Below are 57,671 nucleotides of genomic sequence, written 5' to 3'. Positions count from 1 at the left end.
GAGGAGAAGTAACCTTCTTGCATAAAATTTCTGAAGGTCCTGCAGACAAGTCTTACGGAATTCACGTTGCTAAAATTGCAGGTCTTCCAGCGGGATTACTTTCAAGAGCAAGTCACATTTTAGAAGAATTAGAAGGTGATTCAAAAGGAGCAGCCTTCGCCACTGCTCCAACAAAAGTTGCTCAGGAGATCAGTGATAGTCAACAACTTGACCTCTTTTTAAATGATCCTAAAGATGCTATTATTAACAGACTTAGAGCCACTGATATCATGAATCTTACTCCTATGGAAGCAATGACTGTTCTTTATGAATTAAAGAAAGAATTATAAAAACCAATCCTCAGGATTGGTTTTTCAGCAACTTGACAACCTTGTAAAGTTAGGATTTTAATCGAAGGCTTGTATAATTTTTTGATAATGCATAAGCTAAGCTGAAAAGGTTAGACTAATAGTTATTGACGGTTATTTTTTCGACGATAAGAAAACCCTCCTGTATTGACGGGAGGGTAAAGATTATAAGGACTTAGCCCTGCTAGGTAGGACTTCAGAGAGTGAAAATACTCATATTTCCTCATGAATCTTTTATTATCTACTGTATACGATATTGACTATTCAGGATGAATTGACGGTTAGATATCTGCAATTTTCCTTGTGCTATTAACTTTTAGTCAATATGTTTGTCATGACGTTTTTTGTTGAGGAGACCTGCTGCTCCAATGATTGCTAATGCTGTCATAGTAAAGAAGGCTTCACAGCTATTTTCTTTATCTCCAGTTTGAGGAAGCTGGTTATCAGTTTGAGCGATAGGTGCTGGGGAAGTTTGATTAGTTGTTTTATCTGTGATCTGAAGAAGATGGCTAACTTCTTTATCATCTTCTAGCATAGATATTTGAGAATATTCATTATTATCTTCTTCACCGGTAGGAACCTGTGGGAGCTCTGCTTCGCTATTAGGAGCTTCATTATCGAAGTGAAGGTCAAGGTTAGGATATGTATCTTCTTCGATAACTGTCTCTTCAATAGTTCCAGACATACCCACTTGTGTGTCTTCTATACTATCTAAAAAGTCACTTTGGCTACCGACAACCAAATCATCACGTTCAGTGGCTAAATCTTCAGTAGTTGTTGTATGATTAGGCTGATCAGTTGTATCTAGTTTCGTATTATCTGTAATGACAATAGGAACACTGTGATTATCTAGACCTTCACTTGCTGGTGTTTCGACCTTAGTTCCAACTTTAATGACCTGATGACGAGGATTCTTCGTGATTTTTAGCAGAAGCTTGCTATCTATCAGTTTGTCACCAAGGTACGTATTTTGAAATTCTGATGTGATTGAACCATTTTCACCTTTTGTAACAAGGACTTGTTGTCCCTTTGGAAGTGTATTGTCAAGGAATTCTTGTGTCTTAAATTTCAAGATCTCATGTTTGGTTTCATTAACGATTTTCTTAACAAGCTTTTCTTTAGAATAGGTCAGAGTAACATCATCAAGTTTTTGCTTATTAACTTTTTTATCATTGATGTTATAAGAAATCGTATTCGAAATAACTTTCTCGCTATGTGCTTCTTTACTATTTGGTAAAGAGAGATCACGTTTTTTCCGAATATTACCTTTAAATTTTTCTTTATCAATTTTCAACTTATAAGTTAAGGTTAGTGGAGTTCCAGTTTCGAAAGCTTTTTGCAAGTCTTCTTGAGAGAGGGTCCAAGTAAGGCTTTCTTTTGTTGTACCTGATAACCAAGTATTTGATGAGGCTTTATGGCTAACTTGATGATTCTTCTTTTCTTTACTGTCAATATTATCTAAAGATGTTTTCCAAGAATTATTAATAAGAGAAGTGCTATTCTCAAACTCATCTTTTATGTCAAGAGAAGTTAATGTATCTTTGAACATTTTGTCATCAGAGACATCACTATCTTTGAGGAATTTTTTATTTTCAGACATTTGCTTTAAATAGAGGTCGAATTTATTATCATTTAATCTAGGTCCCAAGAAACTCAAAACATTATCGTTTGCTTTGCTTTGAGCTTTTGTCAAGGCAAATGAATAAAATACAATTCCTTCTTCTTGTGCTTTTCTTGCTTCTGCTTGTGCAGAAAGATTATGATTATAAAAGATGTGATTACGTCGATAAAAAATATTTTTAAGAGCTTTTTCGACACCTAATTTAGCTAGGTACTGTGTGGTGTTACCACCAAACCACATTTTATCTTTTAACTCTAGATTTACATTAGTTATAAATTTATCAATTATGTCTCCACCAGCAAGTTCTCTATGTGAATGTGTTAAATAATGATATCCCTCACCAACTTTTTTATCATAGTCAAATTCTGTTACAGATTCCTTAGGAGTTAATTCTTTAAGTAAAATATAATCCAAAGGATTGTCAATACCGACATAGTTTCCAAATATACTACCAATACCATTAGCAGTTTTTGCTAAGTTTAACTGAGATAGATACTTATCTTTTAATGAACTCAAACCAACTTTATCAAGAAATTTTAATATACTAGTAGCATCCTCAATTATATTACGTTTTTTCAAGGAAGCATCAATGTAAAACGGCCATGGTAATAAAGGGGAGGTATGAGAGATAGTTTTATCACTAATTCCTTGTTTAGCTACGGTTTCTTTGTTTTTAAAATCATAGCTAAAAGTTGCTTCTCCTTGAGAAAATAGAACAATATGTTGGCGTTTACCAGATTGTTTTTCTTTGTTAAATATTTCTCTGGCTTTATGAATAGCTCCTTGTAGATCAACCCCCCAGTCATAATCCTCTTTGGCTTTTTTCCAAACTTGGTCAAGGGTATTATCGACATTTTCTTTTGTTAGTTCTATCGGATCATTAACTTTACGGTAAAAATTAATTAGACGTATTGAGTTGCGAGCATTGTGGGGGTGGGTTTTATCGGTCAAAGTATTAACTAATTTTGTGATATTTTCTTTAGCAGTTTTAAAATCGTCCTCTTTCATTTTCTGAGAAGTATCCAAAAGAACAATGACTTCTGCACCCTTGTCAATTTCTTTTGGAGCAACTGTAAGCTTAACATCAAGAGTGCCATCTTGATTGTTAACTACTTCGCGATGAATATCAAAAATTTCACGATTTTTGCCGTCGCGGTTTTTGATAAGTTTATCAGTGCCCTGACCATCAGTAACTGTAAGAGATGATTTCTCATTATCTACGCTATAGTTATCAACCTCAATCGTTTCAGAAGTTACGTCTACTCTTTCCACATCGTTCGTAGCGCCTTGAGGTGACGCCATTTCCGATGATTCTGTATTTGAAGCTACAGTGTTGTTCGAGTTGGATTGAGTAGAGGTAAGAGCTTGAGGCTCGTCTAAATTTTCTTTTGCTTTTTCCGTAGTTTCTAAAGAAGATGAGGTCACGTTATTTTCTGTATTACTTACTTCTGTAGAATCGTTATTTGAAGAGTTGCTAGGCGTTTCACTAGTGTTGCTCGCAGTTAATTGAGCTGAGTCAGTAGTATTATTACTATTAACATTCTCTTGCGCTGCTACTGCTGTTGTCATGAACATAGTTCCTACTGAAACGAGTCCAATAGACAGTTTTCTTAGTTTATACTTACGATTTATCATTTTCATTTATTCTCCTATTTTTCATTTATTTCCAACTTAAGTAGTATACTCTAATTCTAATATTTTTTGAAAACCATTATTTTTGAAAATAAAGAATTTAGTAAATTTATTTTTAATTAACCAATTAAATAAATAGATAGAAAGATTATAATATGATGAAATCGCCAAATGCCTAAATAATAGAATTTAACCATACTTGTAATAAATATGTTTTTAATTTAAAAATAATTATTTTAATAAAAACAACATTTTAAAGCCTATAAAAAATCCAAAATATTACATAAAGTAAAATAATTGAACTTTTCATTAATTAAAAAATTATTATGTGTGTTAAAAATGATTTTTTGATAATAATATTATTAATTTTGGGAGAAATTAACTCGCCATGCATAGTATTATAGAAGAATGGGTATAACAATCTTATCTTGAAATGTATTGATTTTAACTATTTAGTCTTAACTAATAGTACTTTTTTAAATTTCTAAATAGTTCAGCTGGATTAGGGATATTACTAAGTGATAATATGCTCTCTTAAATCTTTATGGTGTCTGAAAACTGGGAATGGGTTAATTTAAAAGTAAAAATAAAGGAGACTGACTATGTACCTATTCTATGAATTTACATAACTGGTCTTGGATACCATGACTAGTATGCTGGAACCATGTTGTTGGATTCTTTTAGTTGATATGATTGTGATACATATTTTAAACAAAATGTATAGTGTGAACAAAGAGTGTTCAGTACTCTTTAAAGAGGTGTTTCTAGTTATTGTTTTGCGACAAAGTTTTTGATATGTAGACTTTTAAATCCGTCATTCTACTAGATTTACCAATTTCATGTACAAATAATCTTTTAAAAGAACGAGGAAGAGCTAGGGGTTAAATTTATCAGCGATTAAGGTAAAGCATCGTAGGATAAGGCTGTTAGGCAGCATTAATAAACTCATCAACAATGTTTTGTTCGAAGGCTATTTCCGAATCTAAGAAAGATATGCTAAGATAGAGGAAAAGAAGGATAGCTTCCCTAAAAGGAGAGGATAAATGAAAATCTTAGAAGATGTAAATGTGACTGACAATAAGAGATTGCTAATATTTTTAAATCTTTTTTCCCTCTTTTTATTTCTGAGCTTTCTATACTTCTTCCCCCTTATAGCAGATGCAATTAAACCTTTCCGAAGTGGTAGTATTGACTTTGACCTTGCGTCTTTTCTCTGGACGACTGGTTTAATGGTTTTCCTCCTAGTGCTACATGAAGGAATACATGGAATTTTCTTTAAGATTTTCCAGCCAGAAGGAAAAATAAAATTCGGTGTTAATCTTAAAAATATGGTGGTTTATTGCATTTCTCCAAATAGTTGTTATTCGCGAATGCAGATGATTTGGATTAGTATTGCTCCTTTTATTTTTATTACTTTTGGATTAACTCTTCTATATTACTTAGAAATATTATCGCCATTTTTATATGTTATACTTGCTGCGCTACATGCTGGAGGTTGTGCTGGGGATTTTTATTATTGTTACCTATTGGGAATCAAATATTTTAAACTACCTGTTATGGCAGAGGATACGAAAGCTGGACTCATCATTTATCATAAGTAAGGAAAGCACAAATGTGCTTTTTCTTTTATGTTATAATAGTCCATAAGAATGCGAGGACAAATGAATGACTAAAATTATTGAATTACCAGAAATTCTCGCCAATCAGATTGCAGCTGGGGAAGTTATTGAGCGTCCAGCAAGTGTCGTTAAAGAATTGGTAGAGAATGCCATTGATGCAAAAAGTAGTCAGATTACCATTGATATTGAAGAATCAGGCTTAAAATCGATAACAATAACTGATAATGGTGAGGGCATGTCAGAACAAGACTTACCTATGAGTATCCTTCGTCATGCAACCAGTAAGATAAGAAATCAAGGTGATCTTTTTCGTATTAGAACACTTGGTTTTAGAGGAGAGGCCTTGCCCTCAATTGCTTCTATTAGTGAAATGACCATTGCTTCAGCTACAGAAGAGTCTGAGCATGGCAGTCAACTTTTCGTGCGTGGTGGCAAGATTGAAGGGCAAGAAACCATCTCGATGCCTGTAGGAAGTCGGATAAGAGTTGAAAATCTTTTTTATAATACACCAGCGCGCCTAAAATATATGAAGAGCCTCCAGTCAGAATTGGCTCATATTGTCGATGTTATTAATCGTCTAAGTTTAGGACACCCTGAAATAGCCTTTACTCTCATATCTGATGGTCGAGAAATGACTAGAACCTCTGGAAGCGGTCAATTGAAACAAGCTATTGCAGGCATTTATGGTCTAAAAACCGCTAAAAAAATGATAGAAATAGCAAATGCAGACCTAGACTTTGACATAAGCGGTTATGTTAGTTTGCCAGAACTGACTCGAGCAAATCGAAATTATATTACCATTTTAATTAATGGTCGCTATATCAAAAACTTTTTGCTCAATCGCGCTATTTTAGATGGCTATGGTTCCAAATTAATGGTGGGGCGTTTCCCAGTTGTGGTTATTGACATTCAAATTGACCCCTATCTTGCCGATGTCAATGTCCATCCGACAAAACAAGAAGTCCGTATCTCTAAAGAAAGAGAATTAATGGCTTTGATTAGTACTGCTATTGCAGAAAGTTTAAAAGCCCAAGATTTAATTCCTGATGCCTTGGAAAACCTAGCAAAATCAAGCACTCGATCTTTGCCCAAAACAGAGCAAACACGTTTACCTTTACAGACTCGTAAACTTTACTATGATCCGCATGAAAATGATTTCTTTGTTGAAAAGAATGAAGTTAATGAAGTTCAGACTAAGTTGTATTCTGGCTCCACTGATCTTGACAATGCTGTCAAGTTAACGGAAGAGGAACCAATTGAATTATCATCACCTGCTGTTAAGTATGCTAGTCGCCCAGAGATAGAAGAGATAACCGGAGACCATTCTGATTTGACTTTTAAAAATAAGCACAAGTTGGAACAAGTTATGGAACGTTTGGAAAATGAGGAAGCGTCAATATTTCCGGAATTAGACTATTTTGGGCAAATGCACGGTACTTATCTCTTTGCTCAAGGAGTAGATGGGCTTTTCATTATTGATCAACATGCGGCTCAAGAACGGGTTAAGTATGAATATTACCGTGAGAAAATTGGGCAGGTTGATAGTAGTTTACAGCAACTGCTTGTACCCTATCTGTTTGAATTTTCTGGCTCTGATTTTTTGACTTTGCAAGAAAAGATGTCTCTTTTAAACGATGTGGGAATCTACCTAGAGCCATACGGGCAGAATACTTTTATTTTGAGGGAACACCCTATTTGGATGAAAGAAAGTGAGATCGAAGTTGGTATTTATGAGATGTGTGACATGTTACTTTTGACTCAGGAGGTCTCCATTAAGAATTATCGTGCTGAACTGGCTATTATGATGAGCTGTAAAAAATCTATCAAAGCTAATCATACTTTAGATGATTATTCTGCGAGACAGTTGTTATTACAATTGGCACAGTGTAAAAATCCTTATAACTGTCCACATGGGCGTCCAGTCTTGATCCACTTTAGTAAATCAGATATGGAAAAAATGTTCCGTCGTATTCAAGAAAATCATACTAGTTTGAGAGAGCTAGGAAAATATTAGGAAGTGATCTATGAAGGAATTTTTTAAATTATCTAAACAAATTCAAATTAGGCAGCTGGTTCGGTTTGTAACGATTACTCTTGGAAGTAGTATCTTTCCATTTATGGCTATGTACTACACTACTTATTTTGGAACACTGTGGACAGGATTTTTGATGATAGTGACTAGTTTTGCTGGTCTTTTAGGAAGTTTATATGGAGGCCATTTGTCTGATGCAATTGGACGCAAAAAGGTAGTCATTTATGGTTCTATTGGAACGACCATTGGTTGGCTATTAACGATTGTAGCAAACGTGCCCAACCATGTTATGCCAGACTTAATGTTCCTTGGTATCCTATTAGTGGAGCTTGCATCAAGTTTTTATGCTCCGGCGTATGAAGCTATGCTGATCGATTTAACCGATTTGAGTAATAGGAAATTTGTTTATACCATTAATTATTGGTTTATTAATATTGCTGTTATGCTTGGTGCAGGTTTGTCAGGATTATTCTATGATCATTATTTTCTTGATTTATTGATAGCTCTTTTTCTTGTTAATATTCTTTGTTTCCTAATTGCTTATTTCTATTTCGATGAAACCAAGCCAGAGGACCTTCCCTTTACCCATAATCGAGGTCTTGGTGGTACCTTCCAAAATTATAAAGAAGTCTTCACAGATAAGCCCTTTCTTATCTTTACTTTAGGATCGGTTCTCTTTTCAAGCATTTGGTTACAAATGGATAATTTTGTACCTGTTCATTTAAAGCTCGCCTTTCAAGAAACAAGAATTTTTGGGTTTCAGATTACAGGAGCTAAGATGCTGTCTATCATGGTTTTCACTAATACGATTTTGATTGCTACGCTGATGTCATTATCGAATAAATTGACTGAAAAGTGGCCTTTATTGCAACAGTTGATTTTAGGATCAGGCATTTTTACAGTTGGAATGTTTTTGGCGTTTTCGTTTAATCATTTCACGGGTATTCTCATTGCTGTTATTATCTTTACTATAGGCGAAATGATAAACGTTCCGGCGAATCAGGTTTTAAGGGCGGAAATGATGGATCAATCAAAAATTGGCTCCTACACGGGTTTTATCTCTATGACACAACCTTTGGGAGCAGTATTAGCAGGTCTAATAGTGTCGATCAGTCATTTTACTGGGCTCATAGGCGTTCAAGTAGCTTTTTTACTTATTGCGATAGTGGGCTTGTACCTCATTATTTTAGCTGCGAAACAGAAAGAAAAGGTTTAATATGTTTGACTATATTAAAGGAAAATTAAAAAAAATTACTGCTAAATATATTGTTGTAGAGGCAAATGGCTTGGGTTATATTATTTATGTGGCTAACCCTTATAGTTTTACAGATAGTGTCAATCAAAATGTAACTATTTATCTGCATCAAGTGATTAGAGAAGACGCTCATATTCTGTTTGGTTTTCATACGGATGATGAAAAGGATGTTTTTTTAAAGCTTATTTCTGTTTCGGGTATTGGTCCGATGACTGCTTTAGCTATTGTTGCTGTAGACGATAACCAAGGATTGGTTAGAGCCATTGATAATAGTGATATTAAGTACCTAATGAAGTTTCCTAAAATTGGTAAAAAAACAGCACAACAGATGATTCTTGATCTTGCTGGTAAGTTTGTGGATAGTTCAGAGCCTAGTCAGCAGCAGAGCCAAGCTAAACGAAATAGTAATCAACAGCTTGACGAAGCTATCGAGGCCCTCTTGGCGCTGGGCTATAAAGCAACAGAGTTGAAGAAGATTAGGGCTTTCTTTGAAGGTACAGATGAAACGGCTGAACAATATATCAAGTTAGCTTTGAAGATGTTAATGAAGGGATAGTTTATGGTTCAACGATGCCACTGGGTGCCTGTGGCTAACCCACTATATTGCGCTTACCATGACAAAGAGTGGGGGAGGCCGATTTATGATGATCAGAAATTATTTGAGTTGCTATGTTTAGAAAGTTATCAGTCTGGTCTATCTTGGTTGACGGTTTTAAGGAAACGCGCTGCTTTTAATCAGGTTTTTCACAACTATGATATTAAGAAAGTGGCTCTCTTCAGCTCCAAAGAGATAGCTGACGCTTTGCAGAATCCGTCCATTATCCGCCATAGGTTAAAGCTGGAAGCTACTGTCAACAACGCAAAAGCGGTTCAGAAAATTCAAGAAGACTATGGCTCTTTTTCTAATTTTTTGTGGGAATTTGTTAATCATCAACCCATTGACAACCTTGTCAACAAAGAAAATCCAGCTCCTGCTCAGACAAGTTTATCAACTAGTCTAGCAAAGACTTTGAAAAAATATGGTTTTAAATTTCTTGGGCCGACAACCGTCTATTCTTTTATGCAAGCTTCAGGAATGGTTAATGATCATGAGGAGAATTGTGCTTATAAGTGGAACCGTTATGATTGACGGTTTTTCTTTTAGAATAAAGAATCCTAATTTCAATAGAATGCTAGTAATTTTTTTGATAAAATGAAAGAAAAGATCGAATAGATAAGTAGGTGACTAAATGAAGGCGGAGATTGTTACAGTAGGTACAGAAATCTTAACTGGTCAAATTCTCAATACCAATGCTCAGTTTTTATCAGAAAAAATGGCAGAGATAGGAGTTGATGTTTTTTATCAAACAGCTGTTGGTGATAACAAAGCTCGATTACTAGAGGTCCTTTCCCTTGCTAGTAAACGTAGTGATCTTGTTATTTTGTGTGGTGGACTTGGGCCAACAGATGATGATTTAACGAAGCAAACTTTAGCAAGTTTCTTGGACCGTGATTTGATTTTTGACGAAGAAGCTAGAGATAAATTGGATAGTTTTTTTGCTTCTCGGCCGCAAAGTTTACGAACTGCTAATAACGAGAAACAGTCACAGTTGATTGAAGGTTCAATTCCTATTCAAAATATTACGGGGCTAGCGGTCGGAGGATTAGTAGAAAGTGACGGTGTTTCTTATGTTATCCTACCTGGACCACCTTCTGAGTTGATACCAATGGTAAATCAACAGTTGTTATCTATGCTAACTGTGACTCAGACTAAGCTTTATTCGCGCGTATTACGTTTTTTTGGTATTGGCGAAAGTCAATTAGTCACTGTTTTAGCTAAGGTCATCTCTGAGCAGACGGATCCAACAATTGCGCCATATGCAAAGGTAGGTGAAGTAACTCTCCGTCTATCAACCAAGGCTTCAGGAACGATAGAGGCTGATAAAAAGCTCGATGCGCTTGAGAAAGTTATTTTAGCCACACCATCGATGGAAGGTACGCCTTTAAGTCAGTTTTTTTATGGCTATGGAGAAGATAATAGTTTATCAAAGGAAGTCGTCCAGTTACTCAAGAAAAAAAAGAAAAAACTTACTGCAGCTGAGAGTTTAACAGCTGGACTTTTTCAGGCAACTTTGGCTAATTTTGCTGGGATATCAAAATTTTTCTCAGGTGGTTTTGTGACATACAGTATGTTAGAAAAGTCGAGGATGTTGAATATTCCCTTATCTGACTTACAAGCTAATGGAGTGGTTAGCCACTATACAGCCCAAGCAATGGCCGAGAAAGCACGGTTGTTAACTGAGTCGGATATAGGAATTAGTTTGACCGGTGTTGCAGGACCAGATTCCTTAGAGGGGCATCCGGCGGGGACTGTTTTTATTGGTATTTCGACAGAGGAGAAAACAGATTCTATCCAAATAATAATTGGTGGACGAAGTCGTTCTGATATTCGTTATATAGCAACACTACATGCTTTTAATTTGGTCCGAAAAACTTTATTAAAAAGTTGAAATTTGATACAATATATTAAGTGTGGAAATAATAGAAATAACCATTTGTGGAGTTGTTTTTAAGCTTTTCCCGTGAAGAGGAGAATGAATTGGCAAAAAAAGTGAAAAAAACAGAAGAAATTACCAAAAAATTTGGCGATGATCGTCGTAAAGCTTTAGATGATGCTTTAAAAAATATTGAGAAGGATTTCGGGAAAGGTGCAGTTATGCGTCTCGGAGAAAGAGCTGAGCAAAAGGTTCAAGTTATGAGCTCTGGAAGCCTTGCTCTGGACATTGCTTTAGGTGCGGGTGGCTATCCTAAGGGTCGTATTATCGAAATTTATGGGCCAGAATCATCAGGTAAAACAACTGTTGCTCTCCATGCAGTTGCTCAGGCTCAAAAAGAAGGTGGCATTGCCGCTTTTATTGATGCTGAACATGCCCTAGATCCTGCGTATGCTGCTTCTTTAGGTGTTAATATTGATGAGTTGTTGCTGTCGCAGCCAGACTCTGGTGAGCAAGGGCTTGAAATTGCAGGTAAATTAATCGACTCAGGTGCAGTTGATTTAGTAGTAGTGGACTCGGTTGCAGCATTAGTGCCACGTGCAGAAATTGATGGTGATATTGGGGATAGCCACGTTGGTTTGCAGGCTCGGATGATGAGTCAGGCCATGCGTAAGCTATCAGCTTCTATCAATAAAACTAAAACGATTGCTATTTTTATTAACCAGTTACGTGAAAAAGTTGGAGTTATGTTTGGTAATCCAGAAACAACGCCTGGAGGCCGTGCGCTGAAATTCTACTCCTCTGTTCGATTGGATGTTCGTGGAAATACACAAATTAAAGGTACTGGTGAACAAAAAGATAACAACATAGGGAAAGAAACTAAAATCAAAGTTGTAAAAAATAAAGTTGCTCCTCCATTTAAAGTAGCCGAAGTGGAAATTATGTATGGAGAAGGTATTTCACGCACAGGTGAGTTGATTAAAATTGCTTCAGATTTAGATGTTATTCAAAAAGCGGGTGCTTGGTTTTCTTATAATGGCGAAAAAATCGGACAAGGTTCTGAGAATGCTAAAAAATTCTTGGCAGATCACCCTGATATCTTTGAAGAAATTGATCATAAGGTACGTGTGAAAGTTGGCCTCTTAGAAGACGACATAGAGCAAGAAGACATTATCGAGACGACATCGAACCAAAGTGCTGATGAACTCGTCCTTGAGTTGGATGATGCTATTGAAATTGAAGATTAAGGAAAAGACCCTAGGGTCTTTTTTGCTTACTATTAGATAAAAATAGGTTACCAAGACCAAACAAGTGGGGGTAGTTAAAAAACGCTTACATTATGTTAGAAATGGGAAAAAGTTCACAAAAAATAGGGAAAGAAAGGCCAAAAATGACAAAAAAATAGGTCCGGAGACCTATGTTCAAGTTTTTAATCTATGTTACAATTATCATATCACGAGATAGAAAGTGAGAACAACATGATAAGAATTTATACGATTTCAAGTTGTACGAGCTGTAAAAAGGCCAAAACTTGGTTAAATGGCCACAAGCTCCCTTATAAAGAACAGAATTTAGGAAAAGAACCTTTAACAAAAGAAGAAATTTTGGAAATTCTTTCAAAAACAGAAAATGGGGTTGAGAGCATTGTCTCATCTAAAAACCGTTATGCAAAGGCTCTAAACTGTGATATTGAAGAATTAAGTGTTAGTGAAGTTATTGATTTGATTCAGGACAATCCTCGTATTCTTAAAAGCCCTATTTTGATCGATGATAAACGCCTTCAAGTTGGCTATAAAGAAGATGATATTAGAGCTTTCTTACCACGCTCTATTCGTAATATTGAAAATACGGAAGCACGTTTACGTGCGGCCTTGTAAAAAGCTCTGTTTAGGAGCTTTTTTTATGTTCTAATAACTAGATTTCTTGTTAATTATCAAAAAATAAGCTATAATATATCATAGCACTTAGTTTAGAAAGAAGGTGTAAGTATGGGATTTACAGATGAAACAGTCCGCTTTAAATTAGACGATGGGGATAAAAAGGAAATTAGTGAAACACTTACTGCTGTTTACCATTCTTTAGAGGAAAAAGGTTATAATCCAATTAATCAAATCGTTGGTTACGTATTAAGTGGAGACCCTGCTTATGTTCCGAGATATAATGATGCCAGAAATCAAATCCGTAAGTATGAACGTGATGAAATTGTAGAAGAGCTTGTGCGCTATTATTTACAAGGAAATGGGATTGACGTTAAATGAGAATAATGGGTTTGGATGTTGGTTCAAAAACCGTAGGTGTTGCCATTAGTGACCCACTTGGTTTTACTGCCCAAGGTCTTGAAATTATAAAGATTGATGAAGACAACCAAGCTTTTGGCTTTGATCGGTTAAGTGAATTGGTAGCGCAGTATGACGTCTCACAATTTGTTGTTGGCTTACCAAAGAATATGAATAATACTAGTGGTCCCCGGGTGGAAGCTAGTCAAGCCTATGGTCAAAAAATACAAGAACTATTCAAGATTCCAGTTGTTTACCAAGATGAGCGACTGACAACTGTTGAAGCTGAACGAATGCTAATTGAACAGGCAGATATTAGTCGGGGCAAGCGAAAAAAAGTTATTGACAAACTTGCTGCACAACTTATTTTGCAAAATTATTTAGATAGAACCTATTAAGGAGAAAGAAATGGCACACAATCACGATCATGACCATGAACATGAAGTTATTACACTTGTTGATGAACAAGGAAATGAATCATTGTTCGAAATTTTATTAACCATTGATGGAAAAGAAGAATTTGGAAAGAATTATGTTCTACTAGTACCTGCTGGTTCTGAAGAAGATGAGTCTGGGGAGATTGAAATTCAAGCTTACTCATTTACTGAAAACGAAGATGGAACTGAAGGTGATTTACAACCTATCCCTGAAGATTCTGACGCTGAATGGGACATGATTGAAGAAGTCTTTAACAGCTTTTTAGATGAAGAATGATACTAGACCCTTTGGGTCTTTTATTTTTCCTAAAATAAACTTGGTAGCTATGGTTTTAGAACTTCAAATTGACTAAATGTTATAATCTGATATACTTGTTGTATGACATTTCAAGGAGAAAATAAGTGAGTCAAATGACTGGTAATACTACTGCAACTACGAAGGATTTTCAGGTTGATGACGGCCCGACTATTCATACAACAAAGTACGAAACAAAGGTTCCAAGTCTACATAAAACTTATATTCTAATAATCAGTTTTTTAGTGGCTTTTTTTAGTGTGGCTAATCCTTTGTTGACCCATTTGGCTAATCCATTACAAAACCAAAACCTTTATATTGGTATGATGCTGACCAAAGGACAAATTCCCTACAGTGATATTTTTACAACTGGAGGCATGCTTTACTTTGTCTTAATAGCTTTAAGTTATTATTTAGGCTCAACTTGGTGGTTGGTTTTCATGGAAGTAGTAGCATTTTACATAGCTGGAATTTATTTTTATAAATTGGTTCAGTTTGTGACAACAAACCGTAAAGTTGCATTGGCTTTTACGATGCTCTATTTTATTTTACTTGCTAGCCTAGGTTTTGGAGGTATCTATCCTATTCAATTTGCAATGCCTTTTGTTTTGCTACCGCTTTGGTTTTTGACGAAATATTTTGCTGGATTAACCAAGGATGAGGCCTTTATTTTATTTGGAATCACAGCTGCACTATCAATGCTGTTAGAACCTAGGACACTGGTTTTTTGGTTTCTCGTTACCATAGCGATTATATGCTATAATTGTAAATTAAGACATTTTGCAAGAGGTTTCTACCAATTATTAGCTATTATATTAGGACTTCTCTTGGTCTTCTATGTTGTTGGCTATTTTATTTTAAATTTACAAATTTTAAGTCCTTATTTATCTCAAGCCGTTTTGTATCAATTTTCTTATTTTAGAGTTGGGGATTTGCCAGTTTTTCTTTCCTTTTTGGTTTATTTGGGATTTTTAGGGGCTCTTGGCTTCTTTTATAGCTTTTCCTCCCCTACAAAAAGAAGCGAGGAACAAATAGACACTTATATCAAGTATCCTCTTCTCGCTACAATTATAACTTACCTTATTATTGCCGGTTTAAGTGGTGATTATTACCCCTACCATCTTTTGCCTCTATTACCTTTTAGTTTAATTTTGATTGCTATACCATTTGGCCAGCTTTATCTTACGTCGCAGAGAACACGAGGTCATCGTCGAGTAAGAAGGCAACCAAATGGTCTACTGGCTATTATCAATCTTTATTTCAAAAAAAACTATTATCTACCTATCATTGTTATTACCTTGTCTCTTACTTTGGCGATACAACAATATCGTTATCAAAGTCATCTTAACCAAGGAAGACAAGAGGTTGTTAGCTATATCAAGGAACATATCGCGAAGTCAGATAAAATTTACGTATGGGATAGCAGTTCGCAAATCTATTTAGAAAGTCAGCGGAAAGCCGCTTCACAATTTGCATCTCCTTCTGTTAATGTTAAGAAGGTAGCGCATAAACGTATCTTGATTGATGAGCTACTTCAAAATAGAGCCCAATATATTATTGTGAACAAGAATTGTCCTTTACCAAAAACTCTAAAGAAACAGCTTAAGCGAGACTATCGATTAATCACTAAAACTGATATAACAAGCTTTCACATTTATCAGCAAAAATAAGATGAAAATCAATATGTTGTGTTATGAAAAAATTATTAACACAACATATTGATTTTTTTGAATGGAGTGATATAATAGTCCAAGTAAGGAGAAATGACAAGATGACACATGAAAAAGAAACAGTGGTTGTTCAACCGGATATAAAAGTGATAAAACGTGATGGTCGTTTAGTGCCTTTTGACACAACTAAAATCTATAGTGCTTTGTTAAAGGCTAGTATGGAAGTAACCCCAATGTCTCCCTTGGTTGAAGCAAAGTTAGAGGCTATTTCAGAACGTGTTGTAGCTGAGATTAGAGATCGTTTCCCTAAGAATGTTAAAATTTATGAAATCCAAAATATTGTGGAGCATGAATTACTATCAGCAAATGAATATGCTATCGCAAAAGAATACATTAATTATCGAACACAACGTGATTTTGCTCGTTCTCAAGCAACTGATATTAATTTTACCATCGATAAACTGTTACAAAAAGACCAATCGGTGGTTAATGAAAATGCCAACAAAGATAGTGATGTTTTTAATACGCAAAGAGATTTAACAGCTGGTATAGTAGGTAAGTCTATTGGTCTCAAAATGTTACCTCCACATGTTGCAAACGCTCATCAAAAAGGAGACATTCATTATCATGATTTGGACTACAGTCCTTACACTCCCATGACAAATTGCTGTTTAATTGATTTTCAAGGGATGTTAGCTAAAGGATTCAAAATTGGCAATGCTGAAGTGGAAAGTCCAAAATCTATTCAAACTGCAACGGCTCAGATTTCTCAAATCATTGCCAACGTTGCTTCAAGTCAGTATGGAGGATGTACAGCAGATCGTATTGATGAGTTTTTAGCTCCATATGCTGAGTTAAATTACAAAAAACACATGGCTGATGCAGAAAAATGGGTAATCGCGGAAAAGCGTGAAGAATATGCGTTTGAAAAAACTAAAAAAGATATCTATGATGCTATGCAGTCTTTGGAATATGAAATTAACACCCTCTTCACTTCTAATGGTCAGACACCATTTACATCATTAGGTTTTGGTTTAGGAGAATCTTGGTTTGAGCGAGAAATTCAGAAAGCCATTCTAGAAATACGTATTAAAGGTTTAGGGAGTGAGCATCGAACAGCGATTTTCCCAAAACTAATTTTCACCTTAAAACGTGGCTTAAATCTAGAAGAAGATTCCCCCAATTACGATATCAAGCAACTAGCTTTAGAATGTGCTACAAAACGCATGTATCCTGATATGCTATCCTATGATAAAATTATTGATTTAACAGGATCATTTAAAGCACCGATGGGATGTCGTTCCTTCCTTCAAGGATGGAAAGATGAGCAGGGACAAGATGTTACATCTGGACGTATGAATTTGGGTGTTGTGACTTTGAATTTACCACGGATTGCCCTAGAATCAAATGGTGATATGGAAAAATTCTGGGAACTTTTCAAAGAAAGGCTTACTATTGGTCGGGATGCATTGGTTTATCGTGTAGAGCGAGTTAAGGAAGCAACACCTGCAAATGCACCAATCCTTTATCAATATGGTGCTTTTGGTAAACGTCTAAATAAGACTGATAGTGTTGACGAACTTTTCAAAAACCGTCGCGCAACGGTATCCTTAGGCTATATTGGCCTTTATGAGGTAGCATCTGTTTTCTATGGTGGAGATTGGGAAGGTAATCCAGAAGCAAAAGATTTTACTGTGGCTATCATCAAAGTCATGAAATCAGCTTGCGAAGAGTGGTCAAATAGCTATGGTTACCATTTCTCTGTTTATTCTACGCCATCAGAAAGCTTGACAGATCGTTTTTGTCGCTTGGATATTGAAAAATTTGGAATACTTGAAAATATTACAGATAAAGAATATTATACGAACTCATTCCACTACGATGTGCGTAAAAATCCAACACCCTTTGAAAAGTTAGACTTTGAGAAGGTCTATCCGGAAGCCGGAGCATCTGGGGGGTTCATTCATTACTGTGAGTATCCAGTATTGCAACAAAATCCCAAGGCTTTAGAAGCTGTTTGGGATTATGCTTATGATCGTGTTGGTTATTTGGGGACCAATACCCCTATTGATAAATGTTATCAATGTCAATTTGAAGGAGACTTTACGCCTACTGAACGTGGCTTTGCTTGCCCTAATTGTGGCAATAATGACCCTAAAACTGTTGACGTTGTCAAACGTACTTGTGGTTATTTAGGGAATCCTCAAGCTCGTCCAATGGTTAATGGCCGTCATAAAGAAATATCAGCACGGGTGAAGCATATGAATGGATCAACTATTAAGTATCCTGGTGTATAAAAAATAATGTTATGCTTAAAAGGTTGCTTAGGGTAGGCAACCTTTATTTAACTAATAGTATCAGCAAAGAAAGTGAGTAGATAATGGGAAAGTATCAATTAGATTATAAAGGAATGCAGCAAGTAGAAAGATTCCACGAGAAACAGTCACAACAGAATGGGCACAAAAAAGATAAGGCAAAAGATTTAAAAGCTCAATTTTTAGAGAAAGTAAAAAAGAAGTCTCAGAAATAAGTGGCTAGAAAGTAGGAATTAATGTTAAAACTTGGCATTATTGGTTTAGGGAAAATTGCTCAGAAAGCATATCTTCCTTATATGCGTCAGCTAGGCGGTATTGAGTGGCACATATCAACACGACAGCAGGCTATTTTAAGAGACGTAGATGCACTATTTCCCCATTCAGTAGTTTACAACGACTATAAAGACTTAGCTAGTGTAGATCTAGACGGTGTTTTTATTCATGCTGCGACAAAAGTACATTTCCAAATGGCAACATTATTCTTAGAAAAAGGGATCCCTGTCTATATGGATAAGCCCTTATCTGAATCATATCAGGAAGTGGCAGAGCTTTATGCACTGGCAGAGGCTAACCGAACCTTTCTAATGGCAGGATTTAATCGGCGTTTCGCTCCCGGTGTAAAGGAACTGTCAACTCTGTCAAGTAAGCGTAAAGTTTTGGTTGAAAAAAATGATAGTAACAAACCTGGAGACTTCATTTTTAAGGTGTTTGATTTTTTTATCCACCCACTTGATACAGCGTTGTTTTTAACAGAAGAAAAGCCTACGACTGGCTATTTTTCTTATCAGCTAGTGGGAGAAAAAGTTTGTCAAGTAACTGTAAATCTAGAGACTGAAAATACAGTAATTATAGCTACGATGAATCTTCAGTCTGGTTGTCGTCGAGAAGTGATGGAAGTTCAGGGGCCTGAGAAGACAATGCATCTTGAAAACCTAGATCAGTTAACCGTTTTTAAGGGAAATCATCAGGAAAAAATTAGTTTTTCAGCTTGGGATACTACCTTATACAAGCGTGGGTTCGAGTCTATTATTACTGCTTTCATAGATGCAATTAAAAACGGTGTCAACCCTGTCAACAATGAACTGACTTTGATGAGCCATTGGATTTGCCAGCAAATTGTAAGTTCAGAGGAGACAAGTGGCATTTTAGACCTAAACCTGCCATATTAGGAGGAAGTTTGATGGAATTACGACGTCCAACTTATGAAGATAAGGAAACGATAGTAGAGATGATGCGAGAATTCGATGATTTCGACTCACCGCATGATGGGGGTTTTTGGAACCCTCAAGAGTTTAACTATGATAATTGGCTCGAAAATAATGAAAGAATTGAGCAAGGAATTGGGATTCCAAGTCACTTTGCCCCATCCATCCAATTTGTAGCCTTTGACCAAGTAACAAAGGAAGCTATTGGTTTTTTGAGTTTACGACTAAGATTGACAGATGCTTTGCGAGCCTCAGGAGGACATATTGGCTATTCTGTTCGACCTAGTCAGAGAAACAAAGGTTTTGCTAAGGAGATGTTGCGTAAAGCCATTACCATTGCACATGAGAAGAATATAGACGCTATCCTTGTTACTTGCAAGGTTAATAATAGCGCTAGTAGGTCGGTAATTTTAGCAAATGGTGGTCTTTTAGAAGATGTTCAGGGGGAGACAGAACGTTATTGGATAAAACAGAGGTAAAAGCAGATGTCAGAAAAGTGCTGGAATAATCCAAAACCAAAAGAGTGGCAATCACACGAACTCAGTAAGGGGCGCATTATCGACTATAAAGCATTCAATTTTGTTGATGGGGAGGGCGTGCGTAATTCTCTCTATGTATCAGGCTGTATGTTTCACTGTAAAGGCTGTTATAATGCTGCAACTTGGTCATTTAATGCTGGAATGCCATATACCAAGGAGCTAGAAGAGCAAATTATGACTGATTTAGCTCAACCCTATGTACAAGGTTTGACACTTTTAGGTGGGGAACCCTTTTTAAACACTGGCATACTGTTGCCACTCGTTAAACGGATTCGAAAAGAACTGCCCGAAAAAGATATTTGGTCATGGACTGGTTATACTTGGGAAGAAATGATGGAAGAAACACCCGATAAGTTAGAGCTACTGTCCTTAATTGATATTTTGGTGGATGGTCGGTTTGACATCACTAAAAAGAATCTCATGTTGCAGTTTCGAGGGTCTTCAAATCAAAGAATCATTGATGTCCAAGAGTCTTTGAAACGTAATTGTGTGGTGATTTGGTCAAAACTAAATGATGGTGCCCAAACCTTCGAGCAGGTCAGTCGAGATAAACTTATCTAAGAAGAGCAATTTTTAAGATAATTGAAAACAGCTTTAAGTCTGAATAAGTAGGATTTATCCTCACACTTATCCACAACTTGTGAATAAGTTCTAGGCATGGGGATAAACATCAAAAAAGAGGCCTAAGCCTCTTTTTTGATGTATACAAGTTTATGGCAATTTGATTGATCTTCACTATAGATAAAACCTTTAAAAGCAAGGTTTTTGAGGTCTTTAATGTCTTGACAATTGTTCTGAGCACAGGCTTTAAGAAAGTCTCCCCGACCTTTTTTAGAGATGGTTGAATGGCTTTTTAGGTTACCAGCTTTTTCTTCTAAAAACAAGAGACTTATCCACAAGTTATTTTTATCTTTACTGAAAACTTCTTCAAATTCACTAGATAAAAGGGAAATAACTATTTTCTTATCGCTCAAAAAATGGTCATAATCATTACGCCAATAATGCTTTAAGGATTTTCCATTGATTTTAAGTTTTGTTTGAAAATCTAGGCGATGTTCGGCGATGGGAAAGTCCATTGGGATAACACCATATAGAGATGATGTAATAAAAGTATGCGTAAGGAGATAGTTTTTCTCTTGTTGGGATAGATGTTCTCGGTCAAGATGACGATACATGAGGCCATTAAAGAGCTGATAAGCAGGATAAGTTGGAGCTTGTCCTTTTTTGATAGACTGAATTCTATCAAACTCTTTTTGGGTTGCTGTCTCCTTTAATTTATAAGCCGCAGCCAGTTCTTTGAATGATAAGGAAGCTAATTGATCTATGATGGCTTGGCTATTTTCAGGAATATTAGGGGGAAAACTCTGCTTGGGAATTTTCATTTCTTTGGCTGTTGGGATTAGAAAAGTTAACATATAATTATTGTAGTAAAGAAAAAGCCTTTCTGTCAAGGTAAGGTCAAAAGTTTATACTTTAAGCGTTACTTTGCTAATGTTAGCGTAGGGATCAATGGGAGTAAATGAGTTCTTGGTTTTCGAGGATACTTTCATACCTTGGAGTTGAGCTTTTTGATAGCTGTCTTCAAAGGTGAGCTGGTCTTCAAACGTAATTGTTAAGAAGTTCAACTCAGGACTGGTAGACTTTTTTGAATCTAGGCTCCCTCTCCAGTGGTTGAAAGCTAAGTGATGATGATAATCTCCTAGTGTAATCCACGATGCTGTTGGGATAGTCATTTTATCAGTCATACCAAAAACTTTTAATTGGGACTCATCTGTCACCTATTTAAAAAGAGAAAAACCAATTATATCAACATAAAAGGTGGCTTTTCTAACTAAGTGATTAATATATAGGGAGTATGAGACCAAGATCTGATTTGTCAGTTAGCTTGGTCTTATACAGTTTTTTTTATTTTGGTTTGCGTCTTGCAAAATCAACAAATTTAAATTTTTCTAGCTTATGACGGCTCTCCGTAAATTGGAATTGCTCATTAGATGAGAGGTAAACTTTTGATTTAACAGAAACAAGGTGGCGGTCTGATCCTAAATCGAGTAAAATTTTATCTTTGTCATTGACTTGATCGATGGTAACTTCTTTTAAGGCAAAATCAATAGCTAACTTTAAGTCTTTCTCTAAGTATTGGTAAAGAGACTTTTCAGCAACTTCACGGCTGATAGTTGGTACAATATCCTTGCTGAGGTAATCAATATCTAGGACAGAGGCAATACCGTCAACTACTCTTTGGCGGGTGATTCGCCAAAGAATGGCACGGGGAGGGAAACCTGTTAGTTTTGACAGATCCTCATCCACAATTAGCTTGTCAATAGCAATAACATTAGTTTTAGAGTCCATATTAAAATAGGCAACTAATTCTTGGTAGCTTGTTAATTCTGAAATAGGAAAAAGGATTTGATGGTGTTTAATAACTTGAGTCCCTCGACCTTGTTGCTTCTTAACTAAACCATCTTTAGCTAAGAGAGCGAGGGCTTTGCGAACGGTATCTCGGCTGGCCTTATACTTTCTACTTAATTCGTTTTCAGGCGGTAAAAAATCATCGATAGCATAAACGCCCTTGGATATTTTTGATTCTAAATCTTTAAATATATATTGATACTTCTTCATAATAAAGGGGGACTTTCTAACTTGTCTATTTTTCAACATACAAGATACCATAATTTTGATATTTTAGCTAACTTTTTCATCAAACAAGTTGCATACAAATATGGAATCGATTACAATTGAAACGTAGATTAAATTCTTTTGAAGAATTTATAAAAATTAATTATTGGTTTTTTTGAAATAGAGGAAATCAAGGGAAATAGACCTAGGGGAAATCAAATGGGAAAATTTGAAAATGAAGCTAAGACGCTCCTTTCTGCTATTGGTGGTAAGGAAAACATCAAAGCAGTTACACACTGCGCAACACGTATGCGTTTTGTTTTGAATGATAACAGTAAGGCTAATATTAAAGAAATCGAAAAAATTTCAGCAGTTAAAGGAACATTTACTAATGCTGGGCAATTCCAAGTTATTATTGGTAATGATGTTCCAATTTTTTACAATGATTTTACTGCTGTTTCAGGTGTAGAAGGTGTTTCAAAAGAAGTAGCAAAATCAGCTGCCAAAAGTAACCAAAATGTTTTTCAACGTGTGATGACAATGTTAGCTGAAATCTTTACACCAATCATTCCAGCTATTATCGTTGGTGGTCTTATTTTAGGTTTCCGGAACTTAATTGATAGTGTTCCGTGGGGATTTCTTGACGGAAAAACAGTTGTAGAAGTTTCTAAATTCTGGGCTGGGGTTGATGGTTTCTTATGGTTACCAGGAGAAGCAATTTTCCATTTCTTGCCAGTAGGTATTACGTGGTCTGTTAGCCGTAAAATGGGGACTACACAAATCCTTGGTATTGTTTTAGGTATCTGTTTAGTGTCACCGCAATTGCTTAATGCTTATGCAGTAGCTACCACGCCGGCTTCAGAAATTGCTAAAAATTGGGCTTGGGACTTTGGTTTCTTTACGATTAACAAAATTGGTTACCAAGCACAGGTTATCCCAGCCCTCTTAGCTGGGTTATCACTTGCCTATTTGGAAATCTTCTGGCGTAAACGTATTCCGGAAGTTGTTTCCATGATTTTCGTTCCCTTCCTTTCATTGGTGCCAGCTATTATTTTAGCTCACACTGTCTTAGGTCCTTTAGGATGGACGATTGGTAAAGGAATCTCCTTCGTTGTACTAGCTGGCTTAACTGGTCCTGTTAAATGGTTGTTTGGTGCTATTTTTGGTGCTTTGTACGCGCCACTTGTTATCACTGGTTTACACCATATGTCAAATGCCATTGACACTCAGTTGATTGCAGACACTGCAACTCGTACGACTGGATTATGGCCGATGATTGCTCTTTCAAATATTGCTCAAGGTTCAGCTGTCTTTGCCTACTACTTGATGAACCGTAAAAATGAACGTGAAGCAGAAATATCCCTTCCAGCTGCTATTTCAGCCTATCTTGGTGTTACTGAGCCAGCTTTATTTGGGGTTAACCTTAAATATATCTATCCCTTTGTAGCTGGTATGATTGGTTCAAGTGCTGCGGGTCTGCTGTGTACAACAATGAATGTTCAGGCTAACTCAATTGGAGTTGGTGGATTACCAGGATTTATGGCAATCAATGTGAAATATATGGGACAATTCTTTATCTGTATGGCTGTAGCAATTGCACTACCAATGGTATTGACGGTCTTCTTCCGTAAATCAAATATTATGACCAAAACCGAGGATGAAGTTATTGCCGAGCGTTTAGCGGATGAATCACTTGTTGGTTCAGCTGCGATAGCACAAACAGTTGCACATTCAGCAGTAGCAGAATCAGGTGTTACCGTTACACTTGCAAGCCCGCTTACTGGCGAGGTAAAACCCTTAAGTGAAGCTGTTGATCCAGTATTTGCGCAAGGAGTCATGGGTCAAGGGGTGCTTATTCAGCCCACTGAAGGTGAACTGGTATCTCCAATTGATGCTCAAGTTTCGGTATTATTCCCAACCAAACATGCTATTGGTTTGCTCTCGGTTGAAGGGGTTGAAATCTTGATGCATATTGGTATGGATACTGTAAATCTTGAAGGAAAAGGTTTTACAACTCATGTTAGTCAAGGTGATCATGTTAAAGTTGGAGATAAATTGATCTCCTTTGATATGGATGTTATTAAGGAAGCGGGATATCCAACTGAAACACCTGTTATCGTAACCAATCAAGATGCTTATGATGTGGATATTGAAGGTGTTTTACCGCGTCCTATTAGGCGCAGTGAAGCCTTAATAATTGCTCGGAAAAATTAGCTACTAATAGGCGATATCAGGAACTGGTAACAGTTCCTGACGCTATTTCTATGAAAGGAAAACTATGACTATTGATAAACGTAAAGTTGTCTATCAAATTTACCCTAAATCATATAAAGACACAACAGGAAATGGAGTTGGAGACCTCAAAGGAATTATAGAAAAACTACCTTATTTAAAAGAGTTGGGCGTTGATATGGTATGGTTAAACCCCTTCTATCCCAGCCCACAGCGTGATAATGGGTATGATGTAGCTGACTATACTGCTGTTAATCCAGATTTTGGAACCATGACTGATTTTGAAGAGATGATTGCTGTAGGGAAATCACTTGGTATAGAATTTATGCTTGATATGGTCTTAAATCATTGTTCCACGGAGCATGAATGGTTTCAAAAAGCTTTAGCTGGTGATAAGTATTATCAGGACTTCTTTATTCTTCGTGATAAACCTACAGATTGGGTTTCTAAATTTGGTGGAAATGCATGGGCACCATTTGGTGATACTGGTAAATACTACCTTCACTTGTTTGATATCACGCAGGCTGATTTAAATTGGCGTAATCCAAATGTCAGGGCAGAATTATTTAAAGTTGTTAACTTTTGGCGCGACAAAGGGGTTAAAGGTTTCCGTTTTGATGTCATTAATTTAATCGGTAAAGATGACGAAATTGTCGATTGCCCTGTTAATGATGGGAAGCCAGCTTATACAGATCGACCTATTACGCATGATTATCTAAAAATGCTGAATAATGCTAGCTTTGGTGAAGATGATTCCTTTATGACCGTTGGAGAGATGTCAGCTACAACTATTGAAAACTGTCTTCTTTACACAGCTCCAGGACGTGAGGAGCTGTCAATGGCTTTTAATTTCCATCACTTAAAAGTAGATTATGCTGATGGTCAAAAGTGGACAATCATGGACTTTGATTTTATTGCGTTACGCAATCTCTTCCATTCATGGGGTGAAGGGATGAGTGAAGGAGACGGATGGAACGCCTTGTTCTACAATAATCATGACCAACCAAGGGCTTTGAACCGTTTTGTTGATGTTAACAATTTCCGAGATGAAGGGGCTACTATGCTAGCAGCATCAATCCACCTTTCTCGTGGTACACCTTACATTTATATGGGTGAGGAGATTGGGATGGTTGATCCGGATTATCGTTCCATGTCAGATTATGTTGACATTGAAAGTAAAAATGCCTATCGGACAATGCTTGATGAGGGTAAGACCCCTGAGCAAGCTTTTGCTATTATTAAAGCTAAATCCCGCGATAATTCACGGACGCCTATGCAATGGGATGCCAGTGAGAATGCGGGTTTCACTACTGGAACACCTTGGTTAAAAGTTGGCCATTCTTATCAGGAAATCAATGTCGAAAAGGAGAAAAAGGGAAAAATTTTTCCTTTCTATCAAAAATTGATTAAGCTACGTAAAGAGCTACCAATAATCGCTGAGGGTACCTATAAAGCTGCACTGAGAGATAGTGAGCAGGTTTATGCTTTTGAACGTGAGCTGGATAACCAAAGTCTTCTAGTGTTGAATAATTTTTTTGCAAAAGAAGTATCTGTAAAGTTGCCTGAATCTTATCAAAATGGTCAGATTCTGATTAGTAATTATGATGATGAAATGTTACTCGGTGGGAGTATTCGTCTTAAAGCATATCAAACCATTGCTATTTTAGGTCGCTATTAGAAGTAAATAATCTCCTTATAAAAGCTTAGAGACAGTGCATTCTCTAAGCTTTTTTGGTACAATGAAGGAGATTATAATCCTAAGATTTTAGGAAAAATAGAAAAGGAGACAGAATGGTTGATTATAAAGAAAACTTTTATGAGGCTGTTAATGGAGAATGGGCAAAGACTGCTGTTATTCCCGATGATAAACCAAGAACAGGTGGCTTTTCTGATTTAGCTGACGAGATTGAAAAACTGATGTTGGAAACAACAGATCAATGGTTAGAAGGTAAAAACTTACCAGAGGGACCGATTTTAGCTAACTTTGTGAAATGGCATAAGATGACATCTGACTATGCTAAGCGTGAAGAAGTAGGTGTTTCTCCGGTTCTTCCTCTTATCAAAGAGTATCAGAAGCTAGCAAGTTTTAAAGATTTTGCTGAGAAGGTCGCAGAGTTTGAAATGACTGGCAAGCCAAACCTTTTTCCTTTTAGTGTTGCTCCTGATTTTATGAATGCTCAGCTTAATGTACTCTGGGCAGAAGCACCGTCAATCTTACTACCGGATACAACTTATTATGAAGAAGGACACAAAAAGGCTGACGAACTGCGAGCAGTATGGCGTGAGTCTCAGAAAAAGTTACTCAGTAACTTTGAATTTACTGAAGAAGAAATTGCTGATCTATTAAATAAGACATTAGAGTTGGATAAAAAATTAGCTCACTACGTTCTTTCAAGCGAAGAATCGTCTGAGTATGTTAAACTCTATCATCCATATACTTGGGAAGATTTCGTTAGGTTAACGCCTGAATTGCCACTTGATAAGATTTTTAATCAAATCTTAGGTCAAAGCCCTGATAAAGTGATTGTACCCGAAAAACGTTTTTGGACAGATTTTGCTGCTCAATATTATTCAGAAGAAAACTGGGAACTTTTAAAAGCAGATCTGATTGTGAATGCGGCCAATGCCTATAACGCTTATTTGACTGATGCTATCCGAGTGGAGTCTGGTAGTTATGGTCGGGCTCTTTCAGGAACACCACAGGCGATGGACAAAAAGAAAGCAGCCTACTATTTGGCACAAGGCCCATATAGTCAAGCCTTAGGTTTATGGTATGCAAATCGTTATTTCTCAGCAGAAGCTAAAGCTGATGTGGAAGGTAAGGTTGCAACCATGATTGACGTCTATAAAGCACGTTTGGAAAAGGCCGATTGGCTGGCAGAATCAACACGTGAGAAAGCTATCGTGAAATTGAACGTGATTACCCCACATATTGGTTATCCTGAACAACTGCCTGAAACCTATGCTAAAAAAATTATTGATGAAAACTTATCATTAGTTGAAAACGCTCAAAAATTAGCAGCTATTTCAATTGCACATAATTGGAGTAAGTGGAATAAACCTGTAGATCGAAAAGAATGGCATATGCCAGCCCATATGGTTAATGCTTACTATGATCCACAGCAGAATCAAATTGTTTTTCCGGCAGCTATTTTACAAGCACCTTTCTATTCATTAGAACAAAGTTCTTCTGCTAACTATGGTGGTATTGGAGCTGTTATTGCCCATGAGATTTCACATGCTTTTGATACTAATGGTGCATCCTTCGATGAGCATGGCTCTTTGAAAAACTGGTGGACTGAGGCAGACTATAGTGCTTTTAAAGAGAGAACCGATAAGATTGTTGACCAATTTGATGGCTTAGACTCTTATGGTGCTAAGGTGAATGGGAAATTGACGGTTTCTGAAAATGTTGCTGACTTAGGCGGTGTTGCTTGTGCTTTAGAGGCAGCTAAGAAAGAAATTGACTTCTCAGCGCGTGAGTTCTTCATTAACTTTGCTCGTATTTGGCGAATGAAAGCCCGTCCTGAATTTATGCAAATGATGGCCAGCGTAGATGTTCATGCACCAGGTGAGTGGCGCACGAACGTAACCTTAACTAATTTTGCTGACTTCCATGAAGTGTTTCAAATTCAAGACGGTGACTTTATGTGGCGTAAGCCAGAAGATCGTGTTATTATCTGGTAATAAACTAAGAATGACTGGGCCTTTAGCTCAGTCATTTGGTGTTAAGTGTGTACTTATTTCAAAAATGATAACAAAAAAACCTTGATTTTAATCAAGGTTTTTAATAATTAGTTGTTAAGAGCAGCAGCCATTGTAGCAGCTACTTCTGATTCGAAATCGTTAGCTTTTTTCTCGATACCTTCACCAACTTCGAAACGAGCAAAGGCAACTGCTTTTGCGTTTACTGAGTTAAGATAAGCTTCGACTGTTTTACTATCATCCATGATGTAAACTTGAGCAAGAAGAGTGTAGGCTTGGTCAACTTTAGTGTTATCGAGCATAAAGCGGTCCATTTTACCAGGAATAATTTTATCCCAGATTTTTTCTGGTTTACCTTCAGCAGCTAATTCTGCTTTGATATCATCTTCAGCTTTAGTGATAACTTGATCTGATAATTGAGCTTTTGAACCATATTGTAAGAATGGAAGCGGAGCTTTATCAACCATTGCACGAGATTCGTTATCAAGTTCGATTTCATGGTTAAGTTTAGCAAGTTCATCTTTAACAAATTGTTCGTCAAGTTCTGTATATGAAAGAACAGTAGGTTTCATTGCTGCGATATGCATTGAGATTTGTTTAGCAAGTGCTTCATCGCCACCTTCGATAACAGAGATAACTCCAATGCGACCACCGTTATGTTGGTAAGCACCGAAATGTTGTTCATCTGTTTTTTCAAGAAGGGCAAAACGACGGAATGAAATTTTTTCACCAATTGTAGCTGTAGCATTAACGTAAGCAGCTGCAAGTGTTTCACCAGAAGGCATCACTAATGCTAAAGCCTCTTCGTTGTTAGCTGGTTTGCCTTCAGCAATGACTTTAGCTGTTTCGTTTACTAACTCAACAAATTGAGCATTTTTAGCGACAAAGTCAGTTTCAGCGTTTACTTCAACCACAGCAGCTTGGTTACCACTTACATAAACTCCAGTAAGTCCTTCAGCTGCAACACGGTCAGCTTTTTTAGCTGCCTTAGCCATACCTTTTTCACGTAAAAGTTCAACGGCTTTATCCATGTCTCCATCAGTTTCAACGAGTGCTTTTTTAGCGTCCATAACGCCGGCACCAGATTTTTCACGCAATTCTTTTACAAGTTTAGCTGTAATTTCTGCCATTAGTAGAATCCTCCAAAATTTTTATATCAATTTAGTTAAAAAAAACGAGACAGAGCGGTTTGCTTTCTGCCCCGTTTAGGTATTTTGAATATCAAGTTTTCTTAAATTTGAGTTTAAGAACTGGTATTAAACTTAGTTGTTGTCACCTTCTACAACTTCAACAATTTCTTCGATTGAATCTGCTTTTGCTTCTGATTCAAAATTAACTTCAGCATCTTCACCCTGACGGCCTTCGATAACAGCGTCAGCTAATTTAGAAGTGATTAATTTAACGGCGCGGATTGCATCGTCGTTAGCTGGGATGATTACATCGATATCATCTGGATCAGCATTTGTATCAACCATAGCTACAACTGGAATACCAAGTTTTTTAGCTTCTTTAACAGCGATTTGTTCTTTATGTGGGTCAACAACGTACATAACGTCAGGAATACGAGGCATATCTTCGATACCACCTAAGAATTTTTCAAGACGAGCGCGTTGTTTGTTAAGAAGTGCAACTTCTTTTTTAGGAAGAACTTCGAAAGTTCCTTCTTCTTCCATACGTTTGATTTCTTTCAAACGAGTGATACGTTTTTGGATTGTTCCCCAGTTAGTAAGAGTTCCACCCAACCAACGGTGGTTGATAAAGTATTGACCTGCACGAGTTGCTTCGTCAGCAACTGCTTCTGCAGCTTGTTTTTTAGTACCAACGAACAAGATAACAGCGTCGTTAGCAGCAGCATCACGAACGAATTCGTAAGCTTGATCAGCTAACTTAACAGTTTGTTGTAGGTCAATAACGTGGATGCCGTTACGTTCTGTAAAGATGTATTTTGCCATCTTAGGGTTCCAGCGACGAGTTTGGTGACCAAAGTGAACACCAGCCTCAAGAAGTTGTTTCATTGAAATTACTGCCATGAGTAGTTTCTCCTTTATAATGTTTTTTCCTCTCCCTTACGTTGACTTGCAGACTAACCCGAGGGCAACAAGCCCACAATCGGTAAGAGATGAGTATTTGTCGACAAACGACAAACCTATTCTAACAAAAAAGGCAGGGAAAAGCAAGAGGATTCTACTTTATGACAAAAAACCAGCCCTCAACTTAGTTCAGGACTGATTTTTTAATATTATTGACGAATGAGATAATCAAATGCTCCAATTGCAGCTGTAGCTCCAGATCCCATCGAAATAATGATTTGTTTATATGCTGAGTTGGTACAATCACCAGCAGCAAAAATACCAGGGATATTGGTTGCACCATGACTATCAACGATAATTTCGCCTCGATCGGTTAGCTCAATGCCACTATCTTTAAGCCATTCAGTATTTGGTAAGAGACCAATCTGCACGAAGACGCCTTCCACATCAACATGGCCATCTTTACCAGTTTCACGGCCAGTGTAATCAATACCAGTAACGTGACTTTGGCCGAGGATTTCTTTGGTTGCGGCATTTTTGATGATAGTAAGGTTGTTTGTTTTTGCTGCGCGATCTTGAAGAACTTGATCAGCCTTAAGCTCAGGTAAGAATTCAAGAACTGTAACGTGCTTACATAAGCCTGCCAAATCAAGTGCTGCCTCTAGACCAGAGTTACCTCCCCCGATGACAGCGACATCTTTTCCTTCGAAGAGTGGACCATCACAATGAGGACAATTGGTAACACCTTTAGTTCGAAACTCTTCTTCACCGGGCACATTCACATTTCGCCATTTAGCACCTAGAGCCAGAATAGCCGTTTTAGCTGTTAAGACAGCTCCGTTGGCTAATGAGACTTCAACAAGCTCTTTTTTCTCAATCTTAGTTGCCAATTGTGATTTAATAATATCAACTTTGTAAGATTTTGTATGCTCTTCAATTTGAGCCATTAATTGAGGACCTTCGGTGTAAAGGGTACCAATCATATTTTCAATACCGACAGTCTCCATCACTTGGCCACCAAAAGTTTCAGCAAGAAGCCCTGTTCTTAGGCCTTTACGTGCTGCATAAATTGCTGCGCTATTACCCGCTGGGCCTCCACCAATAACTAAGACATCGTAGGTTTCTTTATTAGAGAAAGCCTCTTCTGACAGAGGGCCAGCAATCTTTTCTAAGAGTTGATCAATGGTTGCACGGCCAGAATGGAAGAGTTCATTTTCAAAGAAGACAGCAGGAACAGACATAATGCCTTTTTCCTTGACTTCATCTTGGAACATCCCCCCCTCAATCATAGTGTGTGAGATATTTGGGTTAAGAACAGCCATGATATTAAAGGCTTGAACGACATCTGGACAGTTGTGGCAGCTAAGGCTGGCGTAGGTTTCAAAATGCATCGGTTTATCAATGGATTTGATACGGTCGATGATTTCCTGATCCACTTTGGGAGGTCTACCAGATACTTGTAAAAGAGCTAAAATAAATGATGTAAATTCATGACCTAATGGGATGCCTGCAAAAGTAACACGGGCTTGCTCTCCTTTTTTAGCAATGCTAAAACTAGGAATGCGATCTAGGTCTGAGGATTCAAGCGAAATGTGGTCTGACATAGCAACAATTTCTTCTAGGAATTCTTGCATTTTTTTTGACTGCTCATCATCACCTAGGTGAGCTTGTAACTGAATATCAGATTCCAACATAGCTAAGTATTGGTTGAGTTGTGTTTTTATATCTGGGCTTAATGCCATTTGTTACCTCCTTTGAAAATTTGAATCTAGTTATTAAATTTTACCAACGAGGTCAAGGCTAGGTGTTAGGGTTTCAGCGCCTTCTTTCCATTTGGCTGGGCAAACTTCACCTGGATGTTGGCGAACATATTGAGCGGCACGGATTTTATCAATTAGTGTACTTGCATCACGGCCAATGCCATCAGCATTAATCTCTACCATTTGAATAATGCCATCAGGATCAATGATAAAGGTTCCGCGTTGAGCAAGACCATTTTCTTCATCTAGTACCTCAAAAGCACGTGAAATGTTATGAGAAGGGTCACCAATCATTGTGTATGTAATTGTGCCGACAACATCAGAATCGTCATGCCATGCTTTGTGGACAAAGTGAGTGTCTGTAGACACAGAATAAACTTCGACATCTAAAGATTTTAATGTTTCATACTGTTCTTGGAGATCACCTAACTCAGTTGGGCAGACAAAAGAGAAATCTGCAGGATAGAAGCAAAAGACTGCCCATTTTCCTTTGATATCCTCGGTGGTCACCTTAACAAATTCACCATTTACATAAGCGTCGGCTGAAAATTCAACCATTTCTTTTCCGATTAAAGACATATAAAGAACCTCCATATTATTATTTTATTTTATACATGTATTATAGGAAAAGATTTCCCAAAAGTCTAAAAGAAAGCCCTTGCATTTTTGGTGAATTATCAGAAAATTAACCAGTTAATAAGTTTATTTTAATTATAATGGTTCCAAATAGCGTAGAATTAAGCTTTTAATAGCTAATGAATTCTAAAAATTTTAAATATGATTAGAAAAAATTTTTTAAAAAATGATAGGGAAATTTTATCTTGACCTTTCCTCACAATTGAGGTAAAATAGCTATTGTCGTGGCGGTATAGCCAAGTGGTAAGGCACGGCTCTGCAAAAGCTTGATCGTCGGTTCAAATCCGTCTACCGCCTTCATAATAAAAAATAAGCTTGATTAACAGTGTGGAAACACTGTTAATCAAGCTTATTTTTTATAGGTTTTCTCATTACATCACTACGGAGTGAAGTGGGAAAAGAAAACATAAATGAATTATCAGCTAGCATCTTTGGACGCTGACTGGTAATTTGCACTGTTCAAAATACTTGTTAGATGGTTTGTCTGATTTTTAGAATGAAATTTAATTTAAATTTACCCATTTTTGACAAGCCATTTTCGAGCTGCTTTTAGGCTTTCTGAGGTGATTTCATGGTTCTTAACCCAGTAGGGAGTAACCTGTGCTTGCCTAGATTGGAATTCATAGAGCACTTTTTCACTCTGATGGAGTGGAACAAGTGGATCTAATCTTCCCATAGAGATAAAAACAGAGGTGCTTTTTTTGGTTTCAGTGAGAGTATTAGTGGTAATGGGATACATGGGGGCAAATAGAATTCCCTTTTTGAATGGACTAGCATCTCTTAAAAGCAGATTAATAGCCATATTTGAACCGTTTGAAAAGCCAATTAAAACAGAGTTATCAGTAGATAACCTATGGTTCCTTATGAACTGGCTGAGCTCTTCCATCAGCTGTTTTCCTTTTTCTTCCAAATCGAGGAGATCGAATTCTCCTTCTGCATAGCGTTTGAAGAAACGTAAAGACCCATTTTCGGAGACTTGGCCGCGAAGTGCTAAAACATGTGCATGCGGGTTGAGGTAGGAGACTATTGGTAATAGACTTTCTTCATTGCCCCCAGTACCGTGAAGGAGGATAAAAAGAGGTTCTCCTTCTTGACCGTTATAGTATTGATAGTATGTTGTCATAAGCTATTTGGGCCTTTCTACACTGAATATTTCTCCTATTTTGGCATAGTTACTACCGGCTAAGCGACTTATTGGCTCTAACGCTTCTGAGGAGATGTAACCATCATGATAGATGCTTTCATCTATATGGAAATGGATGATCTGCAAAAGCAGTAAGTCGGCGATAACTTGGTTTTGCTCATTAGAAATGGGAATATGCTGAAAGAGCTTTGCTTCAAGACGGATTAAAGTTTCTGAAACGCCAGGTGTTTGAATACTGCTAGAATTCACAAGGGTCATACCTGTCAAAGATAGCTCACTTTGACCATAAGCTAAGGGTTTGGACGCTTGGTTGATAGCAGTCAAATTATCAATTGAAACACTATGAATAACGGCTTCTCTTTGATAGATAATGTTGTGAGCAGTATCTTTCATATGGCCGTCTTGACGTTGAATACTGATTGAAATGATAGCTGGTTGGTGGCTGACAATATTATAAAAACTAAAAGGAGCTAAATTAACTTGTCCCGCTTCAGATAAAGTTGTAACAAAGGCAATAGGTCTTGGAATAACACTTCCAATTAAGAGTTTATAGATGTTCTGCTGACTTAAAGTGTCAGTTGCTAGTGAGATCATAGCTACTCCTTTAATGTAATGGTTTTAAGTGCTTGACTAGCTCTTCTCGTCTTTTTTCGTAGATTGGGGGAATTAGTAGCGTTTTTCCTAGTTCTTCTTTAGTTTCATCAATTGTTAAACCAGGTCCTTGGGTTGCCAATTCAAAAATAACTTTGCCCGGCTCACGAAAATAGATGGACTTGAAATACTTACGATTACGGATTGTGGTAACATTAAAGTTAGTTTGGTTAAGGTAGTCATACCAGGATTTTAAACTTTCTATGTCAGACACATTCCAAGCAATGTGATGCACAGTTCCAGGTCCCATATGACCACGTGTTTCGTTATGTTTAGGGAGATAAATAATATGTTTTTGAGGACCAATGGTTTCCAAAAGATAGTAGTCATCATTTTCAAATGTATCAACTAGTCCTAAAACTTTTTTCATAAAGTGATAACTGCCTTCAAAATCATGCGTGTGTAAAAAAACACCATGAAATCCGAGTATATTACTGGTTTGAGATTGATCCGTACTTTCAACTAAGGCTAATTCCAGTTGGTGACGATCTTGGAAAAAGAGTGCGCTAGCTCCAAAGAGATCTTTTGTAACAAAGGGAACTTGGAATTTTGTTAATCTTTCTTGCCAAAAAGGTAGAGTTCCAGATGGAATGCTAAAGAGAATACGACCTCCTTGTCCGCTACCAATCTGTCCTGGAGTGTGGTTTTCCCAAGGGAAAAATGTGATTAGAGTTCCAGAGTCTGCTTCTTGGTTAGCAAAGTAGAGATGATAAACACTTGGGTCATCGAAGTTAAGTGTTTTTTTAACGAGGCGTAATTGTAAGATATCTCTGTAAAAGTCTAAATTTTCTTGAGCATCTCCAACAATGGCGCTAATATGGTGAATGTGTCTAATAGTTTCCATAATAACCTCCTTAATGTTGTCGTTTAGTATCAAATGGGCGTATCATACCTTCAATGATATGACGTTTAGGTTCAAGAAATGGGGGAAGTGAGAGTGACTCTCCTAAAGTTTCATAAGGTTCATCAGTCATAAAACCAGGCCCATCAGTTGAAATTTCAATTAAAATATGACCCACACGGGAGTAGAGCGCTTGGAAATAAAAACGATCCACAATCCCTGAGCTCATGATTCCTAGGCGTTCGTATTTGTTTGCCCATTCTTGGATGGCTTTTGAATCTTTGACACGGAAGGAAACATGATGTACTTCGCCATATCCCTGAATAGCTTGAGAAGATATTTCATCTTTACGCAAAATAACTTGTCCTCCGTGACCGCCTTCTCCCACTTCTAAAATAGTGTAGTCGAGACCTTCTTTTAGGATATGCATGTCGTAGACTTGGATGAGATAATTTTTGAAATCGTCATAGTAACTAACAGTTATCTCAACTGGACCTAACCCGTAAATAGCTTTATCTGTTGGAACTGGCCCCTCTTTCCAAGGAATGCCTGCCTGAATACCACTGTTATATTCATCAGATACCAGTTGGTAACGCTGTCCATCTTCTTCCTCAAAAGGCAGTGCTTTATGACCAAATAAATCAATAATAGTGCCATGTTTAACCCCAAAAGAATCAAATCGTTCTAAATAGTAAGTTAAAGCGTCGTCGTTTGGTACACGAAAACCGATTCGTGTAATAGCGTTTGTTCCAGGGATTCCCTTTGGATTATCAGGAAAATCAAAGAAAGTCACGTCTGTTCCGGCATTTCCTTTGTCATCAGCAAAAAAAGTATGGTAGGTATGGATGTCATCTTGATTTACTGTCTTTTTAACCAGGCGCATTCCCAAAATTTCAGTGAAAAAGTGATAGTTACGCTGAGTGTTATTAGTCATTGCAGTTATATGATGGATTCCTAATAGATTTGAATTTGTCATGATTAAAAGCTCCTTTTCTTTGATAAATTCACTAGTAGCTTATTTAGTTATTATAATCCTATTTTATCACTAATTAGTGATATTTCAATTGATTTGCTCAAAAAACGAAGTGATAAAGTCACTTCGTTGTATGTCGATATTTAATAAGGTCGTAAGCAAAGTTAGGAGAGCTCTCGCGTAAGGAATAACTTTCTAGTTCATTAACTTCATCACGTAAGGCTTGAGCTTCTTTAGCTGTTAGTTCACCTCGCTGTTCATAATTAGAAATAAACTGTCTTTCTAAATAATAGCCATGTAATCTTTCCCCGCTAATATCGGGAATGAAATTGGCAATAACGCGTTCCACAAATAAACCAGATTTAATTAATTCTGCTTTCTGGAGGCGTTGATTCTGTAGGAAATCAATAAGTGATGTTGTGTAAAATCCTTCTAAATCTTCTAAAGTTTCCATGATTAGCTCGGTATTGTCTAAATATAATTCAGTTAGATGATCTCGGTTCTCTTGTGAGAGGTGTGTCCCTTGATTGAAAGTGGTTGCTATTCTATCCTTTCGTTTTCCAAAGGAAAGGAGTTCTCGTAAAAGATGGCGTAAAACGCGCAAAAGTATGGTAACTGTATAGCTGAAACTTGAAATAAAGCTACGATTAACCTGTCTTTCAAGAAGTTTTATGTAATTCTGATAGACACGGTACTCTACAATATTGATTTTCTTTTGTTTGTAAGCGTGTTCTAGGCCTTCGCTTTCAATTGTTAGGGTGAGTAACTGTAATTCCGCTAATTCTTCTTTGACGTTATTGGGCTCTTGCTCCAAAATCAGGTTTTCAATTCTATTATTATAGCTATCCATAACATAGTAAAGGGCTGCTTGATTAGCTGGTGCTGTCCTACTTTCCCTCGCTAAGCTCTGTAAAACATCTGTTAGGAGGGCAATTTTAGTTACAAGATTTTGAGATGTGGTCATTAAAGGCGCTAGTTTAGGAAGAATAAGCAAGCCACTCAAAAAACTCAGCAAGGTCACTGAACCGACAATGAATAATGCGATGCTATTTTGAACTCCAGTTAATTTTGGGAGCAACAAAACGATAGCGATAGAGACACTTCCTTTAACACCAGAAATTGTTAAAAGGTTGATATGTTTCCAGTATTTTTGAATACTTTTACGAGTCTTTAGACTCCTTATCCAAAAGTAACTGAAGATTAACATATAACGAATGAGGAATAAAATCGCAGTGAGGGCAAAAACTAGTAAAAAGAGAGAAACATTACTATAGTTTGGATTAGCGATTGCGGGACCAGTAAATTGAGCTAATTCTATTCCAAATATCATGAATACAAGACCATTTAACATAAAATTTATGGTCTCCCAGATAATTGTTGTTACACGATCAACCTGTGCATCGAACAAGGTGACTTTTTTAAGTCGGTTAGCTTGCATAACCCCAGCAATAACGACTGCAATAATACCTGAGACATTTAGCATATGGGCAATAAAGTAAACAACGAAAGGAAGAGTTAATTCAAGTAGCAGAGCACCTGTAACATCGGCAGCGTCATATTTTTCTAGGATAGATAAAAAGATTCTATTTAATAATGCAAAGATGATACCAACAGCTAAGCCTCCTATAATGGAAATCAATAATTGGAGTCCTGCTTTTGTCAGAGAAAAATAGCCTGTAGTAAGAGCGATAAGGGCAAACTGAAAAGCAACTAAACCACTAGCGTCATTTAAAAGCCCTTCAGAAGTAAGAATGTTTTTGATTTGATTAGGAAACTTAAAACGCTTAGCAAGGGATAAAAAGGCTACGGCGTCGGTTGGGGCTAACGAAGCACCCATAGCAAAACATAGAGCGAGAGGTAATTCTACAGGAATTAAGGCTTTGATACTGAGCCCCATAAGAATAGTGGTTAAAAAAACAGTAGGCAAGATAAGGAATAAAACCAGATTGCGTGACTTCAGAAAACTTTTAACATCACTTTCTTGACCTTCACGGAAGTTTAATGGAGCGATGACAAAAGCTAGGAAGAGTTCAGGGTTCAGAATGAAAGCTTGGTCTTTGCTAAAAATTCCAAATAGGATACCAAAAAAGAGTTGTATAGCGGGTAGAGGTATCTGAGGAATAATACGATTAATAACGTTGGATAAGATGAGGGAAAGTAAAAAGGTGATGACAATTATAGCTATTGGCATGATTAAGATTTTTCCTGGTTATGAGATGACTGACTTTCATTAATGTAGTTATTTTTTAAAATAGCAATTTTTTGGTCAATCTCAGAGACATCGGTATGTTCAATTAATTTGTGACAACGTTCTTTTTCAAGAGCAATAAGCTTCTTCTTTAATTTTTTAGCTTTTCTGATATCTGGACAGGTGTAATCTGCCTTTAGTTTCTCTGTGGGGTAATTGTTAATATATTTTTGACGCATGCTTTGAATGCGATCTACTAGGTTGGTGTCCGGCATATTCTCTCCTATGGTTGTCTATTTTAGCACTTCGCTTACTTTTTTAATTAATTATCTCAAGTGAATAAATGTCTTTGAGTTGCTAAAAATAGAACTTCTTTATAAAACACATTTTAGCCTAGAGAGAGGAGAAACTCAACTAAAAAGCTACCTTGAGCTTGTTAAACGCTTTCTATTTAATTTATTTTTTAAAGTTTTAAAGGAGTTTTAATGTTTTATCTTGACAATACTTCTATTCTCTGTTAGACTGAGATTGTAAATTAGTTTTTGAGTAAATATTTGTGTTTTAACATCTTCATTTCTCTCTAGTTTTACACAATAGCTTTATTAGAAAGGAAGTGGATGTATATGGCACAAGGTACAGTTAAATGGTTTAACGCTGAAAAAGGTTTCGGTTTTATCTCAACTGAGGAAGGTCAAGATGTCTTCGCACATTTTTCAGCAATTCAGTCTGATGGTTTCAAAACTTTAGATGAAGGTCAAAAAGTTGAATTTGATGTTGAAGAAGGTCAACGTGGCCCTCAAGCAGTGAATATCACTAAATTATCTTAATCAGTAATGAACAATAGATAAAAAGGCAGATTAGTTTCTGCCTTTTTTTTGTGTCTGTATGAACAAGAGAGATTGTTTTAGTGAACAAAGATTTGCTTTTCACATCTGCAATTTGTTATAATAAAAGTCAGTTTTAGTCAAAAGTTGAATAGAAATAAAGGGGTGAGTTGATGCCGACAAAAAACACATCGGATAGCATTGAGGAATATATCAAAGAGTTATTAGCTCAATCAGGGATTGCCGAAATTAAACGTTCTCTATTAGCAGATTCTTTCCAAGTGGTACCAAGTCAGATTAATTATGTTATTAAAACCCGTTTCACTGAGAGTCGTGGATATGAAGTTGAGAGTAAGCGTGGTGGAGGTGGCTATATTCGAATTGCTAAAGTTCATTTTTCAGATAAACACCATCTCATTGGCAATTTAACTGCAAATATTGGTCAGCAGGTGAGTGAAGTCGTTTTTACTGATTCTATTCAATTATTATTTGATGAACATTTAATTACTGAACGTGAGGGGAATGTTATCTTAGCCATGGCCTCTGATAAAGTTTTAGGGGCAGACGCGTCTGCTATTCGTGCGCGTATGCTATATCGCTTGCTACAGCGTATTGACAGGAAGGGAAGCAATTAATGATAGATTATTCACTTAAAATGCAGGAAATTTTCAAGCAGGCTCAATATCAAGCGGCACGCTTTGATAGCCAATATTTAGAAACATGGCATCTTCTTTTAGCAATGGTTGTGGTTAACAATTCACTCGCTGGACTTGTCTTCAATGAATTTGATGATAAAGTTGCTATAGAAGAATATGAAGCAGCAGCTATTTTGGCTATGGGACAAACGCCAAATGATGATGTGAAAGAATGGGCTTTAAAAGGTCAGTCTAGAACTTTAACAAAAATTCTCCAGTTTTCAGATGCTATCCGTCAAGTAACGGGTGCCCAGGAAGTGGGATCAGAACACGTGCTTTTTGCAATATTGTTGAACCCTGATGTGATGGCAGCACGTTTGCTTGAAATGGCTGGTTTTAAACTAAGAGATGAGGGACAAGGGGACTTGAAAATCTCTGATTTACGTAAAGCAATTGAAAGACAGGCTGCCTATAGCAAAGAGATTATTAAAGCTATTTATGAATTACGCAAACCTAAAAAATCAAAAGCGGGTGGGACATTCTCAGATATGATGAAACCGGCAAGTTCAGCAGGTGAACTTTCTGATTTCACACGTGATTTAACGCAAATGGCCAGTCAAGGACTTTTAGAACCGGTGATTGGTCGAGATAAAGAAATTACCCGAATGGTTCAGGTATTGAGCCGCAAGACTAAGAATAATCCGGTCTTAGTTGGAGATGCGGGTGTTGGGAAAACGGCTTTGGCATATGGACTAGCTCAACGAATTGTCGAGGGGGCTATTCCCTACGAATTGCAGGATATGCGAGTTTTGGAATTGGACATGATGAGTGTGGTTGCAGGAACTCGTTTTCGTGGAGATTTTGAAGAGCGAATGAATCAAATCATAGATGATATTGAAGCTGATGGGAAAATCATTCTTTTTGTTGATGAGTTACATACGATTATGGGTTCAGGAAGTGGTATTGATAGTACCTTAGATGCGGCTAACATTTTGAAACCAGCCTTGTCTCGCGGAACGCTACATATGGTAGGTGCAACAACTCAGGAAGAATATCAAAAACATATTGAAAAAGATGCAGCTCTATCTCGTCGTTTTGCTAAAATTTTAATTGAAGAACCAAGCCTTGAAGATGCTTACAAAATTCTTCTTGGTCTAAAATCTTCTTATGAGATGTATCATAATGTTAGTATTTCTGATCAGGCTGTCAAAGTGGCTGTTAAAGTTGCACATCGTTATTTAACTAGTAAAAACCTGCCAGATTCTGCTATAGACCTCTTAGATGAGGCAAGTGCAACTGTCCAGGGACTAATAAAAAAAGAGACCCCATCCTTTTTAAGCCCTATTGATCAAGCTATCCTAGATGGGAATTTTAAAAAAGTGGCTAGTTTGTTAAAAGCCGGTCAGAAAACAAAGCCCAATCCAACCCCAGTTACAGAAGATGATATTATGGCAACTTTGAGTAAACTATCAGGGATACCGCTAGAGAAAATTAGTCAAGCTGATAGCCAAAAATACCTTCGTTTAGAGGAAGAATTACACAAACGCGTTATTGGTCAAGACGAAGCTATTTCAGCTATTTCAAGGGCTATACGTCGTAATCAATCTGGTATTCGAACTGGCAAACGCCCAATCGGTTCATTTATGTTTCTAGGTCCAACAGGTGTTGGGAAAACAGAGCTGGCTAAAGCCTTGGCTGAGGTTTTATTTGATGATGAATCAGCATTAATTCGTTTTGATATGTCAGAGTACATGGAAAAATTTTCAGCCAGTCGTCTTAATGGTGCCCCTCCAGGATATGTGGGCTATGACGAGGGTGGAGAATTGACAGAAAAAGTAAGAAATAGACCTTACTCCGTTTTGCTCTTTGATGAAGTTGAAAAAGCTCATCCAGATATTTTCAACGTTCTTCTTCAAGTTTTGGATGATGGGGTGCTGACAGATTCTCGCGGTCGCAAAGTTGACTTCACGAATACTATTATTATCATGACTAGCAATTTAGGTGCAACAGCACTTCGAGATGATAAGACTGTAGGTTTTGGTGCTCGAGATATTAGCCAAGATCACCAAGCTATGGAAAAACGTATTTTAGAAGAACTAAAGAAAGCTTATCGTCCTGAATTTATTAATCGAATTGATGAAAAGGTTGTTTTCCACAGTTTAACTCAAGATGATATGCAACAAGTAGTGAGGATTATGGTGAAACCGTTAGTTGCTGCCTTAGAAGAAAAGGGAATTGCTCTAAAATTCCAGCCGTCAGCACTTAAATACCTATCTGAAAAAGGTTATGATATTGAAATGGGAGCTCGTCCTCTTCGAAGAACGATTCAAACAGAAGTTGAGGATAAATTGTCAGAGTTACTCCTTTCGGGACAGTTAGCTTCTGGAAATAAATTAAAAGTTGGTTTAACTAAAGGTAAAATAAAATGTGACATAGAATAAAATAAAGAGAGAGTTTAGTTAAAAACTAGACTCTTTTTTCTTGACTATTTTTGACCAAGTGATAAAATAGTAAACAGATCTAGCACTCTATATAAAAGAGTGCTAAAAATAATAAAATTCAATTTATTGGAGGTAATACTCATGTTAAAACCATTAGGTGATCGTGTGGTCGTTAAATTTAATGAAGAGCAAGAAAAAACAGTCGGAGGCTTTGTTCTTGCTGGAGCACAAAAAGAGTCAACAAGAAAAGCTAAGGTTGTAGCTGTTAGCGAAACTGGTATACGAACTATCACTGGTGAGCTTGTACCACCGTCTGTTAAGATTGGTCAAGAGGTTTTAGTTGAAAGCGGACATGATTTAGAAGTAACCTTTAATGAAGAAAAAGTTTCTATCATTAGAGAGTCAGATATTATTGCAATTATTACTGAATAAATAGTCTCCTCATTATAATAGTTACAGAAAGAAGGATTTATATGGCAAAAGATATTAAATTTTCAGCAGATGCGCGTGCAGCAATGGTACGTGGTGTAGATATTTTAGCAGATACAGTTAAGGTTACCTTGGGACCAAAAGGCCGTAATGTTGTACTTGAAAAAGCCTTTGGCTCACCTCTAATCACCAATGATGGGGTAACCATTGCTAAAGAAATTGAATTGGAAGATCACTTCGAAAATATGGGTGCAAAACTGGTTTCAGAAGTAGCATCAAAAACTAACGATATTGCTGGTGATGGAACCACCACTGCGACAGTTTTAACACAGGCTATTGTTCGTGAAGGCTTGAAAAACGTGACTGCAGGAGCTAACCCAATCGGTATTCGTCGTGGGATTGAAAAAGCTACTTCAGCAGCTGTTGGAGAGTTGAAAACAATTGCACAACCTGTTACTGGTAAAGAAGCTATTGCTCAAGTAGCAGCTGTATCATCACGTTCAGAAAAAGTCGGTGAATACATTTCAGAAGCTATGGAACGTGTTGGAAATGATGGAGTTATCACAATTGAAGAGTCACGCGGTATGGAGACTGAGCTTGAAGTAGTTGAAGGTATGCAGTTTGACCGTGGTTACTTGTCACAATACATGGTGACTGACAATGAGAAGATGGTTGCTGATCTTGAAAATCCATTTATTCTAATAACAGATAAGAAAATTTCAAATATTCAAGAAATCCTACCATTACTAGAAGAAGTTCTTAAAACAAGTCGCCCATTGCTTATTGTTGCTGACGATGTGGATGGAGAAGCATTACCAACTCTTGTTTTGAACAAAATCCGTGGAACATTTAACGTTGTGGCTGTGAAAGCCCCAGGATTTGGTGATCGTCGTAAAGCTATGTTAGAAGATATTGCTATTTTAACTGGTGGAACAGTAATTACAGAAGATTTAGGACTGGAGCTTAAGGATGCGACAATTGCTGCGCTTGGACAGGCTGCTAAAGTAACTGTTGACAAGGATTCTACAGTCATTGTTGAGGGCTCTGGCTCTGCTGAAGCGATTGCTAACCGTGTGGGACTAATCAAATCACAGTTAGAAACAACAACTTCAGACTTTGATCGTGAGAAATTACAAGAACGTTTAGCTAAATTGGCAGGTGGTGTCGCAGTTATTAAAGTAGGTGCTGCAACAGAAACAGAATTAAAAGAAATGAAATTGCGCATTGAAGATGCTTTAAACGCTACTCGTGCAGCAGTAGAAGAAGGTATTGTTAGTGGTGGTGGAACAGCACTTGTGACGGTTATTGAAAAAGTCGCTGCGCTTGACTTAACAGGAGATGAGGCGACCGGACGTAATATTGTTCTTCGTGCACTTGAAGAGCCGGTTCGTCAAATTGCTTATAATGCTGGCTTTGAAGGTTCGGTTATTATTGACAAGTTAAAAAATAGCCCAGTAGGAACTGGTTTTAATGCTGCAAGTGGTGAATGGGTTGACATGATTGAAACAGGCATTATCGATCCTGTGAAAGTGACACGTTCTGCACTTCAAAATGCAGCATCAGTTGCAAGTTTAATATTGACTACTGAAGCGGTTGTAGCCAATAAACCAGAACCAGCAGCTCCAGCGATGCCAGCCGGAATGGATCCAAGCATGATGGGTGGCATGATGTAAAGTTAGAAGATACGTTAAAAAGGTAGCAAAGATTAAGTTTCTTGCTGCTTTTTTAATTTGTTGAAAAATTATAGCAAAACCTTTTGTAAATTAATACTTATATGCTACAATCAGGTTAAGGAATATTAAAAAGAGGTTACAAAAGGGAGGATTAGGAGAATGTTTAGGGATAAAAAAGAAGTTTTTAGCATCCGCAAAACGGTGCTGGGGGTTGGTAGTATCTTATTAGGGGTGATGCTAACAACCCAGGTTGTCGGTGCAGAGGAGACTACTGGACTAGTGACATCGACGTCACCAACAAGTTTGGTAACGACAGCACCTGCTGTTACAAACTCAACTAGTACTACTGCAACAACACCTTTAGCTACTAGTGGAACAGTTACATCATCTGGAACAACGACTTTAGCAGTACCGATGATTCCAACTGTTACGGAAACGGTTATTTCTAGTCCGATCCGATATGTTTCAGATCCTAGCCAAGCTGTGGGTTACCGACAAATCCAGACTCAAGGTGTGGATGGTAAATTAATTACCACTCAGACAGGAGCTTTAGATGCTAATGGTAATCCAGTAATTACGGTTCAGCGGATTGAGCCAACCGAAACAGTCATTGTTTTAGGAACCAAGCCGACGACTACGGTAACCTCGACGACACCAGCTACTACTGTTTACAGTGTTGATGTTACAAAACCTGTGGGGACAGATCTTGTCATTCCTGCGGTTGATGGCAGTACCAGTACAACTACTACATATAAGATAGAGACAGAAACCACAGCTCCCACAAGTCCAGCTGTTTATTCTGAAGCTTATAAATGGATTGACCAGCCTTTTTACCATGTTGATTCTACACAGGCATTGCCTAGTGACCGAATTGCTGTAGATAGTCTTTTTGTGCCTATGCCAGCTTTACCAGCTGACTTTAATAGAAGTGAAAGCACTGTTAGGGAGTATGCTCAGTATGCTGAAAACTACATGTACGACTACATCCCTGTTACGAATGCTGATGGTTCAACTACTCGAACACGTGTGGTTCGACCTGTAACAAGTGAAATGCTAGATCCAACTAACTCCCAACTTAGAGCAACACTTGGCTTATCAGATGATAATACATTTTATGCTCGACTGTTGCAAGCGAGTAAAGATGATTTGTGGAATACTTCGGCTCAAGATTACGGACTAGAGTTGGTACCAGAAAATTTGACAAGCTCTAGTGATGATTTTTTAAGATATAACAATAGTAATATTATTAATGATGCTTTATATGCAGATATTAAAGCTGATTATCAACGAGCACAGCTGGCTTATAATCAATTAACAGCACTAGGCACCTTAACTGCTGAGCAACAAGCTGATATGGATTTGATGACCAGACAATTTGATTCCTTAACACGTCGCTATAATAACTACCGAGATAGTGTCAAGATTGATGTGGATTATAGCCATACAGCTATGCCTGATGATCAAAAGCAGGATTTTGAAGCAAGGCTACAGTCTCTCCCTTTAGAAATTCAGCGTGTTATTGCTAATTTGGTTATCTATGATGGGGAAATTCCTGGTATGGGAGCAACTACACTTGGTTTAGCTAGTTCCGCAGATCAATCTATCTCTTTGAAGTATGTGTCTAATAATACTGAATTGTTAGCGACTGTTTTGCATGAGATGACTCATATTATTGATTTCAAAAGTGGTCTTTATATGGAAACCTCTGATCGCAATACTGATAACACGATTGACACTGTCATGGCTCTTTCGGACACAACGGAATTCTTAGATGTTTACCATACTTATTTTGATCGCCCAGATGTGTGGTCATATTACAGAGATAATAGTGAGGAAGCATTTGCTGAAGGGCTAAGCCAATACATCATGCATCGTTTATACGGTACTCCTTATGATACATTTGTTGCCAACCCGCTTACAGGGGATGCATATATGCCTGGAAATGGAAGTGGGTATAGTCCATTTGCTGCGTCAGAGTATTATTTTGCTAGTCTTTATCATAAATTGTTTGACTATCCAAGAACTGCTCGAGTTGTACCTTACTTAGTCACAGACACGGTGACCGCACCGGTCAATGGTCGAGTTATTTATGGTGCAATGCCGGTTGAAACTACAGTGTCAACACCTTATAAAACGATTTATGCGGGCGATATGACTTTAGCTTATGATCCTACGGGGCAAAGTAATATCATAAAAGAAGGTGTAAATGGGTCAGAAACAACTAGAACCACCTATACACTTGACAGTAATAATCAATTAGTTGCAACTGAGTCAGTTGTTTCTTCTAGCATAGCTAAAGATCAAGTCATTATTAAGGGAATTAAACCGGTAGCTAGTGATAAACAAGTGGCTATGACTGTTGTTTACCAAGAAGTGAAGGACCGTTCGCTTGGTGATTGGCAAGTTAAGGTAGTTGATGCTGGACAAGATGGTCTTGTGAGGTTGACAACAACTTATAGTCTTGATCCAGTGACTGGTGTTATCACACCATCTACTAAGGAAATTCTTATAGCGCAAATGCGTCCAATGATTATACAATATCAAGTAGGTACGTCGCAGTCGAGTCCGATTGCTTATCAGGTTCAGTATGTTAATGATCCTCATATTCCCCTTGGAACTCAGGTAATTCTTAATCCAGGACGAGAAGGATCATCCACAGTGAGTGTGGTCTCATACCATTTTGTTCAAGATGGTCCTAATAGTCGATTTGAATCCATTGTTTATAGTAGCCCAGTAGTTGTAGCTGCTCAAGATCGAGTGATTGCGGTTGGTTCAAAACTTACTGTAGTGGCTCCTAAGTCAGAGATTTCTGAGATAGGAATCGTTAGTAAAGAAACTCAAGAGCCGATGGTCCAGGTTGGATCAACAAAAGCTCCAGTCCTTAAAGAGATGAATCAAGAGCCCTTAAAATCAACTTTACCAACTACTGGTGATGATGATAATTTCTTTATGACAGTGATTTCTAGCATTTTATTATTTGGATTAGGGTTAAAACTCAAGAAAAAAGATATTATCTAAACAAAAATAGCGCTCCTGAAGATCAGGGGCGCTATTAAACTTATGAAAAAAGGGTTAGGATGCCTATAGATTAAACATCTTAACTTAAATAAAGCTTAAAAGTACCTAAAGTCTACTTATTTTTTTACTTTATTATCTCTACTTTTAGGGCTTTCTTTTTCGAGCTTAGATTCAATTTCTTTAAGACGTTTAAAAGTCTTTTCAGCACGATTCATAGAGTCTTGGTTGGCTTTTTCTTGAGCAGCTTTAGGATTGCTTGTAATTAATTTGGAAACTTCTTTATCTGTTGTTTCTTGCTCTACCATCCAGGTTTTTTCGAGCTTTTTCATCTCGTCAATAACTTCAGTGCCAAATTTCTTAGGATTAGCAGCAACCATATCATTAATATGTGATACAGTCCAATACCAAGAGTCTTTGTTATATTTAGTACTGTTTTCATGATATGCTTTGTAAGTTTGGTTGATGTTACCTAGATAAGGTAAATATGGAGCATTTCTTGGACTTCCAATAGATAGCCACATGACACCACCCCCCATTTCAGCAGGAATGTCATGCTTAAGTTGGAAAATATGTGCTTCCATCACATTTGGATTTGAAATGGGATAGGCGTAACCTTTTACTGCTTCTTTTGATTTAGGTTTTCCTTTACCATCTAGTTCCATTTGATCCAGAGGTTTTAAGTCTAGACCTTCAAAGCGATTACGTTGTAATTTAATAGCATCTTCTAAGGTGAATTTTTTAGCAGTACTTTGTAATAATTCAAAATTATCATCTTTATAAGTGACCTTAGAATCAGGGTCTAGAGATTTAATACCTGAGTACGAGCGTGATCGGTTGGCATCATCCATTTTGGGGTTGTAGGATCGTGCGATATGGAACTGTCCGTCCACCTCTTTATAGGATCCAGCTTCCTTTGCAACCTTTTTAACATCAGCAGATGCAATAGTGTTTTCTTTATCGTCGAAATTGACATGGCCTAGGTAGAAAGTATTTGGAAAGACAGCAAATTTATCGTTTGGAAATTTAATGGCTACATATTGGTGCCCTGACAGAATTTCCATATACCAAACGCCATCTTTATCAGCGATAGTAACGATATTACCTTCAGCTGCCCCTTTTTCTTTAACGATTTTTGCGATGAGCTGGACTCCTTCTTTAGCTGTTTTTACGCTAGGGAGAATGACGGAGGCCATTGAAGACTCTGCTAAACCATTTTTAACATAGGGATCTTTTTTTAAAATCTTGTCGTTTGCAGAAGCGGAGACTGTGGCAGACATAGAGACACCGTGCTCGCTAAAGCCAGCTTCATCAAAGACTCCTTGTTCTGGGGTAACGTCAGGAACAGCTGTATACTTAAAGGAATGACTCGGTAGTGGGTATTCAAATCCATTAGCTTTGTCCTTCCACATCTCTCCTTTTTTGTGATCTTTTGCATCTCTGACAATAAACGTCTTGTTATGGTTTGGCTCTAAATCCTCTGTTCGGCCGTAAAGAGTTGAACCGTCTCTTGTTAAGTCTTTACCAATGATGAATCCTGTACAAGCGTCAACAGATGAATAACAACCAAGAGCAGCTAAAAATGTTGCCGCTGTGAGAGTGAATTTTTTTGTGTTCATAATAATCCTCCGAAATTGTGTGCGCTTCCAATAGTATTATATGCTACAAAAAAAATAAATTCAATCATTTACCGATATTGAAGGATTTCACAAACTCTCTAAAAATTTAACAAGTACAATGTTTTTAATATTTTGGATTTTTTAGGAGAATACTTATAAATTTGGTATAATAAAGAGTAGTTCGTAGTGAAAGGGATACCAATATGAAACAATTTTTTAAAAAGAAATGGATCAAAATTAGCTTTAGCTTACTAGGTTTACTGTTTTTAGGTGTTATCGCTTTTGGTAGTTTCTATTATTCAAAAGCTAATGTCATCAATCGTTACGCGAAAGCAAGGAGTCTCTCAACAGGTTCTGTATTTGAGAATATTAAAGAGTATCTAATTTGGTCAGATACCAATGAAAAGATCACTAATGATGAGGCAAATTTTGCTCATTTTACTCGTCTGAAGAAGTCAGAAATCGATCAGGTTAAAAAGCATCTAAGTGAGGCAGACACATCTGATTCTATATACCTTAAGGCAAAGGGTCGCCATTTTGGTATTTTCCCTGCCTATTATATCGCTATGAAACCAATGTCTTTGACTATAAAAACGAATCTTCCTAATGAAGATATTTTATTAAACCAGAAAATGGTAGCACATTCTGATTCTGACCACTTTTCGACAGAATTAAAACGACTGCCGATTGCTGATTATAAAGCTAGTATCAATGGCAACTATAAGGGAAGAAAAGTTGTTATTAGTAAAAAATATGATGGGAAAAATCAGATTTTAGATTTATCGGTAACGTTTAAGAATTTCACCGTTAGCAGTAATTTAGTTGATGGCGATTTATATTTTGACGATAGTCGGATTGGTAGCTTGAAAGATGGCATTTACGATGTTAAAGATTACCCAGTGACCCATTCTGCGCAAGCTTATGTAAAAAAGACTTTTCCGGATGGAGAACTAACCTCTAAAAAAGTTAGACTGGATGATATTCGAGAAGATTCAAGCATCACCTTAGATGTGGACAATTTATTAGCTAAAGATAAAGCTGGACAATATTTACTATCAGCTTTTGATCAATTGATGATCTATACAAGTACTCGTCAGGACTCAACGAAACTGAATGATGTTTTTGAAAACGGTGCTAACAATAGCTTTTATAAAGGATTGAAAGAAAGTATTAAAGCTAAGCTTGAAACAGACAAGCGTAAGGCTTCTAGTTTTGCTATTCCAAATGTAGTTTTAAGTGGTTTGACTCAAGTTGGAAAAGAGGCATATCTAATTGATTTTATTGCAAATTATGACTATACCTATAACAAGGATACAGATCCTACGAAGGGATCTTCAGGTCACATTCTTCAAGATATCACTGGTAAAATGACCTTGAAAAAATCAGGGGATAAGTATATCGTTAGTGAAGCTGGTGATAAAAACATTACAGTAACTAGTGAGAAAAATCAAATTAAAGCACCTTCGCCTTTACCAGAAGGTATGGCTGGTATTTGGAAAGGTACTAAGGATGATGTTACTTATACTATGATTATTGATGAGGATGGTACTATAACGCGTAAAACTACCTATAAAGATCCTAAGAGAAAAGAAGAAACATCAAGTGCTAAGATTAGCAAGGCTGAAGAAAAATCTCCAGGTGACTATCGCTTAAGCTTCTCCTCTGGAACTGGTGAAATTGTGATTATCGGAGGAGGGATTGGTGGTATGAACATAAAATACGAATATGGTTTCCATCTTGATGGTGATCGTTTAACATCAATTATATGGCAAACCGGTTTGGATAAAGAGTTTGACTACAGTAAAACGGCTTCTGGTTTAACGCTAACACGTCAATAAAAAGGACTCCTAAGGGAGTCCTTTTTCAAAGGTTTCTGACTTGGCATCAATCACAATTGTTTCAAGTGTTAGCGGATGTTTGAAATAGAGTTGATGAGCATGTAACATGAGGCGCTGTGAGGTAGTTTGTTGATGATATAAAGGATCACCGATAATAGGATGGCCAATATGTGATAAGTGAACTCGAATCTGGTGCGTTCGACCAGTCTTTAAGGAGCAATCAACTAAACTGAATTTAGGCCTATAAGCTTTTAACCGTTTTACATGCGTTATGGCTTTTTGACCATTCTTTAAATCAACTACTCGTTTTCTTCGGTCGTGGCGATGGCGCCCGATTGGAAACCGTAGGGTTGTATCCTTGTTCTCAATTATCCCATCAATCAAAGCCCAGTAGTTCCTGCCAATTTCACGATTCTCAAGTAAGCGATTCATAATGGGAAGAATAAATGGGTTCTTGGCAAAGATAATAGCTCCACTTGTTTCCATATCTAAACGATGAATAATGTAGCAGGTTTGACCTACAAAAGCGGAGACATGGTTGAGAAGAGCTAGTTCATTTGGTTCGTTTCCGTGAGTCTTCATTCCCTCGGATTTATTAACCACAATAAGGTGAGAATCTTGATAAAGGCACTCCACTAAGTCTGGGTTGCCAAAAGGAATTCTTTTTTGAGGATAATCATCCGAATCAAAATTTAAACTGATTTCATCACCTTTTGTAACCAAATCCTGCCAAGTTACCAATTGCTGGTTAACTAGGACATGCTTCTTCGTCCTTAAAAAATGGCGGATTTTTCGAGGGATTAATAGTTTAGTTTCTAATAATTCTTTCACAGTCATTTGTGAGTAAGGGTTGATAAAAGTGACTGTAAAGCTCTCGAGACTATTTGTTTGGATTTTCATTGAGCCAATCGTGATACTTTTCAATAAGATTTATAGCCATCTGGGTTGCTAAAGCAGCGGAGAAGGCTTCAGTACCCTCACGTTCATCATTTGCGACTTCCATCTTTGTTTCTTCGTAAATAGCTTTTAAGCTATCAGCAGATAAGGTTTCTTTAAAGGCCTCAAATCTTTTCATAAATGTTACCATGTTCTTTCTAAATATTTATTATAAGATATAGTACCATTATAGCATGTTTCTTTGTTTTGGATGACTGGAAACCGTGTACCTACCTTTTAAGTTGGGTTAACGGTAGTCTTTGTCTTTTAGGATAAAAAGAAGTATTTTTAATTTTTTTGATATAGGATTTCCTTAATAAATTGGTATAATAAGTAAAAACTGATTAGTAAAAAAGGATACCTAATGAAAACTATTAGACGTTACGATGTAAATGAAGAATCTGCTCACACAGGGCTTGTGGAAGCAGGTGATTTTTATTTTTTGAATTTTTGCACTGGAAATGTCGGACAACCAATTGAAGACCAGATTAATGGTGCTTTCGATGAAATGGAACGACGTCTCGGATTGGTTGGTTTAAGTTTAGAAGCAGTTGTTAAAATGGATTGTCTGTTTCGTGATGTCTGGAATCTTCCAATTTTAGAAAAAGTGATAAAAGAGCGATTTAATGGCAAATACCCAGCTCGTAAATCTATTCAAACAGAGTTTGCTCAAGATGGAGGGCCTGAGGGTTTGCTCTTCCAAGTTGATGGAATTGCCTATTCTAAACCTGTTCAAACTGGTTCAAACTAGAACTTGACTGCCCATAGTGGTATAATAACACTATGACACTTTTAGAATTACTTGAAAAGAAGTTTTTACCCAAAAAATATGCGGAAAAACAAAAAGAACGAGAAGCCTACAAAATTTCTGATGGTTTAACTGAAGAATCTCAGACAGCTAGCCAAGGAGAGTTAGCAAAAGCCTCCTTTCACAGGAGGCGGGGGCTCTCAGGGAACTCACAAAAACAAGAGCCTGCTTGGAAGCAGAAGTTGGAGGCTATCTTGCCCTCTCCTCGAAATCCAATTAGGCGTTTTTGGCGTCGGTATCATATTGGAAAAATTTTCCTGATTGTCATTGGGACGCTTGTTTTAGCGATAGGATCATATCTTTTTTACTTATCCAAGACGGCCAAGGTTTCAGATTTACAGAATGCATTAAAGGCAACAACTGTTATTTATGACAATAAAGCAGAGTATGCAGGAAGTTTATCAGGTCAAAAAGGAACTTATGTAGAGTTGGATGCTATTTCTGACAATCTTGAGAATGCTGTTATTGCAACTGAGGATCGCACTTTTTATGAAAATAACGGTATTAACCTTAGCCGTTTCTTACTGGCAGTTGCTACTGCGGGACATTTTGGTGGTGGCTCAACAATTACGCAACAATTAGCAAAGAATGCTTATCTTTCCCAAGATCAAACAATTAAACGTAAAGCGCGTGAATTTTTCTTAGCTTTAGAATTAACCAAAAAGTACAGTAAAAAAGAAATTTTAACCATGTACCTCAATAATTCTTACTTTGGGAATGGGATTTGGGGTGTCGAAGACGCCAGTCGAAAGTACTTTGGAACAAGCGCAGCGAATTTGACGTTAGATGAGGCGGCCACTTTGGCAGGAATGCTGAAGGGTCCAGAAATTTATAATCCTCTTTATTCTATTAAGAATGCGACTAATCGGCGAGATACCGTTTTATCTGTCATGGTTGATGCTGGTAAGATTACCAAGCAACAGGCCCAAGAAGCTAAGTCTATTGGTATTGGTAATCGTTTAGCAGACACTTATGTTGGCAAATCAGATGACTATAAATACCCATCCTATTTTGATGCAGTTATTAATGAAGCTATCTCTACTTATGGTATTTCAGAAAAGGACTTGGTTAATAATGGTTATAAAATTTACACTGAATTAGACCAGAATTACCAAACAGGTATGCAAACGACTTTCAATACGGCTAATCTTTTTCCTGTTTCCGCTTACGATGGGACAAGTGCTCAAGGCGCTAGTGTTGCGTTAGACCCTAAAACTGGCGGTGTTCGTGGACTTGTAGGAAGGGTTAATGCTGATGGTAAGCAAGAGTTTCGTAGTTTCAACTATGCTACACAAGCAAAACGTAGCCCAGCTTCTTCCATTAAACCGTTGATTGTCTACGCCCCTGCCATAGCTTCTGGTTGGTCTATAGATAAGCTCTTACCAAATACAGTTCGTGATTTTGGTGACTATAAACCTCATAACTATGGAAATTATGAGTCGGAAGATGTGCCAATGTATCAAGCCTTAGCTAATTCTTATAATATCCCAGCTGTTGCAACGGTTAAGGATTTGGGGATTGATAAGGCCATAGCTTATGGTAAAAAATTTGGCTTAGATATGCCTTCTTCTAGTAAAGAATTAGGAATTGCTTTAGGTGGTAGTATTACGACGAATCCACTTGAAATGGCTCAGGCTTATTCGGCATTTGCTAATAATGGAGTGATGCACAAAGCTCACTTTATTACTAAAATTGAAACTGCAAGCGGGAAAGTTGTCAAAGAGCACTCGGATCAATCCAAACGTGTCATTGGTCAATCTGTTGCTGATAAGATGACCAGTATGATGTTGGGAACGTTTTCAAACGGCTCTGCTGTTAATGCTAATGTCTATGGCTATACCTTAGCTGGTAAGACAGGGACCACAGAAACAGATTTTAATCCAGATTTATCAGGTGACCAATGGGTTATTGGGTATACCCCAGACGTTGTTATTAGTCAGTGGATAGGCTTTAATAAGACAGATGAGCATCATTATTTATCAGACTCGAGCGCCGGAACAGCCTCAGCAATCTTTAGTACGCAGGCCTCTTATATTTTACCTTATACTAAAGGTAGTCAGTTTAAGGTCGATAACGCCTATGCTGCCAATGGTATTTCGGCGGTCTATGGAATAAATGAAACAAGTACTGAAACTGCTCAAGATTCTCATGATATTATCGATAATCTTAGAAAATCAGCTGAAGATGCTTCAAAATCAATTTCTGATGCAGTCAATAACTATGGCTTAAAAGAGAAAGCAAAAAGTATATGGGATGGGATTGTTGACTATTTTAGATAGCTTGCGCAATTGAATAATTCGTGTTAGAATATCTCTACGGAGGGCGCTATGGCACAGAAAAAAGCAAGCCTAGCCTGTGTCGAGTGTGGGAGCCGAAACTATTCAATTGGGGTTAGTAGTACGCCTAAAGCGACACGACTAGAAGTAAATAAATTTTGTAAACATTGTAAAAAGTATACGTTACATAAAGAAACACGTTAGGAGAGTCTGATGGGATTTATCAGTGGTATTTTTACATTATTGAAAGATACAACCTGGCCAAATAGAAAACAACGTTGGAAAGATTTTATTGCAGTACTTGAATACACTGCATTCTTTACTATTATTATTTTCATTTTTGACCACCTATTATCTAAAGGTATCTTATCAATAATTACCTATTTTAACTAAAACAAGGCCGACATCCTTCGGCTTTTTTTGTTTGCATTCAGGAAATCATTGACAGGACTAGGGACTTGGATTATAATGAGGGTAACGAAATCATTCCAAAAGCCGTCTTAGGCTTTTTTCTGATGAAAGGAAAATATATGTTAGACTCATTTGATAAGGGTTGGTTTGTGCTTCAAACTTATTCTGGTTATGAAAATAAAGTGAAAGAAAACCTCTTGCAACGTGCTCAAACCTACAATATGTTAGACAATATTCTACGTGTTGAGATTCCTACACAAACAGTGAATATTGAAAAAAATGGTCAAACCAAAGAAGTTGAAGAAAATCGCTTCCCTGGATACGTTTTAGTGGAAATGGTTATGACGGATGAAGCTTGGTTTGTTGTTCGTAATACGCCAAATGTTACAGGATTTGTTGGTTCTCACGGGAACCGTTCAAAACCAACCCCGTTACTTGAAGAAGAGATTCGTTCAATCCTCCTTTCAATGGGACAAACGATTGATGTCTTCGACACTAATATCAAAGAAGGTGATGTTGTTCAAATCATTGATGGGGCCTTCATGGGACAAGAAGGTCGAGTTGTTGAGATTGAGAACAATAAGGTTAAATTAACGCTTAATATGTTTGGTTCTGAAACCATTGCCGAAGTTGAGCTATATCAGATTGCAGAGTTGCAATAATGATATGTGATAAAAATTAGAAAAATCAAGTGCTAGATATGTAGTCTAGTGCTTTTTTGTTTAAAACTGACATTTTTTTGTAATGTAATTAATAAACAAATACAATAAACCAATATTGATTTAATGAAAATAAAAAGTTATAATATCATTAGCCTTATGTTTAGAAAAAGGTTATAAAAATTATCTTTAAATAAGAAAAGGAGTTGAAATGAAAGAAAATAAGCGTATGAAATACTACCTCAGAAAATCTGCCTACGGTTTAGCAGCTGTTTCTGTGGCTGTCTTAGCAGGGGGAAGCGTTGTATCAGCGCATGAAGTAAGTAACGATCCATCACCAGTAGTGGCAAAAGAAAATTCTGAAAAAAATGAAGAAGCCAAAAAAGAAGAGACATTAGAATCTGCTAAAGAAAAGTCGAAAAAGGTTGAAAAAGTTGATAAAGAGGTTCAATTAGAAACTGCTAAAAAGGACGCTTTAGAGGAGTTAGAAGCATTAGGAGCTAGTAGTTTAATAAAAAAAATAGCAGATTCTGCAAAAACAATTGAAGGTCTAGAAGAATTCTTGAAGCAAACGCTACCAAGTTTAAGAGCAATCCACAAAGATAAGTTAGAAGAAGAACTTAAACGCGAAGTAGCCGAAGAACATCCTGAAATTCTTGAAAATGAGGAAGAAGGAAAAGTTGAAAATACGGAAGATAAGAATTCGGAAAGTGAAGCTGTTCAACCAGAAAAACCAGAAACAGAAGTAGAGACAACTGATTCCGATACAGAAAACTCAGGAGAAACAACTGAGCCACATACAGAAGAAATGGTTGAATCACTTACAAAAGATACAACCGAAACAGTTGATAACGAAAAAGAACAAGAAAAAGCAAAACAAAACGAGGTGGCTCAAGAAACAAATCGTCCACAAGAAACAAAGAGAATTGCGGAAAGTGCGGCACCACAAGCAATGCCACGATCAGATAAAGCATCTCATTACGCATCAACTTTACCTGTAACTGGTGAAGATAACAGCCCAATCTTAACAGCAATTGCAATGTCTGTTATAGCAGCTTCAGGTATGGTAGCATACGGTACAAAACGTAAAAAACAGTAATGATTTAGAGTATTGAAAAGATGGGGATTCCCGTCTTTTTTTGGTCATTGCTAGTTATAACACTTATAAGCGAAAAAAGAGCTATTGCTTGTGATTCCCCATTTATTAACCATTGATTTCATGCTATAATAGAAAGAACTAGACTTTTGACATGGGAGATTCCATATGACATTTTATAATCACAAAGAAATAGAGCCTAAATGGCAGGCTTACTGGGCTAAAAATCATACCTTTAAAACGGGAACGGATGCTTCAAAACCTAAATTTTATGCTTTAGATATGTTTCCTTATCCTTCTGGTGCTGGCTTACACGTTGGTCACCCTGAGGGCTATACAGCTACTGATATTTTGAGCCGTTTTAAACGGGCTCAAGGCTATAATGTCCTTCATCCAATGGGATGGGATGCTTTTGGGTTGCCGGCTGAACAATATGCTATGGACACTGGAAATGATCCCGCTGAATTTACAGCAGAAAACATTGCCAATTTCAAGCGTCAAATTAATGCTCTAGGTTT

At 37.1% G+C, this 57,671-nt stretch carries 52 protein-coding genes and 1 tRNA gene (2 of these 53 running past the window's edge); 36 read left to right on the top strand and 17 right to left on the bottom strand.

All coding sequences use genetic code 11. The features are described from left to right. Positions 1 to 329: the 3' end of a DNA mismatch repair protein MutS gene (gene mutS / locus DQM45_RS09815; protein WP_003085127.1), read on the top strand. It extends 2,221 nt beyond the left edge of the window; only the last 329 of its 2,550 coding nucleotides appear in the window; the start codon falls outside the window, past its left edge; the stop codon is at positions 327 to 329. A 334-nt stretch (positions 330 to 663) separates the two neighbouring features. Here mutS and DQM45_RS09810 read toward each other — a convergent pair whose 3' ends face one another. Further along, positions 664 to 3,609 (bottom strand): serum opacification factor, encoded by a 2,946-nt coding sequence (locus tag DQM45_RS09810; protein ID WP_003085507.1) that lies wholly within the window; start codon positions 3,607 to 3,609, stop codon positions 664 to 666. A 1,034-nt stretch (positions 3,610 to 4,643) separates the two neighbouring features. On the opposite strand from DQM45_RS09810, the gene DQM45_RS09805 reads away from it, so the two are divergent. The 17 genes from DQM45_RS09805 to nrdG all read left to right on the top strand — a co-directional run bounded on the left by DQM45_RS09805 (position 4,644) and on the right by nrdG (position 20,278). Continuing rightward, a complete protein-coding gene (locus DQM45_RS09805; RefSeq protein WP_003085303.1) occupies positions 4,644 to 5,201 on the top strand; it encodes a DUF3267 domain-containing protein in 558 nt (185 codons plus the stop codon). Positions 5,202 to 5,265: 64 nt separating this feature from the next. After that, complete coding sequence (gene mutL, locus DQM45_RS09800) at positions 5,266 to 7,233, top strand: DNA mismatch repair endonuclease MutL (protein WP_003083965.1); 1,968 nt, start codon at positions 5,266 to 5,268, stop codon at positions 7,231 to 7,233. A 10-nt stretch (positions 7,234 to 7,243) separates the two neighbouring features. Next, positions 7,244 to 8,467: an MDR family MFS transporter gene (locus DQM45_RS09795; RefSeq protein WP_003082865.1), complete on the top strand. Its 1,224-nt coding sequence runs from the start codon at positions 7,244 to 7,246 to the stop codon at positions 8,465 to 8,467. Position 8,468: 1 nt separating this feature from the next. Next, on the top strand, positions 8,469 to 9,062 hold the full coding sequence (gene ruvA, locus DQM45_RS09790; protein WP_003084468.1) for a Holliday junction branch migration protein RuvA: 594 nt from the start codon (positions 8,469 to 8,471) through the stop codon (positions 9,060 to 9,062). A gap of 3 nt (positions 9,063 to 9,065) precedes the next feature. Further along, positions 9,066 to 9,635, top strand: a complete 570-nt coding sequence (locus DQM45_RS09785) for a DNA-3-methyladenine glycosylase I (RefSeq protein WP_003083576.1) — start codon at positions 9,066 to 9,068, stop codon at positions 9,633 to 9,635. A gap of 100 nt (positions 9,636 to 9,735) precedes the next feature. After that, on the top strand, positions 9,736 to 10,995 hold the full coding sequence (locus DQM45_RS09780) for a competence/damage-inducible protein A (protein WP_003083068.1): 1,260 nt from the start codon (positions 9,736 to 9,738) through the stop codon (positions 10,993 to 10,995). An 89-nt stretch (positions 10,996 to 11,084) separates the two neighbouring features. Beyond that, positions 11,085 to 12,227: a recombinase RecA gene (gene recA, locus DQM45_RS09775; RefSeq protein ID WP_003085104.1), complete on the top strand. Its 1,143-nt coding sequence runs from the start codon at positions 11,085 to 11,087 to the stop codon at positions 12,225 to 12,227. 231 nt (positions 12,228 to 12,458) lie between these two features. After that, entirely contained in the window at positions 12,459 to 12,857 is a 399-nt protein-coding gene (gene spx / locus DQM45_RS09770; RefSeq protein ID WP_093959030.1) for a transcriptional regulator Spx, read from the top strand. 111 nt (positions 12,858 to 12,968) lie between these two features. Further along, positions 12,969 to 13,238 carry an IreB family regulatory phosphoprotein gene (locus tag DQM45_RS09765; RefSeq protein WP_003083367.1) on the top strand — a complete coding sequence of 90 codons (270 nt, stop codon included), beginning with the start codon at positions 12,969 to 12,971 and terminating at the stop codon, positions 13,236 to 13,238. Further along, positions 13,235 to 13,654: a Holliday junction resolvase RuvX gene (gene ruvX / locus DQM45_RS09760; RefSeq protein WP_003084867.1), complete on the top strand. Its 420-nt coding sequence runs from the start codon at positions 13,235 to 13,237 to the stop codon at positions 13,652 to 13,654. Before DQM45_RS09765 ends, ruvX begins: the two co-directional genes overlap by 4 nt. 10 nt (positions 13,655 to 13,664) lie before the next feature. Next, positions 13,665 to 13,970, top strand: coding sequence for a DUF1292 domain-containing protein (locus tag DQM45_RS09755; protein ID WP_003084435.1), 306 nt, complete (start codon positions 13,665 to 13,667; stop codon positions 13,968 to 13,970). Positions 13,971 to 14,095: 125 nt separating this feature from the next. Further along, positions 14,096 to 15,658, top strand: coding sequence for a glycosyltransferase family protein (locus DQM45_RS09750; RefSeq protein WP_003082812.1), 1,563 nt, complete (start codon positions 14,096 to 14,098; stop codon positions 15,656 to 15,658). 101 nt (positions 15,659 to 15,759) lie between these two features. Further along, positions 15,760 to 17,955: an anaerobic ribonucleoside-triphosphate reductase gene (gene nrdD, locus DQM45_RS09745; protein WP_003084673.1), complete on the top strand. Its 2,196-nt coding sequence runs from the start codon at positions 15,760 to 15,762 to the stop codon at positions 17,953 to 17,955. A gap of 83 nt (positions 17,956 to 18,038) precedes the next feature. Then, on the top strand, positions 18,039 to 18,188 hold the full coding sequence (locus tag DQM45_RS10165; RefSeq protein ID WP_003086019.1) for a hypothetical protein: 150 nt from the start codon (positions 18,039 to 18,041) through the stop codon (positions 18,186 to 18,188). Positions 18,189 to 18,209: 21 nt separating this feature from the next. Continuing rightward, positions 18,210 to 19,142, top strand: a complete 933-nt coding sequence (locus DQM45_RS09740) for a Gfo/Idh/MocA family protein (protein ID WP_003083891.1) — start codon at positions 18,210 to 18,212, stop codon at positions 19,140 to 19,142. Positions 19,143 to 19,153: 11 nt separating this feature from the next. After that, on the top strand, positions 19,154 to 19,657 hold the full coding sequence (locus DQM45_RS09735; RefSeq protein ID WP_003085547.1) for a GNAT family N-acetyltransferase: 504 nt from the start codon (positions 19,154 to 19,156) through the stop codon (positions 19,655 to 19,657). Between the two features lie 6 nt (positions 19,658 to 19,663). Further along, on the top strand, positions 19,664 to 20,278 hold the full coding sequence (gene nrdG, locus DQM45_RS09730; protein ID WP_003083420.1) for an anaerobic ribonucleoside-triphosphate reductase activating protein: 615 nt from the start codon (positions 19,664 to 19,666) through the stop codon (positions 20,276 to 20,278). A gap of 122 nt (positions 20,279 to 20,400) precedes the next feature. On the opposite strand, the gene yaaA is transcribed toward nrdG, so the two are convergent. The 3 genes from yaaA to treR form a co-directional block, all read right to left on the bottom strand. After that, positions 20,401 to 21,132, bottom strand: coding sequence for a peroxide stress protein YaaA (gene yaaA / locus DQM45_RS09725; RefSeq protein ID WP_003085110.1), 732 nt, complete (start codon positions 21,130 to 21,132; stop codon positions 20,401 to 20,403). A 51-nt stretch (positions 21,133 to 21,183) separates the two neighbouring features. Continuing rightward, positions 21,184 to 21,462 carry a VOC family protein gene (locus DQM45_RS09720; protein WP_050791087.1) on the bottom strand — a complete coding sequence of 93 codons (279 nt, stop codon included), beginning with the start codon at positions 21,460 to 21,462 and terminating at the stop codon, positions 21,184 to 21,186. Between the two features lie 160 nt (positions 21,463 to 21,622). Next, the gene (gene treR / locus DQM45_RS09715) at positions 21,623 to 22,336 is read right to left on the bottom strand and encodes a trehalose operon repressor (RefSeq protein WP_003084916.1); all 714 of its coding nucleotides are present in this window, start codon (positions 22,334 to 22,336) and stop codon (positions 21,623 to 21,625) included. A gap of 216 nt (positions 22,337 to 22,552) precedes the next feature. Between treR and treP the strand changes: the two genes are divergently transcribed. The 3 genes from treP (at position 22,553) to DQM45_RS09700 (ending at position 28,252) form a co-directional block, all read left to right on the top strand. Beyond that, the gene (gene treP / locus DQM45_RS09710) at positions 22,553 to 24,547 is read left to right on the top strand and encodes a PTS system trehalose-specific EIIBC component (RefSeq protein ID WP_003084014.1); all 1,995 of its coding nucleotides are present in this window, start codon (positions 22,553 to 22,555) and stop codon (positions 24,545 to 24,547) included. Between the two features lie 64 nt (positions 24,548 to 24,611). Further along, positions 24,612 to 26,243, top strand: a complete 1,632-nt coding sequence (gene treC / locus DQM45_RS09705) for an alpha,alpha-phosphotrehalase (RefSeq protein ID WP_003085815.1) — start codon at positions 24,612 to 24,614, stop codon at positions 26,241 to 26,243. Positions 26,244 to 26,356: 113 nt separating this feature from the next. Beyond that, on the top strand, positions 26,357 to 28,252 hold the full coding sequence (locus DQM45_RS09700; RefSeq protein ID WP_003083711.1) for a M13 family metallopeptidase: 1,896 nt from the start codon (positions 26,357 to 26,359) through the stop codon (positions 28,250 to 28,252). Positions 28,253 to 28,359: 107 nt separating this feature from the next. Here DQM45_RS09700 and tsf read toward each other — a convergent pair whose 3' ends face one another. The 4 genes from tsf to ahpC form a co-directional block, all read right to left on the bottom strand. After that, a complete protein-coding gene (gene tsf / locus DQM45_RS09695) occupies positions 28,360 to 29,400 on the bottom strand; it encodes a translation elongation factor Ts (protein WP_003084568.1) in 1,041 nt (346 codons plus the stop codon). 132 nt (positions 29,401 to 29,532) lie between these two features. Continuing rightward, positions 29,533 to 30,300, bottom strand: a complete 768-nt coding sequence (gene rpsB, locus DQM45_RS09690) for a 30S ribosomal protein S2 (RefSeq protein ID WP_003082564.1) — start codon at positions 30,298 to 30,300, stop codon at positions 29,533 to 29,535. A 209-nt stretch (positions 30,301 to 30,509) separates the two neighbouring features. Beyond that, on the bottom strand, positions 30,510 to 32,042 hold the full coding sequence (gene ahpF, locus DQM45_RS09680) for an alkyl hydroperoxide reductase subunit F (RefSeq protein WP_003085673.1): 1,533 nt from the start codon (positions 32,040 to 32,042) through the stop codon (positions 30,510 to 30,512). Between the two features lie 33 nt (positions 32,043 to 32,075). Continuing rightward, positions 32,076 to 32,639 (bottom strand): alkyl hydroperoxide reductase subunit C, encoded by a 564-nt coding sequence (ahpC, locus tag DQM45_RS09675; RefSeq protein WP_003085537.1) that lies wholly within the window; start codon positions 32,637 to 32,639, stop codon positions 32,076 to 32,078. Positions 32,640 to 32,922: 283 nt separating this feature from the next. Here ahpC and DQM45_RS09670 point away from each other — a divergent pair. Beyond that, a tRNA-Cys gene (locus DQM45_RS09670) sits at positions 32,923 to 32,993 on the top strand. A gap of 217 nt (positions 32,994 to 33,210) precedes the next feature. Here DQM45_RS09670 and DQM45_RS09665 read toward each other — a convergent pair. The 6 genes from DQM45_RS09665 to DQM45_RS09640 form a co-directional block, all read right to left on the bottom strand. Further along, the gene (locus DQM45_RS09665) at positions 33,211 to 33,819 is read right to left on the bottom strand and encodes an alpha/beta hydrolase (RefSeq protein WP_003083481.1); all 609 of its coding nucleotides are present in this window, start codon (positions 33,817 to 33,819) and stop codon (positions 33,211 to 33,213) included. A 3-nt stretch (positions 33,820 to 33,822) separates the two neighbouring features. Further along, a complete protein-coding gene (locus DQM45_RS09660; RefSeq protein ID WP_003085150.1) occupies positions 33,823 to 34,434 on the bottom strand; it encodes a flavin reductase family protein in 612 nt (203 codons plus the stop codon). 10 nt (positions 34,435 to 34,444) lie between these two features. Continuing rightward, positions 34,445 to 35,335 carry a VOC family protein gene (locus DQM45_RS09655; RefSeq protein WP_003085309.1) on the bottom strand — a complete coding sequence of 297 codons (891 nt, stop codon included), beginning with the start codon at positions 35,333 to 35,335 and terminating at the stop codon, positions 34,445 to 34,447. Positions 35,336 to 35,345: 10 nt separating this feature from the next. Beyond that, positions 35,346 to 36,308, bottom strand: coding sequence for a ring-cleaving dioxygenase (locus DQM45_RS09650; protein WP_003082782.1), 963 nt, complete (start codon positions 36,306 to 36,308; stop codon positions 35,346 to 35,348). 118 nt (positions 36,309 to 36,426) lie between these two features. Beyond that, positions 36,427 to 38,496 carry a cation:proton antiporter gene (locus DQM45_RS09645; RefSeq protein ID WP_003084344.1) on the bottom strand — a complete coding sequence of 690 codons (2,070 nt, stop codon included), beginning with the start codon at positions 38,494 to 38,496 and terminating at the stop codon, positions 36,427 to 36,429. 2 nt (positions 38,497 to 38,498) lie between these two features. Then, complete coding sequence (locus DQM45_RS09640; RefSeq protein ID WP_003083519.1) at positions 38,499 to 38,768, bottom strand: hypothetical protein; 270 nt, start codon at positions 38,766 to 38,768, stop codon at positions 38,499 to 38,501. Between the two features lie 348 nt (positions 38,769 to 39,116). Between DQM45_RS09640 and DQM45_RS09635 the strand changes: the two genes are divergently transcribed. From DQM45_RS09635 to DQM45_RS09610, 6 genes are all read left to right on the top strand, one after another. Further along, complete coding sequence (locus DQM45_RS09635) at positions 39,117 to 39,320, top strand: cold-shock protein (protein WP_003085753.1); 204 nt, start codon at positions 39,117 to 39,119, stop codon at positions 39,318 to 39,320. A gap of 170 nt (positions 39,321 to 39,490) precedes the next feature. Next, on the top strand, positions 39,491 to 39,952 hold the full coding sequence (locus DQM45_RS09630; protein ID WP_003085318.1) for a CtsR family transcriptional regulator: 462 nt from the start codon (positions 39,491 to 39,493) through the stop codon (positions 39,950 to 39,952). Further along, positions 39,952 to 42,393, top strand: coding sequence for an ATP-dependent Clp protease ATP-binding subunit (locus DQM45_RS09625; protein ID WP_093959022.1), 2,442 nt, complete (start codon positions 39,952 to 39,954; stop codon positions 42,391 to 42,393). Before DQM45_RS09630 ends, DQM45_RS09625 begins: the two co-directional genes overlap by 1 nt. A gap of 141 nt (positions 42,394 to 42,534) precedes the next feature. Then, a complete protein-coding gene (gene groES / locus DQM45_RS09620; protein ID WP_039984709.1) occupies positions 42,535 to 42,825 on the top strand; it encodes a co-chaperone GroES in 291 nt (96 codons plus the stop codon). A 41-nt stretch (positions 42,826 to 42,866) separates the two neighbouring features. Beyond that, entirely contained in the window at positions 42,867 to 44,495 is a 1,629-nt protein-coding gene (groL, locus tag DQM45_RS09615) for a chaperonin GroEL (RefSeq protein WP_003084572.1), read from the top strand. Between the two features lie 159 nt (positions 44,496 to 44,654). Further along, a complete protein-coding gene (locus DQM45_RS09610; RefSeq protein WP_003086034.1) occupies positions 44,655 to 47,513 on the top strand; it encodes a G5 domain-containing protein in 2,859 nt (952 codons plus the stop codon). 116 nt (positions 47,514 to 47,629) lie between these two features. Here DQM45_RS09610 and DQM45_RS09605 read toward each other — a convergent pair whose 3' ends face one another. Next, a complete protein-coding gene (locus tag DQM45_RS09605) occupies positions 47,630 to 49,129 on the bottom strand; it encodes a C69 family dipeptidase (protein WP_003083248.1) in 1,500 nt (499 codons plus the stop codon). Positions 49,130 to 49,332: 203 nt separating this feature from the next. Between DQM45_RS09605 and DQM45_RS09600 the strand changes: the two genes are divergently transcribed. Next, positions 49,333 to 50,967 carry a zinc ribbon domain-containing protein gene (locus DQM45_RS09600; RefSeq protein WP_003084216.1) on the top strand — a complete coding sequence of 545 codons (1,635 nt, stop codon included), beginning with the start codon at positions 49,333 to 49,335 and terminating at the stop codon, positions 50,965 to 50,967. Between the two features lie 9 nt (positions 50,968 to 50,976). Here the strand turns inward: DQM45_RS09600 and DQM45_RS09595 are convergent, their stop codons facing one another. Further along, the gene (locus DQM45_RS09595) at positions 50,977 to 51,867 is read right to left on the bottom strand and encodes an RluA family pseudouridine synthase (RefSeq protein WP_039984705.1); all 891 of its coding nucleotides are present in this window, start codon (positions 51,865 to 51,867) and stop codon (positions 50,977 to 50,979) included. Further along, positions 51,848 to 52,042: a hypothetical protein gene (locus DQM45_RS09590; protein ID WP_039984941.1), complete on the bottom strand. Its 195-nt coding sequence runs from the start codon at positions 52,040 to 52,042 to the stop codon at positions 51,848 to 51,850. The genes DQM45_RS09595 and DQM45_RS09590 overlap by 20 nt, the downstream gene beginning before the upstream one ends. Positions 52,043 to 52,267: 225 nt before the next feature. On the opposite strand from DQM45_RS09590, the gene DQM45_RS09585 reads away from it, so the two are divergent. From DQM45_RS09585 to leuS, 7 genes are all read left to right on the top strand, one after another. Beyond that, positions 52,268 to 52,654 carry a RidA family protein gene (locus tag DQM45_RS09585; RefSeq protein WP_003083595.1) on the top strand — a complete coding sequence of 129 codons (387 nt, stop codon included), beginning with the start codon at positions 52,268 to 52,270 and terminating at the stop codon, positions 52,652 to 52,654. Positions 52,655 to 52,686: 32 nt separating this feature from the next. Further along, complete coding sequence (gene pbp2a, locus DQM45_RS09580) at positions 52,687 to 54,990, top strand: penicillin-binding protein PBP2A (protein ID WP_003082691.1); 2,304 nt, start codon at positions 52,687 to 52,689, stop codon at positions 54,988 to 54,990. A gap of 48 nt (positions 54,991 to 55,038) precedes the next feature. Then, complete coding sequence (rpmG, locus tag DQM45_RS09575; protein ID WP_077322630.1) at positions 55,039 to 55,191, top strand: 50S ribosomal protein L33; 153 nt, start codon at positions 55,039 to 55,041, stop codon at positions 55,189 to 55,191. 9 nt (positions 55,192 to 55,200) lie between these two features. Further along, positions 55,201 to 55,380: a preprotein translocase subunit SecE gene (gene secE / locus DQM45_RS09570; protein ID WP_003085088.1), complete on the top strand. Its 180-nt coding sequence runs from the start codon at positions 55,201 to 55,203 to the stop codon at positions 55,378 to 55,380. 137 nt (positions 55,381 to 55,517) lie between these two features. Beyond that, the gene (gene nusG / locus DQM45_RS09565; protein ID WP_037598996.1) at positions 55,518 to 56,060 is read left to right on the top strand and encodes a transcription termination/antitermination protein NusG; all 543 of its coding nucleotides are present in this window, start codon (positions 55,518 to 55,520) and stop codon (positions 56,058 to 56,060) included. A 208-nt stretch (positions 56,061 to 56,268) separates the two neighbouring features. Further along, complete coding sequence (locus DQM45_RS09560) at positions 56,269 to 57,156, top strand: YSIRK signal domain/LPXTG anchor domain surface protein (protein WP_003084264.1); 888 nt, start codon at positions 56,269 to 56,271, stop codon at positions 57,154 to 57,156. Positions 57,157 to 57,321: 165 nt separating this feature from the next. Then, positions 57,322 to 57,671: the 5' end (the start) of a leucine--tRNA ligase gene (leuS, locus tag DQM45_RS09555; protein ID WP_003085116.1), read on the top strand. Its footprint extends 2,152 nt past the window's final position; the window shows 350 of its 2,502 coding nt (coding positions 1–350); the start codon lies at positions 57,322 to 57,324; its stop codon lies beyond the right edge, outside the window.

The organism is Streptococcus porcinus (genome assembly GCF_900475415.1).
Taxonomy (GTDB): Bacteria; Bacillota; Bacilli; order Lactobacillales; family Streptococcaceae; genus Streptococcus; species Streptococcus porcinus.
The sequence above is the reverse complement of the archived record's forward strand: the minus strand, read 5'-3'. Positions and strand labels throughout refer to the sequence as shown.

Bases quoted from the DNA above. Each gene is read 5' to 3' on its own strand.
- DQM45_RS09810 (WP_003085507.1), bottom strand. From the start codon at position 3,609: ATGAAAATGATAAATCGTAAGTATAAACTAAGAAAACTGTCTATTGGA.
- DQM45_RS09805 (WP_003085303.1), top strand. From the start codon at position 4,644: ATGAAAATCTTAGAAGATGTAAATGTGACTGACAATAAGAGATTGCTA.
- mutL (WP_003083965.1), top strand. From the start codon at position 5,266: ATGACTAAAATTATTGAATTACCAGAAATTCTCGCCAATCAGATTGCA.
- DQM45_RS09795 (WP_003082865.1), top strand. From the start codon at position 7,244: ATGAAGGAATTTTTTAAATTATCTAAACAAATTCAAATTAGGCAGCTG.
- ruvA (WP_003084468.1), top strand. From the start codon at position 8,469: ATGTTTGACTATATTAAAGGAAAATTAAAAAAAATTACTGCTAAATAT.
- DQM45_RS09785 (WP_003083576.1), top strand. From the start codon at position 9,066: ATGGTTCAACGATGCCACTGGGTGCCTGTGGCTAACCCACTATATTGC.
- DQM45_RS09780 (WP_003083068.1), top strand. From the start codon at position 9,736: ATGAAGGCGGAGATTGTTACAGTAGGTACAGAAATCTTAACTGGTCAA.
- spx (WP_093959030.1), top strand. From the start codon at position 12,459: ATGATAAGAATTTATACGATTTCAAGTTGTACGAGCTGTAAAAAGGCC.
- DQM45_RS09765 (WP_003083367.1), top strand. From the start codon at position 12,969: ATGGGATTTACAGATGAAACAGTCCGCTTTAAATTAGACGATGGGGAT.
- ruvX (WP_003084867.1), top strand. From the start codon at position 13,235: ATGAGAATAATGGGTTTGGATGTTGGTTCAAAAACCGTAGGTGTTGCC.
- DQM45_RS09755 (WP_003084435.1), top strand. From the start codon at position 13,665: ATGGCACACAATCACGATCATGACCATGAACATGAAGTTATTACACTT.
- nrdD (WP_003084673.1), top strand. From the start codon at position 15,760: ATGACACATGAAAAAGAAACAGTGGTTGTTCAACCGGATATAAAAGTG.
- DQM45_RS10165 (WP_003086019.1), top strand. From the start codon at position 18,039: ATGGGAAAGTATCAATTAGATTATAAAGGAATGCAGCAAGTAGAAAGA.
- DQM45_RS09740 (WP_003083891.1), top strand. From the start codon at position 18,210: ATGTTAAAACTTGGCATTATTGGTTTAGGGAAAATTGCTCAGAAAGCA.
- DQM45_RS09735 (WP_003085547.1), top strand. From the start codon at position 19,154: ATGGAATTACGACGTCCAACTTATGAAGATAAGGAAACGATAGTAGAG.
- nrdG (WP_003083420.1), top strand. From the start codon at position 19,664: ATGTCAGAAAAGTGCTGGAATAATCCAAAACCAAAAGAGTGGCAATCA.
- yaaA (WP_003085110.1), bottom strand. From the start codon at position 21,132: ATGTTAACTTTTCTAATCCCAACAGCCAAAGAAATGAAAATTCCCAAG.
- DQM45_RS09720 (WP_050791087.1), bottom strand. From the start codon at position 21,462: ATGACTGATAAAATGACTATCCCAACAGCATCGTGGATTACACTAGGA.
- treR (WP_003084916.1), bottom strand. From the start codon at position 22,336: ATGAAGAAGTATCAATATATATTTAAAGATTTAGAATCAAAAATATCC.
- treP (WP_003084014.1), top strand. From the start codon at position 22,553: ATGGGAAAATTTGAAAATGAAGCTAAGACGCTCCTTTCTGCTATTGGT.
- treC (WP_003085815.1), top strand. From the start codon at position 24,612: ATGACTATTGATAAACGTAAAGTTGTCTATCAAATTTACCCTAAATCA.
- DQM45_RS09700 (WP_003083711.1), top strand. From the start codon at position 26,357: ATGGTTGATTATAAAGAAAACTTTTATGAGGCTGTTAATGGAGAATGG.
- tsf (WP_003084568.1), bottom strand. From the start codon at position 29,400: ATGGCAGAAATTACAGCTAAACTTGTAAAAGAATTGCGTGAAAAATCT.
- rpsB (WP_003082564.1), bottom strand. From the start codon at position 30,300: ATGGCAGTAATTTCAATGAAACAACTTCTTGAGGCTGGTGTTCACTTT.
- ahpF (WP_003085673.1), bottom strand. From the start codon at position 32,042: ATGGCATTAAGCCCAGATATAAAAACACAACTCAACCAATACTTAGCT.
- ahpC (WP_003085537.1), bottom strand. From the start codon at position 32,639: ATGTCTTTAATCGGAAAAGAAATGGTTGAATTTTCAGCCGACGCTTAT.
- DQM45_RS09665 (WP_003083481.1), bottom strand. From the start codon at position 33,819: ATGACAACATACTATCAATACTATAACGGTCAAGAAGGAGAACCTCTT.
- DQM45_RS09660 (WP_003085150.1), bottom strand. From the start codon at position 34,434: ATGATCTCACTAGCAACTGACACTTTAAGTCAGCAGAACATCTATAAA.
- DQM45_RS09655 (WP_003085309.1), bottom strand. From the start codon at position 35,335: ATGGAAACTATTAGACACATTCACCATATTAGCGCCATTGTTGGAGAT.
- DQM45_RS09650 (WP_003082782.1), bottom strand. From the start codon at position 36,308: ATGACAAATTCAAATCTATTAGGAATCCATCATATAACTGCAATGACT.
- DQM45_RS09645 (WP_003084344.1), bottom strand. From the start codon at position 38,496: ATGCCAATAGCTATAATTGTCATCACCTTTTTACTTTCCCTCATCTTA.
- DQM45_RS09640 (WP_003083519.1), bottom strand. From the start codon at position 38,768: ATGCCGGACACCAACCTAGTAGATCGCATTCAAAGCATGCGTCAAAAA.
- DQM45_RS09635 (WP_003085753.1), top strand. From the start codon at position 39,117: ATGGCACAAGGTACAGTTAAATGGTTTAACGCTGAAAAAGGTTTCGGT.
- DQM45_RS09630 (WP_003085318.1), top strand. From the start codon at position 39,491: ATGCCGACAAAAAACACATCGGATAGCATTGAGGAATATATCAAAGAG.
- DQM45_RS09625 (WP_093959022.1), top strand. From the start codon at position 39,952: ATGATAGATTATTCACTTAAAATGCAGGAAATTTTCAAGCAGGCTCAA.
- groES (WP_039984709.1), top strand. From the start codon at position 42,535: ATGTTAAAACCATTAGGTGATCGTGTGGTCGTTAAATTTAATGAAGAG.
- groL (WP_003084572.1), top strand. From the start codon at position 42,867: ATGGCAAAAGATATTAAATTTTCAGCAGATGCGCGTGCAGCAATGGTA.
- DQM45_RS09610 (WP_003086034.1), top strand. From the start codon at position 44,655: ATGTTTAGGGATAAAAAAGAAGTTTTTAGCATCCGCAAAACGGTGCTG.
- DQM45_RS09605 (WP_003083248.1), bottom strand. From the start codon at position 49,129: ATGAACACAAAAAAATTCACTCTCACAGCGGCAACATTTTTAGCTGCT.
- DQM45_RS09600 (WP_003084216.1), top strand. From the start codon at position 49,333: ATGAAACAATTTTTTAAAAAGAAATGGATCAAAATTAGCTTTAGCTTA.
- DQM45_RS09595 (WP_039984705.1), bottom strand. From the start codon at position 51,867: ATGAAAATCCAAACAAATAGTCTCGAGAGCTTTACAGTCACTTTTATC.
- DQM45_RS09590 (WP_039984941.1), bottom strand. From the start codon at position 52,042: ATGAAAAGATTTGAGGCCTTTAAAGAAACCTTATCTGCTGATAGCTTA.
- DQM45_RS09585 (WP_003083595.1), top strand. From the start codon at position 52,268: ATGAAAACTATTAGACGTTACGATGTAAATGAAGAATCTGCTCACACA.
- pbp2a (WP_003082691.1), top strand. From the start codon at position 52,687: ATGACACTTTTAGAATTACTTGAAAAGAAGTTTTTACCCAAAAAATAT.
- rpmG (WP_077322630.1), top strand. From the start codon at position 55,039: ATGGCACAGAAAAAAGCAAGCCTAGCCTGTGTCGAGTGTGGGAGCCGA.
- secE (WP_003085088.1), top strand. From the start codon at position 55,201: ATGGGATTTATCAGTGGTATTTTTACATTATTGAAAGATACAACCTGG.
- nusG (WP_037598996.1), top strand. From the start codon at position 55,518: ATGTTAGACTCATTTGATAAGGGTTGGTTTGTGCTTCAAACTTATTCT.
- DQM45_RS09560 (WP_003084264.1), top strand. From the start codon at position 56,269: ATGAAAGAAAATAAGCGTATGAAATACTACCTCAGAAAATCTGCCTAC.